This is a genomic window from Bifidobacterium thermophilum, from assembly GCF_002846655.1.
Lineage (GTDB): Bacteria > Actinomycetota > Actinomycetes > Actinomycetales > Bifidobacteriaceae > Bifidobacterium > Bifidobacterium thermophilum.
Genome location: NZ_PCGX01000010.1, coordinates 1 through 57,671, shown reverse-complemented (window position 1 = coordinate 57,671; position 57,671 = coordinate 1). Strand labels below are relative to the sequence as shown.

Sequence of the window (57,671 nt, the reverse complement as noted above, 5' to 3'; positions counted from 1 at the left end):
AGCCGAACGAGGAAGGGACAGCCACCTATCCGCTTCGGCCGTGGTGGGTTCATCAGGCCTGACCTGACACCGACATGCGCTGACCGGTCGATGCACGGCCGGGCACATTCCAGGGGTGTGGGGCATGGCGTTTTAGCTGTGCCCCACACCCCTTCCATATGTGGGCTGTCACGTGCCGCCGCTCACATACGTGGTGCGGGCGGAAACATGTTTTGTACGGCGACACGCCGAGTCTTGCAGGTGATATGGTGAACACCATGACTATCCCAGACGCCGAACAGCCTGCCTTTGAGGGGCTTGAGCCGCGGCGCAGACGCAAGCGCACGGCGGTGAAGCGGCAGCGTGCCGAGCATCAGCCGATCGCGCGCGTCGTACTGGACGTGCAGGCCGCGCATCTGGGACAGACCTTCGATTACCTCGTACAGGATAAGCAGGATACACAAGCGGTACCCGGCACCTTGGTGCGCGTGCGATTCGGGGGCAGACGCGTCAACGGCATCATCTGGGAGCGCGCCGAACGCAGCGAGACCCCAGACTCCTCGCTGCGATACCTCGAACAGGTGCTGGGCGGGGAAATCCTTGTTCCTGCGAGGCTTAGGGACGATATCACGCTGATCGCACAGGCGTACGGCGGCACCCGCGCCAATATCGTCAGACTCGCTGTGCCCCCGCGTGTCGCGCGCGTCGAACACGAGCAGCGGCTTGCCGCATCGTTCAGTGGGGATGCTGGTGCGCGCCAAACGATGTGTGCGCAGCGGGCCGATGACCTGGGCGAGCGGCTTATACCTGATTACGAGAACCTGCGGATGCTTGGCGAGACCTTGTCCACAGGGGGCAAAGGCGCTTTCGTGGTCGACGCCATGCCAGGGGCTGGGCATTGGGCGCTGCTGTTCGCCTGGATGGTGTTGCGTGCGCTCGCCGCCGGTCGCGGGGTTGTTGCGGTGATGCCGTCGATGCGTGCCGTGGACGATGCCGTGCGGCAATTGAGGTCGTTGGGACTGCGCCTCTTCGGTCCGCGTGCCTCGCAACAGGGCGGGTACATGGGAGATATTGCCGTGCTCGGCGCTTCGATGTCTCCGGCGGAGCGATACCGGTCCTATCTTGCCGTCGCATGCGGGCAGGTGCGCTGCGTCATCGGCACACGTGCCGCCATGTATGCGCCGATCGATGGCAACGCGATGTTCGTCATCGTCGACGATACCGCCTACCAACAGGCGGATGGCATGGCGCCGTACGCGAATGCACGCGGCGTGCTGCGGCTGAGGGCCAAGGCGCATGACGGTGTGTTCGTCGCGCTCGGCAATGCGAGGAGCCCGTTGAGCCAGTGGGAGACTGACGGCGGTCATGTCGCCGAGTCGCCGGTGAGCGGGTACAGCACTTCAATCCAACCCTTGCCGGCAGCCCTCAAGGAGCGTTCGCCTTGGATCAGGTGGCTCAACCGTGAGGAGCTTACGCGGCTTGCCGATCCCACCATCGGTTCGCGGGTGCCGCATACTGCGGTCGCCGTGCTGTCGCGGGCGCTGAAAACCGGCCCCGTGCTGCTGTCCATTCCCCAGGACGGCATTGCGCAAACACTCAGTTGTGCGGCGTGTCACCGGCAGGCGAGGTGCGGCAAGTGTACCGGGCCTTTGGAAATGGTGCCCGGCGTTTCGCAGCCACGATGCCGTTGGTGTGCCGCGGCGGCGGTGAATTGGACATGTCCGCACTGCCATGGCGACCGTATGCGTGTCGTGCGGGTGGGGGCTGCAGGAACCGTGCAGGAGCTGCGCGGCCTGTTCAGGAACATCCCCATGGTGGTGTCTTCGCCTCACCAGCCTCAGGGGGTGATTGCCGATATCGCCGATGCGCCGATGCTGGTAGTGGCCACCCCCGGAGCGGAACCCCGGGTGCGTGCCGATGACGGCGGCGTGGGAGTGTACCGCGCGGTGGCGATTCTCGACGCGTGGACCAGCCTGTATTCCCCAGGCATTGATGCCAGGATTGATGCGCTTGATTCGTGGATGCGAGCCATTCAATGGTGCGCGCCGCGCTCCACAGGCGGTCAGGCGATGCTCATCGGGGAGGCTGACCCATTAGTCGCCCAATCCCTGATGACTTGGAATGCGCGCCTGCTTGCTTCCAAAGAGCTTGAAGAACGTGCCCAGACCGGATTACCACCGGTATTCGCTTCGGCATGCGTATGGGGGTCGCGCCCCGCGGTCCGGACGATGCTGCAAGGCGCCGGATTGCTTGCCGGAGGCGATTGGGCGCTGCTGGATACCCAGTTCGGTCCGATGCCGGCCGTGCTTGGCCCGGTACCGATTCCGCCGCCGCGAACGGTTGACGCGCGTGAGCTGGAAACCATGGCGGACCGGGTCAAAGCCGTCGTGCGTGTCCCGCAATCCAAGCGCGCTGAACTCGCCGAGCGTCTGCACCGGGAAAGCGCCCGGCATGTTGCCTCGCGCGAACCGGGGGAATTGCGTTTCCAACTCGATCCGAAAGACCTGATCTGAGCCGTCCCGCCGAATCCTCGCACGTTCAGCACTGTACTCGGCGGGAAGACGGTTCAGGCCAGCACAGCGGCGGCTTCGGCGCCTGTCATGCCGTCTTTGACGCCGGCGGCACGGGCCGCTTCGGTCATGCCCTTGATCGGGTTGGCGAGCACGGCCGCGAAATCCGCGCCTCCCACGAGCACGGCGGCATCGCCGAACTTCTCGGCGGCGGCGAGATTGAGATATCCGCACATGAGATAGCCTTTGCGCCCCTGCACCAGAATCATGTTCGGGTGGCCTTCACCGCCCGGGGCAACGACCATCGTGCCCTGCACCGTGGCTCCGTTCACATCAAGTTGTTCGATGTTCAGCATGGTTCCTCCATACGTTGTGGCGTCTCAGCCGATGAGACGCGAATTGATCATCACAACAGTCTTATCACGAGCATGTCACGCGCCGGCGGCTGTGTCTTGCGGCCGCTGTCCCGGCTATGCTTGAAGTGGATAGGAGCCCAGTGCGATGGGCGTGCACAGAACCCGAGTGAGGTGGATATGAAAGGCTGGCCGGGAGAACCGCAGATGGCGTATGACGAGCTGATGGCGCGGGATGCCGCCGCAGCCGCAGAAGGGGCGCCAATCACCCAGGTGATTTTCGATTTCGGCAACGTGCTGCTGTATTGGGATCCCGAAGCGGTGATGATTCCACGCTACAGCCAGCGACTTGTGGACGGGTTCCTTGACAACGACATCTCCTCCTTCTACGACGCGAACGATCTGATGGACGCCGGCGCCTCGCTCGAGGAGGGCGTCGCGTATGTCCGCGAGCACAAAGGCGAGCCGTGGGCGTCGATGATGCGCTATTACGTGGATAATTTCCGCGATTCGCTGACCGGCGTGGTCACGGGTGCGCGTGTTCTGATCGACGACCTCCATGCTGCGGATATCGGGGTGTGGGGGCTGTCGAACTGGCAGCAGGACCTGTATCAAATCGCCGACCGTGATTGTGATCTGCTTGGCATGCTCGACGGCAAGGTCGTCTCGGGCCAGGTGCGGATGCGCAAGCCGAACCGCGATATCTACGAGTACGCGTTGCACAGTTTCGGCATTCGCGCACGGGACAGCGTTTTTATTGACGACAAGGCGATGAACATCGTCGGGGCAAATCAGGCGGGGATTCGCGGCATCCGGTTCCGTGATCCGAGGAAGCTTCGCGCCTGCCTGATTGCGGCGGGCGTACCAATCCCGCCGGTACGGGACTGATTGGCCGAATCCGGCGAACCGTGACGATGCCGGCACTCTGGTAAGGTGCTGTTGCAGTCGTTTGTTGCCGTCCGGAGCGCCGGTCGCCGATGCGCGAGTGAATACGGCATCGATGTACAGAATCGAGGATTATGCTCAAGGTCTTGTTCGCAGGCACGCCTGATGTGGCGGTGCCATCGCTGAAACTGCTGGCTGCCGATACGGAGCATTTCGAAGTGGTGGCTGTGCTCACCCGTCCCGACGCACCGCAGGGCAGGGGACGCAAATTGACACCGAGCCCGGTCAAGCAGGCCGCATTGGAATTGGGTTTGCCGGTAATCGAATCCGATCCCTCGGAGGAATGCTTCGTCGCCGAACTCGCCGCCACCGGTGCTGAGGCCGCAGCGGTCGTCGCCTACGGCAAAATCCTCAAACAGCGGGTGCTGGACGCGCTGCCGCTTGGCTGGTACAACCTTCATTTTTCGCTGCTGCCGCAATGGCGTGGTGCCGCTCCAGTGCAACGCGCGATTTGGGCGGGGGATACAATCACCGGGGCCACGGTGTTCCGCATCACCCGCGGTATGGATGAGGGGCCGGTCCTGGCTCAGTCCACGGTTGAGATTGGCGCGCATGAGACCGCAGGGGAGCTGCTCGGGCGTCTGGCCGAAGACGGCTCGCATCTGCTTGCCGCCTCACTTGAGGCGATGGCTGAAGGCCGTATCAGTCCGGTTGACCAACCGCAGGGGGCCTATGAGGTCGCCGACAAAATCCGCACCGAGGACGCACATATCCGGTTCGATGTGCCGGTGTTCGCCGCTGACCGGCAGATTCGCGCATGCACCCCGCATCCCGGCGCATGGTGTACGCTCCATGCCGAAGGCGCAGACGGCGAATCCCAGACTCTGCATGTGCTTGAAGCGGCACCCGCCGATATGGCCGACCCGAACCTGCCTGGGGCGCTTGAGGCCGGAAAACTCGCGCTGAGTAAGAAACACGTGTGGATTGGCACGAAAAGCCAGCCTCTGGAACTGATTCAGGTCAAGGCGCAAGGCAAGAAAGCGATGCGCGCGGCGGATTGGGCACGAGGCGCCCGGCTCACCGGAGAGGCCTACTGCAATTAACTGAACAGGTACGGCGCCACGCCATGGCTGGTTGTGCCGACGCTGACAGCGTATTCAGCGTCCGCACAACCAGGCCGGGTCAGTCACGCGACAGCAGCCCGAGTACTTGGCGCAGGTCGCGTTCGTTGATCGCGATATCGGCGGCGAGCTGTACTTTCGGCTTGGCGCAGAACGCCACGCCGAGGCCGGCCGCCTTGATCATCGGGATATCGTTGGCGCCGTCGCCGACCGCGACCGTCTGGTCAACGGCAATGCCGTCAAGTCGAGCCCACGCCTGCAAAGCATGCAGTTTCGTGGTTTTGCATACGATTTCACCGAGCACTCTGCCGGTCAGCCGGCCGTCAACGACCTCCAGTCGGTTCGCCAGCGCATGGTCGATATGCGCATCTTGCACCAGACGGTCCACCACCTCGTGGAACCCGCCGCTGACCACGCCGACCGTCCAGCCATGCTGGTGCAGGGCGTCAATCAAATCAAGCGCGCCATTGGTGAACGTGATCCGGTGATACACCTCGTCGAACACGCTCACCGGCAGTCCGGCAAGCAGCTTGACCCGTTCGCGCAACGCCTCGCAGAACTCCAGTTCACCGGCCATCGCGCGGGCGGTCACGGCGGCAATCTGCCCGCCGACCCCCGCGGCGACACCCAGCTCGTCGATCACTTCCTGGTCGATGAGCGTGGAATCCACGTCCATCACCAAGATGCCCGGGCGGGCCAGGGTGGGGGTGGATTCGTTGGAAGCTTGCAAAGGTTCATCGGTCATGCCTTCGATTGTCTGAAAATACTGGGACAATACCGACATGCGTGTTTATGCTCTTGCGACCACTGCCCCCATGTGCGACACATCCGACGGCGGCCTCATCGGCACCATCACCACATGGTTGGTGGAACTCATGGAATCCATCGGCGGCATCGGCGTGATGCTCGCCATCGCACTCGAATCCATATTTCCTCCCATTCCCAGTGAAATCATTCTTCCATTGGCGGGATTCACCGCTTCACGAGGCACCATGTCCCTGCCTGCGGCCATCGTGTGGGCCACCGTAGGCTCGCTTGTCGGCGCGCTGACCTTATACGGCGTGTCGCGGCTTGTCGGGCTGCACCGTATCCACCGTGCCGCCGACCTCATTCCGGGTGTGAGTCGCGATGACGTCAATCGTGCCAGCGATTGGTTCAGCCGCTACGGCACATGGTCCGTGCTGATTGGCCGGGTCATTCCGGTGGTGCGTTCGCTGATTTCCATCCCCGCCGGTTTCAACCGAATGAATCTGGTACAGTTCAGCGGCTGGACCCTGCTCGGTTCAGCTGTCTGGAACACGGTGCTCGTCACTGCCGGCTACTTGCTGGGAGACAACTGGTGCTCGATTCTGGGCGTGCTCAACGTATTCGAGGACGTCGTCATCGCCGCGGTTATCGTGGTCGTGCTCGTGTTCATCGTGCTGCGGACGCGTAAGCTGATTGAGGGCAGGCGTACGCGCGCGGAGGAGACCGACGAGCCTAATCGCGCAACGAGGAACGACCTGCAGGAGCGGTGACGGCCACCGCAGGAAGCGAGACGACCATGAGCGATGACGAGACGAAAACGGCACAGGGGCCCGGTCAGGCGGACTGCCAAACCGATGCGCTTCAAGCGCGGGATCGTGCCCTTGATGAGCTCGCGCAAGCCAATGATCAGCTGATGGCGAAGAACCATGCGCTGGCGGCCGCGCTCACCCGCGCGAGTCAGGAGCTGACAAAAGCAAAATCCCAACTCGGCCAGTTCGCTCAGCCGCCGCTGAATTTCGCGACGATGGTCGCGGTTGAAGCCTGCGCCACCGATGATCTAGGCGTTCAGCACGCGAGCGCGGAGATCCTTTCCGGTTCCCGCCGCATGATTGTCCCCGTCTCGACGACCTTGCAGGCATCGCGCCTGAAGCCGGGGGATACGGTACTGCTTAACGAGAATATGGTGATCGTTGGCCGCAGGGACGCAGACCGTCTCGGTGCCGTGCTGCACGTCAAGCAGGTGTTCGCGGACGGCCGCGTACTGGCCGCCGATGCCGGCGGAGCCTTGCAGGTCGTCCGTCCGACGGCGGTGTCGCTCGAATCGACGCTGGAACCCGGCGACCGTGTGCTGACTGATGCCGCCCGCCGTTTCGTGCTCGACGTGCTGCCTGCGCAAGAGGATGCCGATCTGGTGTTGGAAGAGACCCCGGATGTCGCTTTCGACGACATCGGCGGGCTCGACGAGCAGATCGGGCGTATTCGGGACGCTGTCCAGCTGCCGTTCCAGCATCGGGAGCTGTACCGCAGGTATCATCTCAACGCGCCGAAGGGCATTCTCCTATATGGCCCTCCGGGCAACGGCAAGACGATGATTGCCAAGGCCGTCGCCCATGCGCTCGCCCAAGGGGCGGATGCTGGTTCCGGGGTGTTCCTGTCAGTCAAGGGTCCGGAACTGCTCAACAAATACGTGGGGGAGTCGGAACGCTTGATTCGCCTGATTTTCCGCCGCGCCAGGGAGCGTGCGGCTGACGGGCGTCCGGTCATTGTATTCATCGACGAGATGGATTCACTGCTTCGCACGCGCGGTTCCGGCGTGTCCAGTGATGTGGAGACGACGATTGTCCCGCAGTTCCTGGCCGAGCTGGACGGTGTGGAGCGGCTGGACAATGTGATGGTCATCGGCGCCTCGAACCGTGTGGACATGATTGATCCGGCGGTGTTGAGGCCAGGGCGGCTCGATGTGAAAATCCGCATCGACCGTCCGCGCGAGTCGCAGGCTTGCCAGATTGTGCGGCATTATCTGACCGATGATCTGCCGTTGGAACCTGGAGTCGATGTCGATGCGCTGGTCGGGGTGCTGGTGCATGACCTGTTCGCGCATGGCGAACACCGGCATGTGGCGGATGTGCTTGACGATTCCGGCGTGTGGTCCCCGCTGTATCTGGGCGATGTCGTCTCGGGCGCGATGCTCAAGAACATCGTCGACCGTGCCAAAACCCGGGCTGTCAAGGCGTCGATTGAGACCGGCTCGGACGTCGCGTTGAGTGTCGCGATGCTCGCCGGAGCCGTGGACGGCGAATTCCAAGAGACCCGTGATGCCGTGCTCGACGCCGATCCGGTGCAATGGTCCCGCATCAACGGCATCGCCGGCGGCCGTGTCGTGCGCATCCGGCCGGCGGCAGGGTACCGGGCGGGGTATGCGACCGGTTATGATGCCGGTACTGATGAGGTCCGCACAAGCGGCGAGTGATGCGTTGTACGTGCCGGAATGCGGCGGATAAGGAGGCCGAATGAGCGTTCGCAGAGTGATGGGGACGGAAACCGAATATGCGGTCAGCCGGCCGGGCGATGCGCGCGCGAATCCGGTGCGGCTGAGTTTCGATGTGGTCGCCGCCGCCGCCGACGACGGCACCCGTGGTGGTATCCGCTGGGATTACCGGCAGGAGGACCCGGTCAATGACGCACGCGGACATCGGTTGGAGCGTGCAGCCGCCCGTCCCGACATGCTCACGGACGCGCCCCAGCTGCATATCACCAATATCATCGCTCCCAACGGTGGTAGGGTGTACGTCGACCACGCGCATCCCGAATATTCCGCGCCGGAGACGACCGACCCGTTCGAAGCGATCCGCTACGACCATGCCGGCGACTTGATTATGCATCGTGCGGCGCAGGAGGCGTCGCGGCGCACCGGCAACCCGGTGGCCTTGTACCGCAATAATGTTGATGGCAAAGGTGCCAGCTGGGGCACGCATGAGAACTACATGATGCTACGTTCCGTGCCCTTCGACCAGGTTGCGGCGCTCATGACTGCGCATCTGGTCACACGCCAGCTGTATACGGGGTCAGGGCGTGTGGGGCTGGGGGAGCGGTGCGAGCATGCGGGCTTCCAGCTCAGCCAGCGCGCCGACTACATCCATACGCGCGTCGGATTGCAAACCACCTTCGATCGCCCGATCGTCAACACGCGCGACGAATCGCATAGCACGGGAGAGTACCGGCGTCTGCATGTGATTGTCGGGGACGCCAATCGCATGGATGTGCCGCAGGCATTGAAACTCGGCACAACAAGCCTGCTGTTGTGGCTGCTGGAGGCGGCACCGGAGGTTTCCTACGATGTGGACACGTTGCTCTCGCAAGTGACGTTGGACGATCCGGTCGCAGCGATGCACGAGGTTTCGCATGACTTGACGCTGGGCATACCGTTGCAGCTGGCCGATGGCGGGACGATGACCGCATGGCAGATTCAGACGCGGCTGCTCACCGCCGTGTTCGAGGTTGCGGCGATGCGCTACGGCACCGACAGCCAAGGCACCCCGATATGGCCGGATGTACAGACACGCAGGATGATCGGATTGTGGCGTCAGGCGCTCGCCGATGTCGCCGCCGTCAGACATGCGAATGACGACACGCGGTTGACGATGGTTGACGAGGGGTCGCGCTTGGAATGGCTGCTCAAATGGCAGCTACTGGAGCGTATGCGCCGCCGGTTGGGCGCCCGACCGGGGCACGAGGCGTCCTGGTCGGACCCAAACATCGCCGCGCTTGACCTGCGTTGGGCGGCCTTGGACCCGAAGATTTCGCTGTTCGAGGCGGTGAAGGCGCGCACTGAGCGTCTTGATGATCCTGACGCCGATGCGTTAGTCGCTGAGGCCGCCGTGCAGGCGCCGGAGACGACCCGCGCATGGTTGCGGGCGCATATAGTCGAAGGGTTCACGCCTCAAGTCGTGGCGGCATCGTGGTCGCGGTTGACAGTGCGTGAATCGGATGGCTCGTTGTTCGGCTTCGATATGTCCGATCCGCTGTCGTGGACGCGTGCACGTTGTGAACACGCCGTGCACGATGGCTTGACTCAGGGCAAATCCGCGGCGGATGTGCTTCGTAACATCATCGCCGACAGGTAAGATACCCCAAGAAGATATTGTGATATGCGGCGTGGCAACGGCTGCCCGAACGGCGTTGCCACGCCCCGAGCCGGACAGGCCGGCGAACGACAGGTGAGGTGAAACATGGATCTGCAGCAGCTGGCGCTTGAAGCCGCCCGTGTGGCACAGGATGTGGGCAAGCATGCGTTCCAGGCGCAGGCAAACCCGTCCAGTATGGTCGAGGTGCACATCCCGGATGTTCCCGGCGAACCTCCGGTGTTGCCAGTCAATGAACGTCTCGTGCCGTTCATCGAGAACCGCTTGACCTATCTTGACCGGTTCAACGGGTTCTGGCATGACCGTCCGGAGCATTGCCAGCCGGGAGAGCGCTATTGGTGCGTCGGCCGGATTGATGGGGCCATCAATTTCGTACGCGACATGTCCGAATGGACGGTGACGATTTCCCTGTTCGAAATCGACGAGCATGGGGGAGCGAACCCGATTCTCGGCATCGTTCACGCCCCGGCGCTCGAGCTTACGTATCTTGCCGCGCAGGGCAAAGGCGCGATTCGCATCTGGCGTACCCCGTTCGGGGACAAGCGGCAGAAGATTATCCCCACCACGCGTGCCAGCCTGGAAGGCTCCGTCATTAGCTATGGCATGTCCTACGTGCCATCGGAATCGGAACGCGCGCTGCACGTGGTGGCCGCGCTCGCCGGCAAGCCTGCCGACATCAAGCGGGTCGGCCCGGTATCGCTGGACATGTGTCGGGTGGCTGACGGCACGTATGACGCGTATTTCGAACCGCATCTGCACTCTTGGGATATTCCAGCCGTATCTGCAGGCACGGTGGTGGTGCGTGAAGCACAAGGCCAGGTGTCCCGCTGGGACGGCGGGGACATCCGTTGGCGTGAGGCCAACGACGTCGTGGCTAGCAATGGTCTGCTCATCGACCAGTTGCGACCGTATCTGCGCTGATCGCCGAACGGCTTCGAGACTTATTGCGTACGCGTCGGCACAGCCCTGTATAGGCTGTAAGCCTCGGTGGTTCGGCCATCTGCGGGTATTCGGCTGTCTAGGCGCGGTACGCTGGAATTTGGGACCGAATCGGTCGAATGAAAGGAGTGGGTCATGCCACAGGAATTCGCGCAAGGCCGTGCGCGAGGGGAACAACGCGCCGATGATAGCCAACAACCGTTGGAACGTGCGCAAGCTGAAACCCAAACCGACGCGCTCGACCAGGTGCTTGACGATATAGCCTCCACCTTGGAAACCAACGCGCAGGACTATGTGAACAGCTTCGTACAGCAAGGCGGCCAGTGATGCCGCAGCTGCGCGACAGCGGGACCCATGCGCTCACCGGCTCCGACGGGGTAGACGCGCCGCGTTCGCCACAATACGGGACAGGCGAGCGGATCTTCGGCATCGAAACCGAATACGGAGTCTCCATGACCGGCGGCGAACGCCGCATTGATGCCAGACAAGTCGCGGCGACGATGTTCTTGCCCGTGGTCGCACAGGCGCGTTCGACGAACACCTATCTGCGCAATGGCGCCAGACTCTACCTTGACGTGGGCTCACATCCTGAGTATGCGACCGCTGAAACGCGTGACCCCCTCGATGCGCTCGAACAGGACCTTGCCGGCGAATCGGTGATCCGCAAGCTCGCCCTTCAGGCGCAGGAACGCATTCGCGCCAAAGTCGGGGAGCATGCCATGGTCCACGTGTTCAAGAACAACGTCGATTCCGCGGGGCACGCCTTCGGATGCCATGAGAATTATCTGGTTCGCCGCTACGTGCCGCTTCCGGTCATCGAACGTGAGCTGCTGCCGTTCCTGATTACCAGACAGCTGTTTTCCGGTGCGGGCAGGGTCACCGATCATGGATTCGAACTGTCCCAGCGCGCCGATTACCTTGATGAGGCGGTGTCCTCGGCGACCACGAGGGCTCGTCCGATGGTCAACACCCGGGACGAACCGCACGCCGACCCCGACCAATTCCGCCGGCTGCATGTGATTATCGGCGATTCCAACCGCTCACAGTTCGTTACCTTCATGAAACTCGCCACCACGCATCTGGTTCTTGGGGTCATCGAATCCAGCGTGCGTGCCGGACGCGCCTCGGGATTCCAAGCGTGTACGCTTGCCGACCCCAATCTTGCGAATCGGGCGATTAGCCGCGATATCACCGGCAGAACGGCAGTACGGCTCGCCGTCGACCGCGGTGATGGGAACGCTGCATGGCATCCAGAAGGTTCGGCCAGTGCTCTGGAAATCCAACAGTATTATCTCGATATCGTCAGGAAGGCGGTCACCGCAGACCCGGATAGTGTCTCCGGGACGCTGCCCAGAACCGATGTGTCTCGCGTCCTGGACGATTGGCAGGAGCTGCTGGACCTCATCGCTGCGAATGACGTGGCCGCGCTCGCCGACAGACTTGATTGGGCGGCGAAATACCGGCTGCTGTCTGCGCTCGGAGGGCATGGGCGGCGCATTGACCCGTGGCGCGCCCAACAGCTTGATATGGATTATCACGATATCGTCAACGGCAGCGTGTACCCGGCCTTGGTACGTCGCGGCATGATGCGCGTGCTCGTGTCAGAACAGGATGTTGGGCGTGCGGTTGACCGACCGCCCGCCGATACGCGTGCGGCGATGCGTGGACAGTTCGTCCGGGAGGCGATGTGGCGCGGGGCGCGCTATTCATGCGATTGGACCCGATTGACGCTGAGCGAACCGGTGCACGGCGAGGTGGTCATGCTCGATCCCTTCGACGCCGGCCCGTCTCCGGCCTTCGACGAGGTGCTAGCCCGGCTCGAGAAATCCGCGTCGCAGGCCTGACTGTGCGCTACCCGCAATCGTCAAGCGTCGCAAGAGCACTGCTGCGCGTCAAAAGCCGCACGTCATGCTCTTGGCGGCGACAGGTTGTATAGAAACAGAAAACCCCGGCCGCCAATGGTCGGGGTTTCCTTGTCCTTCACAGGGTGAAACTGGAATCAGTTCACTCGGCGACGGCCTTCTTCAGCAGGGAGCCTGCGGAGATGCGCACGCCGTAGGAAGCCGGGATCTTGATGGTCTCGCCAGTGCGCGGGTTGCGGCCGGTGCGCGCAGCGCGCTTGACACGCTCAGCGGAGAACAGACCGGTGAGCTTCAGACCCTCGCCGGACTTCATTGCCTCGACGAACACATCCTGGAACGCGTTCACGGCGGCTTCGGCCTGAGCCTTGGTCAGGTTGGACTTCTGCGCGATCTTCGAGACGAGATCAGACTTGTTGTATGCCATAAAGCATCCTTCTTGTCAGGGGCCTTCACATTACGAAAGGCCGTGTCAACAGTCGATAATAGCGCAGATTCTGGAGAAACACGGCTATTTTCCGGGGTTTTCCGCCACTTTTTAGGAAATCGGCACATTCAGATGAGATTGTGGCGGTTCAACCACTGCATGGCGAGCGCACCGAGCGGGATACGCAGCCAGTAGAAGCAGATGCGGTACAGCAGGGTTGCCGACAAGGCCACCGCCGCAGGCACGCCGACTGAGCTGAATGCGAAGGTCAGGGCCGCTTCGATGGCGCCCAGGCCGCCCGGGGTTGGCACCGCCGATCCCAAGGTGTTCGCGAGGATGAAGATGAACATCGTTTCGATGGGATTCGTCCGGTATCCGAAGGCGAGGAGCGCGGCCCAGAACCCCATGCCGATGGCGAGGTTCAAGATGATCGCTCCCGCGATGGCGATGCCGAACTCCTTGGGCTTGGTGAGCATTTCGACCAGTTGGCGCGCATACGAGCGGACGATCGGCAGGTAGGTGGTGATGATTTTCTTGCGCACCGGCGGAATGATCATCGCCAGCGAAATCACCAAGGCGACGATGGCAATGGCGATGATCAAGGTGTTGGTGGGCACCATGCCCGAGAGGGTGTTGCGGCCGGAGAAAATGCCGATGCCGAGCAGCAGCGCGACCGTGGTGAGCGCCTGCGAGACGACGACGGCGCTCATAATTGCGGTCGCCGAGGTGTTCTTGTAGCCGCTTTTGCGTAGGAATTGCAGGTTCACGAACGCCGGGCCGACGCCTGCTGGCATGGACACCGCCGTGAAGCCGGATGCCGCCTGCGAGCAGAAGATGCCGAAGATGTGGCGTTTGTCCTTGTCCATGAACGCGGCGAGAGTCAGGCCGGTGCCCATCCACGCAACCATGCTGAACAGCATACACAACAGCGCCCACCACGGGTTCGCGTTGCGAATCGCCTGGATCATCGCGTCAGGACGCAATTGTGTGAAGATCACTGCGATGGCGACGATGGTCAGGGTCAGGGCGATGAACGATCGCAGGCTGAACCGTGAGAGCGTGACGGTTTCCAACGGTTCGTCGGCGTCTTCGGACAGCAGGGTTTTCAATCTGTCGCGCAAGGCGCCGAGCAGGTGCTTGTCCCAACCAGGCATCGCGCGTGTCGCCGCAGGAACCGCGGCTTTCTGCACGAACGGGGCGATGTCAATCAACGTGGCGTCCCCCCATATGTCCCGGGCCGCTGCAATGGAGCGTTCCACACCGATTGAGGCGCACAGCAGGGCGAGCAGCTGGACCTTGTCGAGGGCCATGTTCGCAGCGTTGCTCGCGCAGTCGCCGTTCTGCCATCCGGCAATGACCGGAGTGGCACCATCCAGCAACGCGATGGTGGACGGGGTAATTCTGCGATGAGTGTATCCGCGCATATTGGCGTGGCTGAGGTATGCGAGCAGATCTCGCGCCTGGGCGTCGCTCATATGCTGCAAATCACACGGTGCGAGCCGGGTGTTCGAATCGAATATCAGAATCGAGGATTCCGCGGCATCCGCCACCCCGTATGCCGAAGGGGTTTGCAGGCCGATATTGCGCAAACCCAAGAGCATGGCGAGATGATGGTGCATTGCGTCCTGGGCGGAACGGTCGCGGCGCACGACGACACCGTTGAGCCGAATCCACTGCCACAGTTGGCTGAAATAGCCGGCGCTGTGTTTCTGGTCGTCGAGCACGGAAACCACGTAGTCGTGGCCCTTGGTGTCCGTAACGTCGTAGATGCGCGAATTCTCGATTAGATCATCATCCACGCAGGTTTGGATGACCGCGTTATCGTTATTCGCTTCGATGCGTCGTGCCAGAGACGCGGCATCAATGCCGACACCGCGCAGGGCTTCGACCAGGTGTTTGCCCCAGATGCCTTTGTTTTCGCTACCGGCAGCGAAACGGATAAGCATGCCGATGACACGGGCCAACGCGAATGAGACCAGCACGCCGGGTACTGAATGCCAAGAGACGATGACCAGGATTGCGGCGACGATATACAGCGTGTTCCAGCCCCACCGGACGGTGGAATGGATGCGCCTAGGCCCGGCGACGGTGAGGAATGCTCCAAGACCGGCATAGATATCCGGCAGCAGGGACAGTGGGGAGGCGCCTGTTCCGTTTGATGCGAGTGCGGAGATGAGGTTGATGCTGCCGGTGGCATGGAGTCCGGCGCTCAGTAGCGCGCAACAGGCATAACCGCTGAGCAGCGCGAGGATTGAGACGACGGAGTGCAGCCATTCGCGGTTCATCAGGATTTGGATGAGCACGCTGATCACGATGCATACAGCGGTCAGCTGCTGCAGCATGGTGGTGGGAACGTCCATCAGCCAGTCGAGCGCCTGACCGGCATTGCGTGCATCGGTTTCCACGCCTTTAGTCATGCCGTTGAGATAGGCGGCGATCAGGAGGATGGCCACCATGGCGAGCAACGCGGCGACCGCGTGGGTCAGGTCTGTGAAATCACGGGTCCTGCGGGGCGGGATATCATGGATCGCGGCTGTTTGCGCATCCTCGTTCCCAGACGGCGAGGCTTGTCCGGAACGCTTGGATGCGTCTGCTTCCTTGGGGACGATATCATCTGTCGGTGATGCTGGGGTGTGATGCACGGCTTGTCTTTCCGGGATAGACATGACGCAGCCCCCGATGGGTCTGCGGTTACGAACGTGGCAAAGGCGCGTCACGGCCTTATCCGCTGTGACGCGCCTTCGTTGGCGGACTGTCAGACGCGCGAATGCGAGCTCGCTAGGGCACACACCCTGCGCCTGATGTCTGGTGGTTACTGGCGGTCGAAATCGACCAGCTTCGACGCAGCGCCGGTATAGGTAGCCGGTGTCAGTGCCTTGAGCCGTGCCGCGGTGGCCGAATCGAAGGACTGCTCGTCGATGAACCGTTCGACGTCCGCCTTGCCGATGCTGTGGCCGCGCATGAGCTCCTTGACTTTCTCGTACGGATGATCCATACCAGGCTCGCCCGCCAGCTCGCCGGCGCGCATCGCTGTCTGGATGGGTTCGCCGAGCACCTCCCAGTTCTCATCCAGCTCGCGGCTGATGACGATCTCATTGGGGTGGATGGACTTGAGACCGCCGAGCAGATTCGTCAGGGCAAGGACGGAATAGCCGAGCGCGGAGCCGATATTGCGCTGCGTGGTGGAATCGGTCAGGTCGCGCTGCCAACGGCTTTCCACCAGCGTGGCGGACAGGGTGTCCAGCAGCGAGCAGGAGATCTCGAGATTGGCTTCAGCGTTTTCGAAGCGGATCGGATTGACCTTGTGCGGCATGGTGGAGGATCCGGTGGCGCCCTTGACCGGCTCCTGGGCGAACACGCCGCGGGAGATGTACATCCACACGTCCACCGCGAGATTATGCAGGATACGGTTGGTGTGGCTGATGGTGCCGTAGAGCTCCGCCTGCCAGTCGTGGCTTTCGATCTGCGTGGTCAGCGGATTCCAGGTCAGGCCCATGCGGTTGGTGACGAACTCTTGGGAGACGGCGATCCAGTCGACGTCCGGCAGGGCGGCCAGATGTGCGCCGAAGGTGCCGGTGGCGCCGTTGATCTTGCCGAGGTATTCCTGTTCGCGCACATGCTTGAGCTGGCGGTTGAGACGGTGGACGAACACGGCGAGCTCTTTGCCCAGCGTGGTCGGCGTGGCCGGCTGGCCGTGGGTCAGTGCGAGCAGGGACATGTCGCGATACTGTTCGGCTTTTTCGGTCAGCAGGTCGACAATCGCCTGCGCGTCAGGCAGCCACACCTGTTCGATTGCGTTCTTCACGCAGCGGGCGATGGACAGGTTGTTGATGTCCTCGCTCGTGCAGGCGAAATGCACGAGGGTTTTCAGATGGGTCAGCTGGGTTTCTTCACCGAGCGCGTCGGCGGCTTTGTCCAGTTCGTCGTCGATATAGTATTCGACCGCCTTCACGTCATGATGCGTGATTGCCTCATGTGCTGCATGACGGGCGATGCCCTCCGCGCCGAACTGTTCGGGAATGGCGCGCAGATACTCCTGCTCGGCTTGGGTCAGCGGCTTGACACCGGGGATGATCGGCTGGTTGCCGTTGCCGGAGAACCCGTTGGCGAGCAGGATCATCCATTCGACTTCCACACGCATGCGCTCGCGGTTGAGCGCCGGTTCGCTCATGTATTCCACCAAGGGAGCCGTCTGCTTGTGGTAGCGCCCGTCGAGCGGGGTCAGTGCGATTGCTGGGGTGATATCAGTAAGCTTCATACTGCTCAGGATACTTCCTACCGTGAACCGGCGGCGGTCATGCTCCCGCCGCCGGTCTCATCGCGTCATGCGGCCCTGCCAGTAGCTGGTTTCCTCCAAGGTGCCGCCGACGACCTGGCTGAAGTGCCGGTCATGCGAGGACACCGCCCTGGAACCAAGCGCGAGCGCGTTGGTGTACGCGGCTTGATGGAATTTCAGATGATGTGACATTTCACGGTGTTTGACGCTTTGCGGCACCGGCGAAGCCATATCCGCCGTATTGCTTTCATGGTGTTCGGGCTGTCGGCTGACCGAGCCGCGGATGGTGAGCCATGATTCGCTTGCCGGATTAGGCGTGCCATCCAGCGCCGCGACCAGTTCGTCGTCCATTTCGATGCTTGTGGTCCATACTCCTTCGCGGATCGGATGGTTCGCCACAGGTGAGCCTGCGGTGACGATATGCCTGATGTTGTACCCGCTGTCGGCAGCGAGTGTGGCGGCCACGATACCACCTTGGGAGTGCCCGATGACGGCGACGGGGTCGTCGTGCTTGACGCCGGCGCGGTCCATGGCCTCCATGACCATCCGCGCGCTGTCGGCCCCGATCCTGGTATCCGCGTCGCTGCTCATCAGCTCGATATTCTGTGGCCAGCCGAATGGGGAATCCGCGTGGCCGTCCGTGCCGGGTACGATGACGAGCCATCCAACGCTCCCGTCGTCGCGCCGGTAGCGTTGGATGGCAATTGTCGCATATGACAAGCCGTTGTCTGTTCCGGTGCCGTACTGGCTTTCTGCGAGGGAACGCAGTTGCGCGATGGCCCCAGCGATATCATCGACCGGTTGCACGACTTGTCCGGGAGGGTGCTTCCGGGTCAGATCGAGACGGTTGCCTTGCCGGTTGTCGTTGAGTGAGGCGGTGAGTGAGGCGAGTTGCCCGGCGGCGATGTTGACGCGTTGCTTGGTAAGCATGCCCTGAAACAGGTCGTCGGCTCTCCGGGCGCTGCCCGTTCCGTTGCCCGTCCCGTCGTCGCTGCCTGGTGCGTAGCCGCCTGCGGTCCGTGTCACTGCTATGCCGCCGAGGACCATCGCGCTGAACCCCGCCATGATGGCCTCATGATAGGGGGCAGTGGAATGCAGTGCTTCGAGCGCCGCCTGCCGCGCGTCGCCGCCTGCGCGTATCGATCCGATGGATTCGAGGATCGAGGCGGCAAGCCCTTTCAGGCTCGGTGCGGATGTTGCCAGCGGGTCTGTGGGGATTGAACCGCCGTACGACGAAGCGCGGTGTTCGGCATCCAAATACAGGCCGTGGGCGCGCGCCACGAGCCGGGAGAGCGTATCAAGCCGTGCGGCGACGGCATGGCAGTCGCGGGTCTGTTCATCGCACCAGTGCGACAGTTCGCGGTGCCGCAGGGGGATATGCCTGAACGCGTTGATGGCGTTGCTGTGGCTGCCGGGACTGATCTGTCGATTGGCCGGGCAACATCCGGATTGAAGCTGGGAGGAGACAATGCGTTCGCGCGCCTCGGACCATAGCCTTGCCTGAAGCGTCATCCTGCGCGAAGCCTGCTCAAGTGAGGCGATCAGCGCTTGGAACTGCTGCGCATCGGGAACGCTCAACGTCGGGCCGCCTGAGATTCGGGATGTGACCTGCCATGTCATTGCGTGTCCTCCCGGAGGTTGGCGAGTATGATGCGTGCGCGTTGCCCGATGGTGTCGGCTTGAGCGATCAGCATGTTGAGTGATTGTCTCATCAGTGTCGCTGCCTGGCCTTGCCAGTGTGCGGCGGTGGCGAGCGCCGTGCATTCGTCGAGTGCCGTTGCGCCCTCGCGGGTGTGGGAATACGCGGTGTCGAGCGCGTCAATCGCTGCGGTGGCGGCACGCCGACATGTGCATGTCACTGGTTCGCCCATGAGCGGTGAAGTATGAAATGGTGTGAATGATGTCATGCTTCCATCGAAGCGTATGATGCGACCGGATGCACGTCTGAGGCTTCGATGTGGTCAAAAGTTGATCAGCCTTGTGCTGTCGCCGTTTTGTCGCCGCAAGCGCAAGCCTGACCAGCATTCACCATGGTTTGACGCTCCCACTGGGGGTGGGGGTTGTTGTTCCCGTGGTGGAGCTCGTCGAGGGCGAGGGCGAGGCGGACTGGTTGGATTTGAGCAGATCCTGCACCTGTTGACGTTGTTCATCGTTCAACCCGTCCTGAGAAGGCGATGGGGACGAAGAAGCCGACGGCTGTTGCGCAGAACCATCCCCGGAATCGGCTGAAGAGGACGAAGCCGCGCCCTGCTGCTGTTTGAGTTCCGCAGCGATGCGCTTGGTCAGGGTGTGTGATGTGGCACTGTTGGCGGCGATGAGCTGTTTGAGCTCAGGCAGCAGTACGGCGTTCCATGTCGCTGCCTCGGCGAACTGATCGTCGGTCTGCTCTTGACGTGCCGCGAGCGTCGACCAGTCCGCGGTGGCCTTCGCTGACGCCGCCAGATCGGCTTTGAGACTTGCAGTGGCCTGGTTGTAGGCGCTCTGAGCCTGCAGATTAGCCGCCGCAACCAAGGCCAGAATCAGCGCGAGGCACGCGAACATAACCAGCGCGATGCGGACCGCGAGTGCAGCGCGTTTCGTGCCGGTGACAGGAGGTTTAGGCAGCGAGTTCGATGTGCCGTTCGTGGCGGTCATAGCAGTCTCCTTGACATTCCTACCCATGCGCCGAACTCCCATGCCAGCAGCGCGGCGATGGCGATGGCGATCGGCCAGACCACGGGTGTGGTGCGTTGCCGTGTCTTTGCGGTGGAGGTGGTCCGCCACGTCTTGGACGCCTTCGGCAGCGAATCGGTCGCGGTGTGGGTGGCGTCCAGCATGACGGCGGTGCCGCTGAGCTCGTCGGCTATGGTGCTCAGCGTATCCGGGCTGAGTTTTGAAATACCGGGTTGGCCGGTGGTCGGGTCGGTCACCCAGGTTTCTTGGCCGTCAGGACTGTCGTCTGAACCGTCGGCGGGGATTTGCCCGCCTGTAGTTGATCCGGCGCCCAGCACGAGTGCATCATCGAGATACCGGCGCAACGACGAGTATGTTCTGCGCGTGGTGGTCGAGGTCTGCTCGCCGTCGCTGATCAGGAACAGTACGATGGTGTCGTTCTGATGGCGTTGGCGGATGTCTTTGAGCGTGAGCAGCAGTTTGTCCAGCGGAGTGTCCAGCGACGATCCTGACGATGTCGTCGTGGGCTCGACGCTTAACGTATCTGCCCAATTGTCGATGGCAAGCGTGTCGGGCGTCAGCGGGACGTCCAGCGAGGCGCTCGCCCCGAAACTCATCGCGGAGAAACTGGCGGCGGGGTAGGCTTTGGTCAGGTCGTGGACGGCGTCTTTCGCGGCGTCGAGACGGCTGATTGTCGTCGCGTCGCCGTAGGTCGCGTCTTTGACCGCCATGGAGCTCGTGGTGTCGATGGCAATGACGATGTCGGTGGCGTTGACTGCTTTGCTGGTGGTCTCTGCGACGGTGCTCGGCGTCAACACCGCGACGGCCGTCAGCAGACAGATCAGCGTCCGTCGCACGCATGAGGCCGCGGTTTCGTCGCTTGCGGAGCGCTGCCGGATGTGGATGACGATTTCGGCGATTGCGCATGCCGTCATGATCACGGCGAGCGCGACACCTGCCGGCCAGCCGAGTGCGGGGGATAGTGTCCATCCGTTCATCGTCTCAGCCTCCAAGCGAATGCGAGCCATACGATGATGCACACTGCAAGGGCGAGTGTCCACCAGCCCGGGGCGTCATCGACGGCTGATTGCGCGTCGCGTTTGCTGTGCGCGCTTTGGCGCTCTTCGATGGTTCGAACCATGGATTCGATCGATGAGCCGTCGGCTTGTGACATGAACGTGCCACCGTGCGATTCGATCTGCCGTTTGAGGCTGGTGGTCGTCGTGTCGCTCAGACTTTCCTTGGCACCGGCATACACCGCGTCCACGCTGATGGAAGCCGTGCGGGTCAGGTCTAGCGCCTGCTTGAGCGTGTAGGTCTCCTGCCCGGACACGACATTGTCGGTGGCCAGCACAATGGATGACGAACGCCGGCGTGCAGCACCCTTGGTGGAGGACGCCTGCTGCGCAGCATTGCCGTATGCGAAACCGGGCAGCATCGCCGCGCAACTGACGAGCCCGTCGCCGATCAGGGATGTAGCGTTGGTCTTGTTCTGCGTGCCGTCCAGCCAATCAGAGACTTTCTGGTAGTCTTCGTCGCTCATCTTGTCGATGTCATCCTGCGTCTGCACGCCTTTGAGAATCGATGCGGCGGATTTGAGCTGGCTGGTCACCAGCGCATAGTCGTCGGTCAGCGGGAACACTGTGCGCGAAGTCGAGTTGAAGATGCTCATGCCGATGCGTTCGCCTTGGAAATTCGACACGAGTTTGAGATACGTGTCGATGATCTGCCGGTCGTAGGGGAGTGTTGAGCCGGATACGTCAAGGCAGAGGACGATGTCGCGGCTCGCCGAGCGTTCCTGTTCCTCGTTGATGGTCGATGGCCGGGCGACCAGAGAGACGGACAGGATCAGCGCGGCGACGAGCGCGCCCGCCGCAATACGGTTGAAAGTCCGCCATTGGCGGAACAGCTCTGAGGCGTGCTCGGTGTTCAAGTCTTCGTCAAGACTGTACGATTTGAGGTCGGGATTGCGCCCGGACGCCTTGCGTTCCCGCCATGCGGCGAGCATCGAGGCACCCGCCGCAATCACGCAGGCGGTGCCCAAGGCAATCAGCGCGGCCCAAGGCCATTGCCATCTCATCGGCGCCACCTTTCAACGAGTGTGGATACCCATTCGGCCCCCTGTTCAACGCTTGTCGACCGGGCTGCGTCATTGTACCGTTCGTCGGCGAATTCCGGTGGATACAAGGCCGCGATGGTCTGACGCAGCAGCATGAATCCGGCTTTCTCATTGCCTGTAGACGTCGGTATCGTGCGGTTGAGATCGGACAAGGTCCGGGTTTCCATGGTGTCGTCCGCCATGCCGGACGCGTATGCGCGGGCCAGCGAGGCGAGTTGGGCGAAGGCCTGGTCTCGGCTGATGTCGCCCGCATGGAATCGGTCCACCACTTCGTCGATGCGCCGGTGCCAGATCCGGGTGCCGCTGGTCTGGTGATGCACTCCGCGATGCGCTCGCTTGGCTTGTGGGTAGGATCGACGCGGTTTGGACAGCACAACGGCCAAGACGACAAACAGACACGCCAGGGCGAGTGAAGCCACAAGGACGGCGGCGATTGCTCCGGCGCCAGTGTACGTCTGCTCCGGTTTGAGGTCGTCGAGCTTGATCGCTGCGACGATATGGACGATGTCGGTGATAGCAGTGCTCATAAGCGGTCTCCTGCCTTGCCGGTGGCGCCAAGGGCCTTCGGGGGAGCCACCGGATGGGTCGAGAAGCCGGTGCGCGCGAGTGTCACGGATACCGTGCGCACGAAAGTACGGAACATGGCTTCGCTCGATGAGGCGCGCATCAGCGTCGAACCCCCGGCATGCAACTGGGCTTCGAGCTGGGCGGCGAGATAGCTGCGGTGAGTGTCCACTTCACGCTTGCTTACGGCGTCGATGAGGAACGCCGGCAACCTTCTGCCGGTATCAGCGTCGGCGACCGTACGCTGGCGGGCGGCGAACGGGTTGATGGTTTCCACGTCGACAATCACCATTGGGTGGGTCCGGGCGATGGCGTGGATTGCGCCGAGCTGACGCTCACCAAGCGCGTGTTCGTCGGTCGCCAGCACAATCAGGGCGTTACGGTCGTTGATGCGCCGCGCATAATCCAACAGAGCATCCATATTACGCGGATGGTCCCAAGGGCGTTCCAGCGCGCGGTCGAGTGTGTGCTCGAACTGTGCGAAACCGCCATGGAACGGCACTCTGGTGATACTCGCCGAATCAGCGCAGACCAAGGAGATGTCGTCGGACCTGCGCAAGCTCAACGCGGCAAACATCCGCAGACCGTTCGCCGCAACCTGCCACGCCATTTCCCCCGACTCGCACGAGCCGGTCATCTCTCGGCCCGTGTCCATCAGCATCCATACGCGAGACGTGACCCGCCGCTGCCTGTGGACGACCATTGGCCTGCCGCTGCGCGCGCTCGTATGCCAATCGATGCGCCGCGCCTCGTCCCCGGGCTCGTACGGGCGGATATCCATGATGTCGTCGCTGCCGAACCGCCGGTGGGAAGGGTGTTCGCCTTCAAGGGTGCCCAACGCCCGCCTCACGGTCGGCAAACTGAGCGTGGTGGCGAGCGCTTCGATTTTCCTGCGAATCGCGTCGCCTCCGGTCATGTCTCCGGCGATGCTGCCGTTCTCGGTGCCTGTCATGCCGTCGATCATGGCACCGGCACCGTCGCCACGACGGAGTCGACCACTTGGTCGCTGGTCACCCCGTCGGCGAGCGCTTCGAAGGTCAGCAGGATACGGTGGCGCAGGATTTCATGCGCAAACATCCTGATGTCTTCAGGAATCACATAGTCGCGTCCGGCGAGCAGCGCTGCTGCCTGTCCGACGCGGATGAGCGCGATGGAGGCGCGCGGGCTGGCGCCGAGACGGACCTTTGTCGACAAATCCGCAATCGGGTGGGTTCCGGCGCCTCGGGAGGTCGCCACGATATCGACCGCATAGCCCATGATCGCTTCGGAGACGTGAACCCGTCGGGCGGCGGCGCGCAGGAACTCGACGTCGGCAAGCGAGAGAACGTCGCCTTCGAGCGTTTTGGCGTCGACGGTGTCGGAACCGCGTTTGGTGAGCATGGCGAGCATGCGCTGCTCCTCGTCAGCGCTGGGATAACCCATAACCGCCTTCATCGTGAATCGGTCCATCTGCGCTTCAGGCAGATTGAACGTACCTTCTTCCTCGATTGGATTCTCGGTGGCGATTACCATGAACGGCTGCGGCAGCGCGATGCGTTCCCCACCGATGGTCGTGGCGCCTTCGGCCATCGCCTCGAGCATCGCGGACTGTGTTTTCGCGTTGGAACGGTTGATTTCGTCAAGCAGCACGAAATTCGCGTGGATCGGGCCGATTTGCGTGCTGAACCGCTGCGTGGAGAAGTCGAAGACCTGGGTGCCGACCAAATCGGATGGCATGAGGTCGGGGGTGCATTGCACGCGTTTGAAACTGCCCGACACTGATGTCGCCAGCGTCTGTGCCGCGGTCGTTTTGGCCAGGCCGGGGACGGATTCGATGAGGATATGCCCTCCGGAGACCATGGTGACAATCAGCGCTTCACGCAGGTTGTCCTGACCCACGAGGGTCTGCGCGAACCGTGCGCGGATGCGGTCGGCCAGCTGCCGTGCATGGTTGAGATCGTCGGGCGACAGGCCCGCGGATGTCGGGGTCGCCGGTTGTTGCGGCATCGGCGGCATCGGTTGCGGGATGTTCGGTTGTGGTGGAAAAAGTGCCATGGTGTGCTCCAACGATTGGTGGCTGGTCGGGTTGCGGTCGGTTGGCCGCAGACCGGTATCCCAGCATAGTAGCGGATTAGGATGCCTCGCTTACAGCAGAGGCGTCATGGTGGGCGCTTGCGGTGCGGGGGCTGCCGGGGTGTCGGCTCGGGACACAAGCGGCGGTATCGGCTTGGAGACCGCAGGTTGCAGTTGCCCGTAAGCAGGGGATGCGGCGGGCGGGAGCGCCCAGTCCACCGGTTGCGCACCCATGGCGACCAGTGCCTGGTTGGCCCGAGAGAACGGGCGTGACCCGAAGAAACCGCGCGAGGCCGACAGGGGGCTCGGATGCGGAGATTCGATGATCGCGGCGTTCGTCAGCAGTGGTTTGAGCGTCTGCGCATTGCGTCCCCACAGAATCGCGACCAAAGGCTTCGGCTTGCCCTCTTGGTCGGTACGGGCGTTGAGAGCGCGGATCGCCTCGTCGGTGATATGCTCCCATCCTTTGCCCTGATGGCTGTTGGGACGACCGACTTGAACGGTCAAGCATCTGTTGAGCAGCATGACCCCGCGTTGCGTCCATGGGGTCAGATCGCCGTTGGACGGTGTGGGAACGCCCAGATCGTCGCTGAGTTCCTTGTAGATATTAATCAGGCTTTTTGGCAACGGCCTGACATCAGGGGCGACGCAGAAGCTCAGTCCCACCGGGTGACCGGGCGTCGGATACGGATCCTGCCCGACAATCAGCACTTTGATGCTGTCGAAGGGGATGGTGAACGCGCGCAGGACATTGCGTCCCGCTGGAAGATAATGGCGTCCCGCCGCGATTTCGGCCCGCAGAAAATCCCCCATCCGATGGATATCCGGTTCCACGTCGGCCAGCGCTGCGGCCCATCCGGGGTCAATAATCTCGGACAGCGGTTTGACATGAGCATGTTCCATGCTTACTACTCTAGGGCGTTGATGGACGTATGGCGCTAATCGGCGCACTAACTGATCAGCGTGCGGCGTGGAGACGGGCAAAGCGCGGCAGGACGTGACAAAGCTGTGGATATCCGACACATAGGCCGCAGTTTGTGTCGGCGCTGCCCGGCCGTGCATGTACACTCGATGATGAATCTATTCGAAAGGGACGGCATATGGCACGCAAAGACCGTAACACTGATGAGTCGTACGCGCAGGACGTGTTCGACAACCCGCCGCAGGGGCCAATCGGCGTGCACCGCGGCAATCGGTCGATAGCCTCGCGTTTGGTGCCATTCCTGATTGTCATCATCGCCGCCGCTGTCGCGGGCGTTGGTGCATGGGCCGCCATGTCGGGGGAAGGTGCCAAGTTGTTCTCCAGTGGCAGCAGCGCTTCGTCATCTTCGAGCCCCTCGGCCAAATCAACTGCGTCTGCATCGGCGTCTGCCAGCGCGAGCGATACTGCCTCGGCTTCGGCCTCCGCCTCCGAGTCGGCGTCTGAGTCGGCGTCTGCGTCGCCGTCGGAATCCACCTCGTCGCCGGCGTCTTCGTCCTCGGTGAACCTGTCCGCCCAAGTGCGTGTGGTCAACGGCACGCGTAAGACCGGATATGCCGCGAAACAGGCGGCGGTACTCACCGGTGCAGGGTACACCAACGTCGTGGCCGCTAATCCTTCGGGCAGCTTGCCGAGCGCATCCGTGGTGTGGTATCAGAACGAGTCCGATCTGGCCACGGCGCAGGATGTCGCCGCCAAGCTGGGCATTTCCAATGTCAGCAAGGTCACCAATCTGTCCGCGCCGGTCGTCGTTGTGCTGATGAACTGACTTCTCGGCGTTTCGTTGTCTCGCCTCGCTACAATGGGGCACCAAGTGGGCGGTAGCCGGCGTGAATGGTTGCGTCGGGCCGGCTCATGCGAGGGATGATTGAAATGGCACAAGGCACGGTGAAATTCTTCAACGCAGGCAAAGGATATGGATTCATTGCCCCGGATGAGGGTGGGGATGATGTATTCGTGCATTACTCCGTTATTCAACAGGAGGGGTTCAAGAAGCTCGATGAGGGCGATCGCGTCGAATATGAGGCGGAGCGTGGTCCGAAGGGTTTCCAAGCGACCACCGTCACCAAGCTGTGATCTGGGATTCTCTTGAACCTTATCTTGTGCGTGCCATCCTGACCGGCTTCGCCGACCAGTTTGACAGGCACACTATCTCACTCCAGGCGTCCCCGACGGGGCGCCTGTTGTTGTTTCGGCATATCGCGTGCCGTGGCTGAGGGCGCTGTACACGTAACTGGTTCGTGTGGTTCCCCAAACTGTTTACGCGGGGTGGCTCTAGGCGTAACCAGTTTGTGGATGATCGGTCGGGCACACACTGCGAACTGTTCGCATTGTTCAACCTTCTACCGACGCTGAGATGGTGCTGAGTGTCGGTGGAAACAGAGCGATGACCTTCTGCCGGCGCTGACGGGTGACTCAGCGTTGGTAGAAGCAGGAATGAATGATTTCGGCTGCCTGTCGCGGCATTGGGCCCACATTCCGACGGATTTGCCTTGCAGCACGCCTTGATTGGGGCGCCCGCGTCACGCAGGATTCCAGGCGTGAACGGCGGCATACGGCGCAGCATCGAAGCGGCGAGGCATCGGCGCGCCGGGATTATTCCCGTTCGACACTCGCGACACGCATTTCATGCCAACAGCGCAATACATGCGGCGATGTTGGCACTCGACGCCCGAGAGTGCTAATCTCCCAATTAGCACTCGGAAGCCGAGAGTGATAACCGGCAGCTGACGGTCGGCTTACTCAAGGTCTCGGGTGGAAGTTCATACCGTGTAGCCATATGTGGAGGAACGATGGCAAAGATCATTGCATACGACGAGGAAGCTCGCCAGGGAATGCTCGCGGGTCTCGACAAGCTCGCCAACACAGTCAAGGTCACGCTGGGCCCGAAGGGCCGCAATGTCGTGCTCGACAAGACCTACGGTGCTCCGACCATCACCAACGATGGCGTCTCCATCGCCAAGGAGATCGACCTTGAAGAGCCGTACGAGCGCATCGGCGCCGAGCTGGTCAAGGAAGTCGCGAAGAAGACCGATGACGTCGCAGGCGATGGCACCACGACCGCTACCGTGCTCGCCCAGTCCCTGGTCCATGAAGGCCTGAAGAACGTGGTCGCCGGCTCCAATCCGATTGCCCTGCGTCGCGGCATCGAGAAGGCCGCCGACGAAATCGTCAAGGAACTGGTCGCTTCCGCCAAGGATGTGGAGACCAAGGACCAGATCGCAGCCACCGCAACGATTTCTGCTGCTGATCCTGAGGTCGGTGAGAAGATCGCCGAGGCGCTTGACAAGGTCGGCCAGGATGGCGTCGTGACCGTCGAGGACAACAACCGCTTCGGCCTGGACCTCGAGTTCACCGAGGGCATGCGTTTCGACAAGGGCTATATCGCCCCGTACTTCGTTACCAACGCCGACGACCAGACCGCAGTGCTGGAGAACCCGTACATCCTGCTCACCTCGGGCAAGGTGTCCAGCCAGCAGGACATCGTCCACCTTGCTGACTTGGTCATGAAGAGCGGCCGTCCGCTGCTGATCGTGGCCGAAGACGTCGACGGCGAAGCGCTGCCGACCCTGATTCTCAACAAGATCCGCGGCACCTTCAACACCTGCGCGGTCAAGGCTCCTGGCTTCGGCGATCGTCGCAAGGCCATGCTGCAGGATATGGCCATCCTCACCGGCGGTCAGGTCGTCTCCGATGAGCTGGGCCTGAAGCTCGACTCCATCGACATGGACGTGTTCGGCACCGCCCAGAAGGTCATCGTCTCCAAGGACGAGACCACCATCGTCTCCGGCGGCGGCTCCAAGGAAGACGTGGCTGCCCGCGTCGCCCAGATTCGTTCCGAAATCGACAACACCGACTCCGATTACGATCGCGAGAAGCTGCAGGAGCGTCTCGCCAAGCTCGCCGGCGGCGTGGCCGTCATCAAGGTGGGTGCCGCGACCGAAGTCGAGGCCAAGGAACGCAAGCATCGCATCGAGGACGCCGTGCGCAACGCCAAGGCAGCCGTCGAAGAGGGTCTGGTGCCCGGTGGCGGTGTGGCGCTCGTGCAGGCCGCTAAGAAGGCCGAGAAGAGCGAGGCTCTGGCTTCGCTGACCGGCGAAGAGGCGACCGGTGCGGCCATCGTCTTCCGTGCCGTCGAGGCTCCGATCAAGCAGATCGCCGAGAACTCCGGTGTCTCCGGTGACGTGGTCTTCAACAAGGTGCGTGAGCTGCCGGAAGGCCAGGGCTTCAACGCCGCCACGAACACCTTCGAGGATCTGATGGCCGCCGGCGTCACCGACCCGGTCAAGGTCACCCGTTCCGCGCTGCAGAACGCCGCTTCCATTGCCGGCCTGTTCCTGACCACTGAGGCTGTGGTGGCCAACAAGCCGGAGCCGAAGACTGCGGCTCCTGCCCAGGGCGCTGACATGGGCTACTGATCCAAACGGTCACAAGCGTCCCGCATTCGCGTGAAACGACGCAAGTGATATATATGGATGCTTCAGGGGCGTCGACGGGAAACCGCCGGCGCCCCTGAAGCGTTATGGGGCGGCTGTCGAAGGTGTACCGGTGATACGTCTTCGACACCGCCGTAGCCATGCGTTTCGCTGCAATGTCGGCGATACTGCGCGGCAGACGACGACACTAGGCACCGTCGCGCACGCAATCGTGACACTCACCGCGTGTAGCGCAGTCTCTCGCGATGCGAGCTGTCGCTACAGTCCTACGCCGTCACGATATCGTGAACAATCGCGAAGCCTGCGCTTCGGCATCGGCGTATACGTTCGACGCTTGCGTCAGCGACATGCCGATCGCCTCCAGTGACGCGTCCATCTGCTGCTGCGCGGCCCGCCATTGCCTGATGACCCCGGCGAACTGCGCGGACGCCGAGCCGCTCCACACGCTGTTGAGTCCCTCAAGATTCGCGTACATGCCTTGGACGGCTTGTCTGATCTGCTCGATGGAAGAGCGCACCGCGGCGCTTGAGGACTGAATCTGTTCCGAATCGACTTGGTACTGTGCCATGGACGTTCCTTTCTTGTCTTTCTTGACATGGTTCTCGCCTTGCGGCGTTGGCGGTCGGCGGACCGTACGTCCCCCGTTTGGTGCAGCCGACCGCTACAGTGGACAATATGCGGTTTTTGAACATGTCTCACGTCCGTACGGCAAATGTGGTCAAAAGACGACAGCCGCAGCAGACGGCCATATGGTGGCAGCGCGCGCTCGCGACGCTCGCTGCGGTGTTCTGCGTCTTCGCGGTGGCGGCGCTGCCGATGTGCGCCGAGGCAGATGACGCGTCCAGCCCCAGCCCATCCACATCGTCGTCTTCCTCTTCCTCATCCTCGTCGGATGCCTCATCGGGCGCTACCTTGAGCGCCGACATCACCGATCCGAACAACCTGCTCGGCGAGAACGCCACCAGCGTGACCGACATGATTACGAAAACGAAGAATGAATACGGCGTTTCGGTGCGTTTGCTGTATCTGGACAGTTTTGGGACGAAAACAAAGCCCACGACATGGGCGAGCACCTTGCTGCAGTCAACCAGTCCGTCGCCTAACACCGTATTGCTGGCGGTCGCCAGCGCGGATGGCAACCTCGTCGTCGCGGTGTCGAACAATTCGGATAAGTGGCTCAAAGATCAGAAATCCGTAGATGCGTTGTCGGAAGCCGCCCTGGGGCCACTGACCGCCAAAAAAGGTGCCCCTGACTGGTCGGGCTCGGCCATTGCGATGATGAACGAAATCGGCAAGCTCAAGGAGACATCGACGTCGGGGGACACGAAGGATTTCTCCATCGGGCTATTCGTAGGTGTGGCGCTGCTACTGGTCGCCTTGGTCGTGGTGATTATCGTGCTTGCACGTAATGCGAAAGGCGCTCACAGCAAGGGAGGCAAGCAGGACCGATCGCGCAAGGCGATGCGCCGCCGCGACGCAAAGCGATCGAAGCAATCGAAGCGGGGGAAGCGATCAGAGCGGCGAACGCCATCGAATCGTCATAGCGATGCATCGAAGCATGTGCACCCCTCCTACCGCCACACGGGTTCTATGATCGACGGCGATCCGCAAGAAGATCCGCAGGCGTCGGAATCGGAAGCGCCGGTGGAGAACCGAACGGAAAACCGCGCCGAACGCCGACCTGACTTCGGTGACGCCGGCGCCGAAGCCCACACGTCAGCCGCATCGGAATCGGACTCCTCGGCGGTGGATGAATATCTGAAGCGATTTTCTCAGCAAGTTGCAGAACATTCTCAGGAAACACGAAGACAAAAGAGGAATGCTAGGAAGCATGAGCAAACCAATTGAAGCATCCATCGTAGTTGTCGACGACGAGCCCTCCATCCGCGACTTGCTCGTCGCCTCCCTGCATTTCGCAGGATTCGAAGTGAACACCGCGGCTTCGGGTTCCGAGGCGATCGAGGTCATCGAGAAAGTGCACCCCGACCTGATCGTACTCGACGTCATGCTCCCTGACATCGACGGATTCACCGTGACGCGCCGCATCCGCCAGGAGGGCATCGACTCGCCGGTGCTATTCCTCACCGCACGCGACGACACCCAAGACAAGGTCATGGGCCTGACCGTCGGCGGCGACGATTATGTCACCAAACCGTTCAGCCTCGAGGAGGTTGTGGCGCGCATCCGCGCGATTCTGCGCCGCACCAGCCATCAGGAAGCAGATGACCCGATCATCCGCGTCGGAGACCTCGAAATCAACGAGGACTCCCATGACGTGACCCGCGCCGGAGTGCAGGTGGACCTGAGCCCGACTGAATACAAACTGCTGCGCTACCTCATGGACAACGAGGGGCGCGTGCTGTCGAAAACCCAGATTCTCGACCACGTGTGGCAGTACGACTGGGGCGGGGATGCCGCAATCGTCGAATCGTACATCTCCTACCTGCGCAAGAAGGTCGACGGCGTGGTTGTCGAGGATGAGAACGGCGAGAAGCACAAGGTCACTCCGCTGATTGAAACCAAGCGAGGCATCGGATACATGATTCGTGCGCCTAAGACGGCGAAGAAAGACGCCTGATGCCGCTCCATCCAGGAAACGCACCGAAGGAATCCCCGCAATGCGCTGCAGTCGCAGGCGGGGATTCCGCGTCAACGACAACACGGAAGGCGCCTGCTATGCCCGCAAGTTTAGCGCAGACAAGTGCGCCCGGCGACGCGTCCGGCACGACCCGGGACGAAAGCGGACAGCCTGCCAGCCAAGCCAGATACAGCAGGCTTCCTAAGCCGATTGCGGCCATCGCACGCGCAATGGACGCCGTGCGCGACATGCTGGTCCATCGTTTCGACACCATCCCGCTGAGCACCAAACTGCTGGCGTGCATGATGGTACTGCTGACCGTATGCGCCGCGGGCATCACCTTCTCAATCAAGGAGCTCGTCGGCAACTATCTGTTGCAGAAAACCGACAACCAGCTCGCAGAGCAGGCGCAACTGGTCTACGACAACATCGACGTGTTGCGTAGCAAGGACAGCAGCGAACAAGGCAGCGTAGGCCCGAACGACTACTTCATGCAGATCCGCGACACAAACTACCACATCCTCAACACGCCGCTCGTTCCGGTGATGCGGGAGAACGTCATCTCGGTGCCGGAGTTGCCGCCGGACGGGTCGATGGGCGATGTGAAAATCGGCCAGCCGTTCACCACATCGGCGATCGTGCGCACGGACACCAGCACGGTGAACCGCTCCACATTGCAAGCCGCCAACGCCCCGTGGAGGGTGCTCGCCCTGTCGTGGGGCAAGAAAGCCGAGGACGGCAGCGCGCAGATCAAGGGCGTGATTTATATCGGCCTGTCGCTGAGCGATCAGATCGACACCGTGAATACCCTCACGAAATACTGCACGTTGGTGAGCATCGCGATCGTGCTGATCGGCGCGGTCATCGCGACCATCCTGATTCAAAGTACGCTCGCACCGCTCAAACGCATCGAGAAAACAGCAGCGAAAATCGCCGCCGGTGATTTGAGCCAGCGTGTCCCTAGCGCCCCGGAGAACACGGAAGTCGGTTCCCTTGCCGCATCGTTGAACACCATGCTCGCGCGTATCGAGCAAAGCTTCAACGAGCAGCAAGAGACGACCGAAAAGATGAAGCGCTTCGTCTCCGACGCCAGCCACGAGCTGCGCACCCCGCTTGCTGCAATCCACGGGTACGCCGAGTTGTACACGCTGCAGCGCGACATGCCGGGGGCCTTGGAACGCGCGGACGAGTCGATCAGCCATATCGAGGCGTCAAGTGCCCGCATGACCGTGCTGGTCGAGGATCTGCTCTCGCTCGCGCGGCTTGATGAAGGCCGTGGCATCGATGTCACGCAACAGGTGAACATCACGTCCCAGTTGACTGACGCGTGCGACGACTTGCATGCGCTCGACCCCCAGCGTGGCATCACCAAAGGCGTGCTTGCGCTGCGGCATGGCGGCGACAGACAGGGTACGTGGCTCGCGTTCAGCCCCGGCGAGCTGCCGTCGATCACCCTTACGGGCGACGGCTCGCGGCTCAGGCAGGTCATCACCAATATCGTGGGCAACATCCATCGGTATACCCCGTCCGATTCGCCTGTTGAAGTCGCGTTGAGCATGCTGCAAGCGTCCATCACCCCGCAGCAGCTGGCCCATCTGTCGTCGAATGCCAAGGGACTCACATCCTTCCTTGAGGCGGCGGAAGTCGGGCAAAGCCTGCAATCGGGCATGCCCTATGTGGTCATTCGTTTCTCCGATCATGGCCCCGGCGTGCCGGAAGCTTCGCAATCGCAGATCTTCGAACGCTTCTACACCGCCGATCCATCCCGTGCGAGGCAGAAAGGCGGCACCGGACTGGGCATGGCGATCGCGCAGTCAGTGGTCAAAGCGCACCACGGTCTGATCAGCGCGACCACGACGCCCGGAGGCGGCTTGACGCTGACGGTGGTTCTGCCGATTGACCCCAACCAAACCAGAACGCCGATGCAACGCCAGCAGCAACCGGCGCAGACCCGCGAACGCGGCAAAGAACGCAAGCCGTCCAAGGACCGGAAAGACAAATCATCGCCATCCGACAAGAAGTGACATTGCCCACAGCCGATACGGAAGGCTATGCGGTAAACTGATATGTTGGTTCAATGACGGCAGGCGCGGCTTGCCTTGGTATGGAGTAGGAGAGGTGTGCTTATGCCCACGGGACGGGTGCGTTGGTTTGATGCGAACAAAGGTTACGGCTTCATCGCCACAGATCAGGGCAAGGACGTGTTCCTGCCCGCCGCGGCGCTGCCTCAAGGCACGACGACGCTGCGCAAGGGCGTGAAGGTCGAATTCTCCGTGATCGACGGGCACAAGGGACCGCAGGCGATGGGTGTCAAGCCTATCGCCGCGGGTCCGTCGCTGGTCAAGGCCACCAGGCCGAAGCCTGACGACATGGCCGCCATCGTGGAGGATCTGATCAAGCTGCTTGACAAGGCGGGCAACGATTTGCGGCGTCACCACTATCCTTCGCCGGCGGACAGCAAGAAGCTCGCGACGGTGATGCGCGCGGTTGCAGACGACTTCGACGTACAGGAATGATGAGCATGCAGACAATTGAGAATCCGCAGGACGAGCCTGAGACGCCACGGATTGACCCTAAGTCGCTTGCCCGGTCGGTGGCCATGACCGTAGCCGACGAGCCGGACCAGGTCGGGCGGTTGACTCGTTCAATCGACGAGGACGATCATGTCACGGATTTCCGTTTCGAATCCAAGAAACGGGGATACGAAGGCTGGGAATGGTCGGTGACGCTGTATCACGACACCGATATCGACGAGTGGACGGTCAACGAATCCTCGCTCGTGCCTACGGATCAGGCCTTGATGCCGCCGGCATGGGTGCCGTGGAAAGACCGTTTGCTGCCCACCGACTTGTCGGTGACCGATTCGATTGGGACCGAGCCGGACGATTCCCGGCTCGAGGATGGTTTCCGCCGTACCGAGCCGTCCGCGGCTACACCGACGCCCAATGCTGATCAGGCACAGGCCGAGGAGCAGGGTGAAGATGAACGGACACAAGCCAAAGACGATGTATCCGTACAAACTGGGGATACGACGGACAACCCTGAGGACGCATCGGTGACCTCCGCACAGGACCTTGAGGACAGTGTCGAGGAATTCATGTTGTCCCGCCGTCACGTACTCAGCCCGCTGGGACGGGACCAGACCGCAAAACGCTGGTATGAAGGTCCTCACGGCCCCAAGGCGCTGTCCACGAAGACGGCGGCCGGCAATCTGTGCTCGACATGCGGGTTCTTCGTACCGCTCAAAGGTGATTTCGACCGGATGTTCGGAGTTTGCGCGAACAAGTGGAGCCCCGACGACGGCCGTGTCGTCTCGCTTGACCACGGGTGCGGGGAGCATTCGGAAATCGATCCGCCGCAGCCGTCGCATCTGTGGGTGCAATCCAAACCCGCCTACGACGACATGCATATCGATGTTATCGCTCAGTCCCCGCGTGAGGAGCGTGGCCAGGTCGAGCTGCTTGAAGAGGCCAGCGAAGCCGATATCGACGACAACACCGTCGAGGATGACGAGACGGATCGCGAGGAACGCGATGACACCCAGCAGACCCCGCAGGTCGAATCGGTGATCACCATGGACGATTTGGAAGCGGCCGGGTTCCCCGAGACCAATCACGGTGACGACGATGACGATGCCGACGCGGCTGACGATGCACTTGTCGACGCTGCCGACGTTGCCGACGTGCCTAACACCGGTGACGCGGATGTCGCTCAAGCTGAGGCCGACGACACCGCTGGCACCGCCGAAGCCGCTGGCACCGCTCAGAACGCGGAAAACACTGACACCGGTGATGTGGCTCAGGCAGCGGAAGCTGCACCATCCGACGGCAGGAAGCAAACCGACGATACAGCGACATCGGACGATGCCGCGGAAACTGGCAACGCCAAGTCCGCCGCCTATGGCGATACCGCCGATACCGCGAATCCGACTGATGCTGCCGGCGCCGACGGCAACGGGGACAACCCCCAAAACGCCGACTGAGCCGGCTCGACCGTTTCGCTTAGAGTAAGGGCCGTCTGCCGCGCAGGAATGTGAATCCTGCGCGGCAGACGGCCCTTGTCGTATCTGTACGGTCTATCCGCACAGCGTGCGGCCGGGAACGCTCAGTGCACGACCGTCACCGTGCATTCGGCGAAATTCACGAGCTGACGAGAAACCGAGCCGAGGAAATGGGCGTCCAGACCGCTCAACCCTCGCGACCCGACCACCAGATGGCTTGCGTAGCGTGAAGCGCTGATGAGTCCCTTCGCCGCGGGGATATGGAACGCATTCGCATGGACGTCCACCGTGTCAGGGATATGCGCTTGCGCGACGACATCGTCAAGCAACTGTTGCGCGCGCTGCTGGTCCACCGACATCGGCGCGACCGCGTTCTCATAGCCCGGAACAGTGTCCAGATCCTTGAGCTGCCAGCAGAACAAGATATGCAACGGCGCCCCATGGATGCGCGCCTCATCGACGGCGAACGCCAGTGCGCGCTTCGAGATGACCGAGCCGTCAATGCCCACGACAACCGGCTTGCTGCGGTTTTCACCGACAACCGGCGGCTGCGCGTAGTGCACGGTCGAATCTCCCGGAGTCAGCGAATTGGCGATGGCGTCTTGCACATCGGCTTCCTCATCGCTGGCGAACCGCACGACTGTGACCGGAACCTTCGCTTCCTCCGCCAGCGAAGCGGACAGCGATCCCAGGAACCAACGGGCAACACGATTGAGCGACCGGCGGCCGACGACGATTTGCTGCGCGTTCGACCCGAGCTCGAGCAGCGCATGCGTGCCGGTGGCCCGAACCGAAGTGAGTTTGAGCTTTTCAGGATCGAAATCCATGTCGGCGCCCGCCCTGTCAACCCAGTCGCGCAGCCGGGCCGTCATCTGCTCGCGTACGTCTTTCCACGCGTCATCGGTTTCAGGCTTCGCACCCATATCCCACGAATGGGTCCATCCGAATACCGCATTGACATGCTGTCCAGTCAGTGAGGCTTCGCCCAAGGCCCAGCGTAACGCGGCGAATGATTCGTCAGAACCGTCCACGCCGACGACGATGTCGGCCTCGCGGCCGGTGACCTGTCCAAGATTGTCCGTCATTTCATCCTCCTTGAGGCGGCTTACGAGGAAGCTTACACTGCCAAGCATATCGTCTTGTTTGCGTTGATAGCGCAATTGCCACGCATGAGGGAAGAAACGTCACCGCGAATCTGTAAAGTAAAGTGGACAAACAACAGTGGAAGGACAAGCATGTTCGAACGGTTTACAGACCGTGCACGGCGCGTGATCGTGTTGGCGCAGGAAGAGGCTCGCTCCCTGCAGCACAACTACATCGGCACCGAACATCTGCTGCTCGGCCTGATTCGCGAGGGCGAGGGCGTCGCCGCAAAGGCGCTCGCCTCCAAGGGCGTGAATCTGCAGGACACACGCAAGCAGGTTGAGGAGATGATCGGCAAGGGCAATGCGTCGCCCAACGGCCACATCCCATTCACCCCACACGCCAAGCAGGTGCTCGAACTGAGCCTGCGCGAGGCGCTGCAGCTCGGGCACAGCTATATCGGCACGGAGCACATCCTGCTCGGCCTGATTCGCGAGGGCGAGGGCGTCGGCACGCAGGTGCTCATCAAGATGGATGTCGATTTGGGTGAGCTGCGCAGTACGGTCATCGATATGATCCGCGGCAATTCAACCGGCCCGGATACCGACAACAAGGGCGAACTGGCGAATGCCGGCGGCGTTCAGGACAAGCGTGGGCAGACCGGCTCAGCGATTCTCGACCAGTTCGGCCGCAACCTGACCGCCGAAGCCGCGGAAGGCAAGCTTGACCCGGTGATTGGCCGTTCCGCGGAAATCGAACGTGTCATGGTCGTGCTGTCCCGCCGCACCAAAAACAATCCGGTGCTCATCGGCGAGCCGGGCGTCGGCAAGACCGCCGTCGTCGAGGGGCTTGCGCAGAAGATCGTCGCGGGCGATGTGCCTGAAACGCTTAAGGACAAGCAGGTTTATTCCCTTGATCTGGGCTCCATGGTGGCCGGTTCGCGCTATCGCGGCGATTTCGAAGAGCGCCTGAAGAAAGTACTCAAGGAAATCAAGACCCGCGGGGATATCGTCCTGTTCATCGACGAAATCCACACGATTGTCGGCGCCGGCAGCGCGGACGGTGCTCTGGGCGCGTCCGACATGCTTAAGCCGATGCTTGCACGCGGCGAACTACAGACCATTGGCGCGACCACGACCGAGGAATACCGCAAGTACATCGAAAAGGACGCGGCGCTGGAACGCCGTTTCCAGCCGATTCAGGTCCATGAGCCGTCGATTGCCGAGACAATCGAGATTCTCAAGGGTCTGCGTTCGCGGTATGAGAACCATCATCACGTGACCATCACCGATGGCGCGTTGCAGGCCGCCGCCGAGCTGTCCGCACGCTACATCCAGGACCGTCACCTGCCGGACAAGGCGATCGATCTGATCGACGAGGCCGGTGCGCGGCTGCGGATCAAGCGTCTGACGGCCCCACCCGAGCTCAAGGATCTTGACGCGCAGGTCGCCAAGGTGTCTGCCGAGAAGGACGAAGCCATCAAGAAGCAGGACTTCGAGAAGGCCGCAGAACTGCGTGACAGCCAGGAGAAGCTGGAAGCCGAGCGCAAAGAGAAGGAATCCTCGTGGCGCGAAGGCGAATCCAACGTGAAGATGGAAGTGAACGAGGAGGTCATCGCCCAGGTCGTGGCCAGCACGACGGGTATCCCGGTCTTCAAGCTCACCCAGGCGGAATCCAAGAAGCTGCTCAACATGGAAGCCGAGTTGCACAAGCGCATCATCGGCCAGGACGAAGCGGTTTCCGCGCTCGCCCGGTCCATCAGGCGTACGCGTGTCGGTCTGAAGGATCCTAAGCGTCCGGCAGGTTCCTTCATCTTCGCCGGCCCCACCGGTGTCGGCAAGACGGAGCTCGCCAAGACCTTGGCGCAGTTCCTGTTCGATGATGAGGACGCGTTGATTCGCGTCGACATGTCCGAGTTCTCCGAGAAGTACGCCGCATCCCGTCTGTTCGGCGCGCCTCCGGGGTATGTCGGGTACGAGGAGGGCGGCGAGCTCACCGAGAAGGTGCGCCGCAAGCCGTTCTCCGTCGTGCTGTTCGACGAGATCGAGAAGGCTCACCCCGACATCTTCAACACCCTGCTTCAGGTACTTGACGATGGTCATCTGACCGATGGCCAGGGTCGCAAGGTGGACTTCAAGAACACGATCATCATCCTGACCACCAACCTGGGCACACGCAATATCGCCAAGGCAGCGAACACGGGCTTCAACCTCGGTTCGGACACCGAGACGAGCTACGACCGCATGAAGGAGCAGGTGTACAGCGAGCTCAAGGAACAGTTCCGTCCCGAGTTCCTCAACCGCCTTGATGACATCATCGTGTTCCGTCAGCTCACCGAGCCGCAGGTGCGTCAGATTGTTGATCTGGACGTCAAGCAGCTCAACGACCGTCTGTTTGACCGTCATATGTCGCTCGAACTGACCGACAAGGCCAAGGACCTGCTTGCTGAGAAGGGCTTCGACCCGCTGCTCGGCGCACGTCCGCTGCGCCGTGTGATCCAGCGCGACATTGAGGACGCCATTTCGGAGAAGATCCTCATGGGTGAGTTGCACGACGGCCAGCGTGTGGTCGTGGACGGCGAGGGCGAAGGCATTCTCGGCGATTTCACCTTCACCGGAGAGGAATTCTCTGAAGGTGACGACGCCGGCAATCCGGATGCGAAGCTGGTCGGCGCCACGTCGGCACCGGCAACGGATGCGTCAGCACAATCCGGCGATACCGGAGCTGAAGGCAACGGAGACATGCCGTCGTTGTCGTAAATCTGTCCGCGATTGTCGCCACTGTTGAGGGGTGGCCCTGCACGGTTTGCAGGGCCACCCCTCTTGCGTTGTCTCACTGCGTTGTGCCGCCGCGTAGCGCCAATGGCAACAGTCACGTCACCTCGTTGCCGTCACCGAACCGGTGACTCTGAGGCATCTCGACCGGGCTATCGGGTGGAATAGGGTAGGGCGGTGGAGGACAGGACTGCTTGGCTGATAAGCAAATCGCCGGAATCCTGACACTCGCAGGATTCCGGCGATTCGCGCACGTTCGGTTGGCAGCCGACTACTTGATGGCGTTCAGCCACTGCTCCTTGGTTGCCTTCTCGGCTTCCAGCTTGGCCTTCTTTGCCGGGTCGGATTCCGCGGCGATCTTGTCGTCAAGCTCCTTGAGCTGGGCGTTGAGCTGCTCCTCGAAGCTGGACTTGCGGGCGTCCGCCTCCGGATCGCTCTTCTTCCATGCAGCGTCCTCAACGGCCTTGATCTGACGATCGACTGCGTCAAGACGGTCTTCGATGCGACGCATGTCCTCGCGCGGCACGTATCCGATTTGGTCCCATTCGCCTTGGATCTCCGCGAGCTTCTGACGAGCCTGCTTCGCGGCCTTCGCGTCGGCGACCGGCACCAGCGCCTCGGCCTTCTTCAGCAGTTCTTCCTTCTTTGCGAGATTCTCTTTCTCGGAAGAATTGATCTGGTCTCGATCGGCCTGACGAGCGTTGAAGAAGGTGTCCGCAGCCTCACGGAACTTCGCCCACAGTGCGTCGTCATCGCTGCGGCCTGCGCGACCGGCTTTCTTCCAACGGTCCATCAGTTCGTTGAACTTGCGGGAGGTTTCCGCCCAGTCGGTGGAATCCTTGATCTCATTCGCCTCGGCGATGATCGCTTCCTTCTCGGTCTTGGAGTGCGCGCGCTCGTTGTCGCGAGCCTGCGCCCACTTGCGACGCTGCTGGTTGAAGGTCGTGCGCGCGGCGGAGAAGCGCTTCCACAGCGCGTCGGCATCGGCACGGTCGATGCGCACAGAATTGCGCTGATGGGCCTGCCATTCGTCGAACAGCGCGCGGAACTTGTCTGCGGTCGAACGCCAGTTCGTGTTGTCGCCCAGTCCGGCGGCGACGGCTTCGGCCTTCTCCACGATTGCCGTACGCTCTTGGACCGCCTTGGCGACGGCTTCCTTGCGGCGGTTCGCGAGTTCTTCCTTCTTCGCCTCGCCGTCCTTCTTGAGCTGCTCGAATTGCGCACGCAGTTCGGTGACATTGCCCACGACAGCGGGTTCCTTGGTCTCTTCACCCAGCAGCTTGACCGATTCGTCAATCTCGTGGGGCTTGATGGTGTTGGACTTCAGCCGGTTGGCAAAGACATCGAGCTTTTCCTTCAAATCGAGGAACCGGCGGGCGTACAGGGCGAGTGCCTCTTCCTTTGAGGCGTCGGGGAACTGGCCGACTTCGCGCTCGCCGTCTCCGTCCTTGACATACACGGTGCCGTTGTCGTCAACACGTCCGAAGGACTCGGCCTGCTTGACATCCTCATCCGAATACGCAACGTGCGCCGCGGGAGCCGCGTTGTGATGCGCCGGCTTCTTCTTGGCGAACGCCGCGGGCGACGGCGCGTGATGCTTGATGTTGGCAGGAGAGGGGACCGCTGTTGGCTTGGCGCCGGTTTGCGGTTGCGAGGCAGTCTTCGTCGTCTGCCCCGCGTTTTCGGTGGTGTTCTTTGGTTCGGTGACGTTTTCGTCGGCCATGGCCAGCTCCTTAAGCTCATGTAGTGAGGGGTCGCGGGTCACATGAGGTCGTATGAGACGGTGCCGCATGTTTTCCGCAACTTCACTTATTATAGGGAATCGTGGCTAAAGGCGCATCAATTTCAGGATTTCCAGAGTGGCTCCCCTCTGAACGTGTTGTGGAGCAGCGTGTCATCGACACGCTCCGTAGGGTTTTCGAGCTCAATGGCTTCATCGGCATTGAGACACGCGCCGTTGAAACTGGCGCAAGTCTGCTGAAGAAAGGCGAAACCAGCAAGGAAATCTACCTGCTGTCGCGTCTTCAGGAAGTCGGCCATGAATCCGACACGCCGATTGAGGAGCGTCTTGGACTGCACTTCGATTTGACGGTGCCGCTGAGCCGGTATGTGGTCGAGCATTCCGGCACGCTGGCGTTCCCGTTCAAGCGTTGGCAGATTCAGAAGGTCTGGCGTGGCGAGCGTCCGCAGGAGGGCCGCTTCCGTGAATTCGTCCAGGCTGATATCGACGTGGTCGGCAATGGCGATTTACCTGAGCATTACGAGGTCGAGCTGCCGCTGGTCATGGTCAGTGCGTTGGAGCAGCTGCGCGAGTTCGGCCTGCCGAAAGCGACCGTGCATGCGAACAACCGCAAGCTGTCTGAAGGCTTCTACCGTGGGCTCGGTCTGACCGACATCGAAGGCGTGCTGCGCGAGATCGACAAGCTTGACAAGATCGGCGCCGACGAGGTCGCGCGTCTGTTGATCGAAGGCTGTGGCGCGAACGAGGCTCAGGCGCGTGCCTGCCTGGAGCTTGCCGAGTTGACGGCAGCCGATGGCAAGGAGCTTGCCGAGAAGTTCGACGCGCTGTGCGCCAAGCATGGCATCGCGACTGACAGCGAGGCTTACGCACTGGCCCGCCAGGGGCTCGATACGCTTGCAATGATCGTCGACGAGGCAGCTCGCATCCGTCCCGGCTCGGTAATTGCCGACCTCAAGATCGCCCGCGGTCTGGATTATTACACCGGTTCCGTATACGAGACTTTCCTTGACGGTGCCGATTCGCTCGGTTCCATCTGCTCGGGCGGCCGCTACGACAATCTTGCCTCCCAGGGTAGCAAGCGCTACCCGGGCGTCGGTCTGTCCATCGGTCTGTCCCGCTTGGTGTCCTACATGCTGCACACCGCGGGAGCACATGCCTCACGCATCTCCCCGGCTGCGGTCATGGTCGCGGTGTGGAATGAGGACGACCGTCCGGCCGCCAACGCAATCGCCAACCAGCTGCGTTCCCGCGGCATCGCGGCCGACGTCGCGCCGACCGCCGCGAAACTCGGCAAGCAGATCAAGTACGCCGACAAGCTGGGCATCCCGTACGTGTGGTTCCCGGCAGCGGCGAGCGAGGACGGCGAAGCCAAGGGCGATGAGGTCAAGAACATCATCACCGGTGATCAGACCCCGGCCGATGCCAAGTCGTGGGAGCCGGATACTGTGTATGCCCGGCAAACTGTCAACCTGTAAACAAGACTGAAATGCTTGGAAAACCCGGTTTTCCGCCGATTTCTGAGGACTTGACAAGAATAGAGGAAGCATGAGCCAGACGGCTTACAGAACACATCATGCCACGGAAGTGACCGAGGCACTGGTCGGGCAGAAGGTCACGCTCGCCGGTTGGGTCGATCGTCGTCGCGACCACGGCGGTGTGGCGTTCATCGATTTGCGTGACAACACCGGTCTCGTGCAGATCGTCATCTATGATGAGGAAATCGCGCGCCCGCTGCGCAGCGAATTCGTCATCCAGGTCACCGGCGAGGTCCGCCTGCGCCCGGACGGCAATGAGAACACGCATCTGGCCACTGGCAAGATCGAGGTCGTCGTCGAGGATCTCAAGGTGCTCGCCAAGGCCGACGCCCTGCCGTTCCAGGTGTCCACCGCGCTCGAGAACGAGTCCGAGAACAAGCTTCCGGGCGAGGACGTGCGCCTGAAGTACCGCTATCTCGATTTGCGCCGCCCGCAGATGCAGCGCAACCTGAAGCTGCGTTCCGATATGACGAAGGCCGCGCGGCACGCGCTTGAGGACATGGACTTCACTGAGGTGGAGACCCCGACCTTCATCAAGTCCACTCCTGAAGGCGCCCGCGACTTCCTTGTGCCTGCCCGCTTGGTGCCGGGCTCCTGGTATGCGCTGCCGCAAAGCCCGCAGCTGCTCAAGCAGCTGCTCATGGTCGGCGGTGTTGAGCGCTACTACCAGCTGGCGCGCTGCTACCGTGACGAGGACTTCCGCGCGGACCGTCAGCCTGAGTTCACCCAGCTCGATATGGAAATGAGCTATGTCGACCAGGAGGACGTCATCGCGATGGCCGAGAAGGTCATCCAGGCGATCTGGAAGACCCGCGGCTATGACATCAAGCTTCCACTTCCGCGCATCTCGTGGAAGGACGCGATGGACAAGTACGGTTCTGACAAGCCTGATCTGCGGTTCGGCAATCAGCTCATCGAGCTGACCGACTACTTCAAGGACACGCCGTTCCGCGTGTTCCAGGCCCCGTATGTCGGCGCGGTGCTGTTCAAGGGCGGTGCTTCGACTCCTCGCCGTCAGTTCGACGCGTGGCAGGAGTGGGCGCGCCAGCGTGGCGCGAAGGGCCTCGCCTATGTGCAGTTCACCGAAGACGGCGAGCTGAAGGGGCCGGTTGCCAAGAACCTGTCCGAGCAGGAGCGCAATGGCCTCAAGGAAGCCGTAGGCGCTGAGGACGGCGACGCGGTGTTCTTCGCCGCTGGCGCCCGTGAATCCTCCCAGCTGCTGCTGGGTGCGGCTCGTGTCGAACTTGCCCGTCGTGCCGGCCTGCTGCATCCGGACGAGTTCGCTTTTACGTGGGTTGTCGACTTCCCGCTGTTCAAGCCGACTGACGACCCGGATGACGATGACGTGGCTGTCGGCCATTCCAAGTGGACCTCGATGCATCATCCGTTCACCATGCCGAGCGCCGATTGGATCGACAACTTCGACAAGGATCCTGAGCATGCGATGAGCGATTCGTATGACATCGTGTGCAACGGTGAAGAGATGGGCGGCGGTTCCGTGCGTATCCACCGTGTGGATATCCAGGATCGCGTGCTCAACGTGCTGGGTATCGGCAAGGAGGAAGCCGAAGAGAAGTTCGGCTTCCTGCTCGAGGCGTTCAAGTACGGCGCTCCGCCGCACGCGGGTATCGCGCTCGGTTGGGATCGTACTGTGTCCCTGCTCGCCGGAGCTGATTCCATCCGCGATGTCATCGCCTTCCCGAAGGCTGGTGGCGGCCGCGACCCGCTGACCGGCGCTCCGGCTCCGATTTCGGATGAGCAGCGCGCTGAAACCGGTGTCGACTACGACCCGGAAGAAGACGAGGACTGAACCGCATCCGGGTGATTGCCCACGGGGCTGAGGATTTTTGAATGTCTGCAGTTCCCCGAGGCGTGATCGGCACGGTGCCGTGAACACGAAAAATTAACCTCCAAGAAACATGATGCCCTGTTACGCAATGTACTGCGTGGCAGGGCATCTGCATATTGCCGCATAATACCGCCGTTTCCGTGCGAGTGCGCGCATGATGGGATAGGTTGGCCATTGTTGGTTCAAACCGGTTAGACTGGCATGCATGTCTGAACAACAAGAACAACAAGCCGCGAAGATCGCCGACCCGCAAGGACAGGACACGCATCCGCTGGTCGAGCTGACCCATGTCGAGAAGCATTTCGGTCATTTGCACGTGCTCAAGGACATCAATCTCGCCGTCAACAAGGGGGAGGTGCTGGTCGTCGTCGGCCCGTCAGGCTCGGGCAAATCCACGATGTGCCGCACCATCAACCGTCTCGAGACCATCGATTCGGGCGATATCCGCATCGACGGCAAACCGTTGCCGCAAGAAGGCAAGGAACTCGCGGCTCTCCGCGCCGAAGTCGGCATGGTGTTCCAATCCTTCAACCTGTTCGCCAATAAAACGATTCTCGAGAATGTGACGCTCGCACCGATCAAAGTGCGCCATATGCCCAAGGACGAGGCAGAGAATCTGGCCATGGATCTGCTTGCGCGTGTCGGCGTGGATTCACAGGCAGAGAAGATGCCGGCCCAGCTGTCCGGCGGCCAGCAGCAGCGTGTGGCCATCGCCCGCGCTCTCGCGATGAAACCGAAAGTCATGCTGTTCGATGAGCCGACATCGGCGCTCGACCCGGAGATGGTCAACGAGGTGCTTGATGTGATGACCGAACTCGCCCACGAAGGCATGACCATGATCTGTGTGACCCACGAGATGGGATTCGCGCGCAATGTGGCCGACCGTGTCGTGTTCATGGCGGACGGCAAGATCCTCGAATCGGGCACGCCGGACGAGTTCTTCGAACACCCCAAGACCGACCGCGCCAAGGACTTCCTGTCCAAGATCCTTACCCACTGACCATCATGTTTCATCGGCGTGAGACCGCCTCGGGGGATGGGAGCGGACGCCGGTGGCACCAAGGAAAACGCATTATGAACAAGAGATTGAGCAGTATGGCTGGGCGAATCATGCGCGCGGCCGTGGCTGCAGTATGTACGGTCGCCTGTGTGCTGTCCGTCAGTGCCTGCGGCGCGGACGACGAAGCAGGCAAGATTCGCATCGGCATCAAATTCGACCAGCCAGGCCTGGGCTTCAAGAAATCCGGCACTTATGTCGGTTTCGATGTCGATGTGGCCAAATACATCGCTAAAAGCCTCGGCTATTCCGAGGACCAGATCATCTGGAAGGAAGCGCCGTCCAAGCAGCGCGAGGCGATGCTGCAGAACGGCGATGTCGATATGATCCTTGCTTCGTATTCCATCACCGATGACCGCAAGCGCGTGGTCTCCTTCGCCGGCCCGTATTTCGTCGCCGGACAGGACCTGCTGGTGCGCAAAGGCGAAACCGGTATCAACGGCCCGCAGGACCTCAACGGCAAGCGCCTGTGCTCGGTGACCGGTTCTACCTCTGCCGTCACGGTCAAAGAGCGGTTCGCCAGCAAGGTGCAGCTTATGGAGCAGCCCGGGTACGCCGAATGCGCGACCGCGCTGTTGTCAGGCATCGTCGACGCGGTCACCACGGATGACATCATTCTCGCGGGTCTCGCCTCGGCGTCCCGTGGCAGGTTGCGGGTCGTCGGCAAGCCATTCACCGTCGAGCGTTATGGCGTCGGCATCAAGAAGGGCGATACGAAACTCGCGTCGCAAATCAACAACGCCATCACCGAGATGATCCAGGACGGCTCCTGGAAGCGCGCGATTGACGACAACACCAAGGGCGTCGCCTACACGCCGAACGCCAAATACAACCCGCCGACACCTACGGAAGGGGAGAAGCAATGAACGCATTCGCACAGCTGTTCAGTCAATATGACATCCCAGGCGCATTTCTGGTGAACATCGAGCTGACCCTGTGGTCGGCGCTGTTTTCCACGATTCTCGGAGTGATCTTGCTGCTGATGCGGATTTCGCCGATTTCCTCACTGCGCCGGGTCGCCAGCGGATACGTCGAGCTGTTCAAGAACATGCCGTTGACCATCATCATGGTGTTCATGGTGCTCGGCGTGTACGCGCAGCTCAAACTCAGCTTCTCGAATACTTTCGCCACGAACTTCTTCTGGCTGGCCATCACCGGCCTGTCCCTGTACACGGCGGCATTCGTGTGCGAGTCGCTGCGTTCGGGCATCAACACTGTGCCAGTCGGCCAGGCCGAGGCCGCGCGCGCTTTAGGCCTGAACTTCTGGCAGGCGGCCACGCAAATCATCCTGCCGCAGGCCATCCGCGGTTCAGTCGCGCCGTTGGGCAACACCTTCATCGCGCTGCTCAAGAACTCCACCGTCGCCGCGGCGGCATCGGTGGCGACGGAAACCTCGACCATGATGAGCGAGATGATCGAATACCACGCCGATCTCATCGTGCCGATCTTCCTGACCTTCGCCTTCGGGTACGTGATCCTCATCATCCCGTTCGGCGCGTTGACCACGTATCTGTCCAACAAACTCGCGGTACGGAGGTGACCGGTATGGCGAACGCAACAAGCAACAACGACACCAACACTTCGGTCCTGTTCGACGCGCCCGGCCCGCGCGGACGTAAGCGCATCCGTATCGCCAACGCGGTGGCGATCGTCGTCTTTGCCCTTGTGCTCGTGCTCATCCTGATGCGCTTGCACAACCCGCCGCAAGGCGAGAATCAGCTCTCCTGGGAGCTGTGGAAACCTGCGCTCGACGCGGAAGCGTGGACCGACTTCTATCTGCCGGGACTGTGGATGACCGTCAAGGCTGCATTCGTCGCAGTGATCGGAGCCGTGCTCTTCGGCATCGTCTTCGGTATCGGGCGTCTGCTGCCGGCGGCCCCGTTGCGCTGGATTTCCGCGGTGATCGTCGAATTCTGCCGCGCGGTGCCTGTGCTCATGATGATGATCTTCTTCTGGCGTCTGTTCGCCTTCATGGGCATGGAAAATCCTGCCTACTGGTCGGTCGTCTTGGGACTGGTGCTCTACAACGGTTCCGTGGTCGCCGAACTCGTGCGCTCCGGCGTGGGCAACCTGCCGAACGGGCAGCATGAGGCGGCGCTCGCCCTCGGTCTGACCCGCACACAGTCCCTCATGCAAGTCGAGGTCCCGCAAGCCATCTATGCGATGCTCCCTGCGGCAGTCACCCAGCTAGTGGTCGTGCTGAAGGATACCGCGCTCGGCTCGATCATCATGTACACCGATCTGCTCCAGGAATCGCGTCGTCTCGGCTCGATGTACTTCAACATCCTGCAGACGCTCGTGGTCGCCGCGGTCATCTACTTCGTGTTGTGCTGGCTGCTGTCCCGACTCGCCGAATGGCTGCCCTCGCGCATGCAGCGCCATACCGCGGCCCCCGCCGAGCCGGAAGTGGTTGCGCCGATTGCAATCATGGACCCGTCCAATGTCAACCAGATCGCGGTGGCGAAGGAATCGGATGAACTGCCGCGCGGCGGTGCGCCTCGCACCTATCATGAACATCACCGCGGGTCGAACGCGTCCATCCATGAATGGCAGAAGACTCGGTACATGCAGGGGTACGACGAGAAGCACCCGGATGTCCCCGAACGCCACCATCTTGAGGTCCCGCTTCCCGTCGGCCCCGGGGCGCGTAAAAAGCATGCTGGTGGCGAAAACCCCGATGGCAAGGGGCAGCATCCCGCGCCAAGCACGGACTGACGCGGGGTGTGACCCCGGCACAGGCTGTGCTGACACACCAACACCGGCCCGGTTGACATGGGATTCCAGTCAACCGGGCCGGTGTGTCTGCATGTCCCTCCAGATTGCGCTAGCTCACGCGATGCGATGGAACCCCGGAGTTCCCGGGCACGAACGCCGGTCATAACCAACACGTATACGATGCAAGTCCCGGCGGGCGTTTCCCCGCATATTCCGGCGCTAAGCTCGCAACCACAATCGCCCCACAACCGGGGCGCGGACACGAAAGCGAGGATTCGATGGCGGATTTCACGACAACGACCGGTGATCTGGAACTCCACGACTGGCATGGCAGCAAGCTGCTTGCCCAGCCTGTGTTGGATGCGCTGACACGGTTCACTTCGGAAGGCATCATCGATCCGGCCCAGATCCTCGGTGTCAGCGAAAACCTCGACGAGGAGTCGGACACGGATATCTTCTGCCCACGGCATGGGCTCGATCTCGCGCAGGCGGGCAATGTCGTCATCGTCCACACTCATAAGACGCGCAAGGCGCCCCCGCAATTCGCCGCGGCACTGGTCAACGGCGACATGCGGGCCGATCTTAACGGTCTGGTCAAGCACACGCTGCAGGTCAGCAAGGTTTCATTCGCCCCTGTGGCCGACGCCACAGCCGCCACCGGTATGGAGTCCGGAGGTATGTCGCCGATTGGTTTGCCGGCAGAATGGCCCGTGTTGGTCGACGCGCGCATTCTGGAAACGCCTACACTGTTCATTGGAAGCGGTATACGCCCCTCGAAACTGGTCGTCAACGGCGCACTGTTCGCATACCTGCCGGGTGTGCGTGTCATCGAAGGGCTTGGCAAGCCTCGCGGATAAGCGCGGCAGCTCGTCGGCAGGCCTGCTTCCGCACGTATCAGGAGGCATACGATGACAGACACGACACCACACGCGGATGGGCACGCCAACAAGAACGACAGCAAAGACAAGAAGAAAACCGAACCCAAGCAGATCGGCAAGGCGTTGCGCAAAGCCGAGCACAGCATTGAAATCCTTGAAAAACGGCATGATGACGATATCGAGCATCGTCTGGAACGTGCCGACGCGTCGTCCAGGCTGCTCAGCTCAGTGTGGGACGAGCCGCCGGCGCAATTGTTGCGATTCCGTCCGGGAGACCAGCTGACGGACGTCGATGGCGGTTCCACTCCTGGCTTCCCGGGCAACAAGGCGCAGGGCGAACGTTTTATCGCCATCAGCTCCGGTGAAATCGCACGATACCAGCAACTGCTGTACGCGAACGGGACGAAAGGGTCCCCGAGGCGCATGCTCATCGTGTTGCAAGGCATGGATGCCTCCGGCAAGGGCGGAATCGTGCGGCATGTGTTCAGCCAGACCGACCCGATGGGCATCCATTACCACGGCTTCGGCGCCCCGACGAAAGAAGAGCAGGCGCATGATTATCTGTGGAGGGTCCGTCGGGAACTGCCGAAACCCGGCTGGATTTCGCTGTTCGACCGGTCCCATTACGAGGATATCGTCATGCCGCATATCTACGGCACCTTCCCCGAGGACGTGTGGCGCGCCCGGTACGACCAGGTCAACGAATTCGAGCATGAGCTCGTGGACAGCGGCTGCACGGTCATCAAGATCTTCCTCGTAATCACCAAAGACAAGCAGAAGGAGCATTTCCTTACGCGTCTGAGTGATCCGACCAAGCACTGGAAGTTCGATGTGAGCGACTTGGATGCGCGCGCCCGTTGGGATGACTACATGGCCGCATGGCAGGAGGTGTTCGAGAAGACCAGCACCCCGGAGGCGCCGTGGTATCTGGTCCCTGCGGACAACCGTTGGTATTCGAGGGCGGTTGTCAGCGAGCTGCTGCGCACGTCGCTGCGGGATATGGGCCTGAGCTGGCCGCCGCTGAACTGCGACGCGGATGCGATGCGCCGCCGGCTCGACGAGGAGTAACGGCCGGGGGAGTGGCTCGGCGCGTGGTGCTCGGTGCTTGGGTAACTCCGCCGCCGTGCGACTTTCCTGTCACACCGCGGCCTGATATCACTGCCTCTCTCGTCTATTCCCGTGGTATTTCCCCGTTGTGCGACAACTCGGTAGCACCGCTTCCCAGTACTTGTCATCTGTTCTGCGAGACTCTCCGTATCTCGCCGTTGTGTCCTTGAGAAGTCGCATCCCATTGGAGTGTCTCTCGTCCGATATTGAAATCCGAAGGTGCTCCGTCATCGGGCAATCTGATGGTCGTACGGTGGTCAGTGATCTTCTTCTTGTTCGTGGAAACTGTCGGCATCCCGCTCTCCCCATCGCCCGCAAGGCACGCCACGCGTTAGACTCAGGGGTATGACGCAGGACGAGCAACGGCTGGAAGCCGACGGGACGAATGGATACGGGTCGCTCGGGGTGTTGGCCCCGCACGACGGCGAGCGACGCAACCTCGACGCCGACGCGATTTTTGATCGCTTCTTCGGCTGGGTGGAGGACACCAAGGGCATCACCCCTTGGCCCCACCAGGAAGAGGCTATCATGGACCTGCTTTCGGGCGACCACGTGATCCTCAACACCCCGACCGGCTCCGGCAAATCGCTGGTCGCGCTCGGCATGCATTTCGCCGCGTTGTGCACCGGGCGTCGTTCGTACTACACCGCGCCGATCAAAGCACTGGTATCCGAGAAGTTCTTCGACCTGGTCGAGGTGTTCGGCAGGGAAAACGTCGGCATGATCACCGGTGACACGCATATCAACGCCGACGCGCCGATTATCTGTTGCACGGCGGAAATCCTTGCGAACCAGGCGCTCAGGGAAGGCGACCAGGCGGACATCGGCTGCGTGGCGATGGACGAATTTCACTATTACGGCGATAGTGAGCGCGGCTGGGCGTGGCAGGTCCCGCTGATTACACTGCCCCGCACGCAGTTCCTGCTCATGAGCGCGACGCTCGGCAATGTCGATGCGATCGCCGACCGTCTTGAAGACGCCACCGACACGGATGTCGACATCATCGCCGACGCCCCGCGCCCGGTCCCGCTGACCTACGAATATACCGACAAGCCGCTGCCGGCGACCATCGAGCTGCTGGTCGGCAAGGGCGACACCCCGATTTACATCGTTCATTTCTCGCAGGATGCCGCATTGACCACCGCGCAGGCGCTCGCCAATAGCAATGTCTCCACCAAGGAGCAGCGTCAGGCCATCGCCGAGGCGATGAAGGGCACGAAGTTCACCACGGCGTTCGGCAAGATTTTGCAACGTCTGCTGCGCACCGGTGTCGGCGTGCATCATGCCGGCATGCTCCCGCGATACCGCCGATTGGTCGAGCAACTCGCCCAGCAGGGCCTGCTTCCGGTGATTTGTGGTACCGATACTTTGGGCGTCGGCATCAACGTGCCGATTCATTCCGTGGTGCTCACCGCGTTGACGAAATTCGACGGTGTCAAGACCCGTCGTCTGCGCGCCCGCGAATTCCACCAGATTGCCGGTCGTGCCGGCCGCATGGGCTTTGATACCGAAGGGCTGGTGGTCGCCGAGGCTCCGGAGTACGAGATCGAGAACGCGCATCAGCTGGCCAAAGCCGGCAACGACCCGAAGAAACTCAAGAAAGTCAAGCGCAAGAAGCCGCCGGAGGGCTTCGTCACATGGAACGAGCACACCTTCGACAAGCTCATCGAAGCGGCCCCCGAGACTCTGGTCCCGCATTTGAAGATTACGCATTCGATGGTGCTCAACGAGGTCGCCCAAGGTGGCGATGCCCGTGCCCGCGTCGATAAGCTCATCGACGACTCCGCGCAGAGCGACGAGCAGAAAGCGCATCTGCACCAGTTGGCGGACGACATCTTCCGCACTATGCTTGACGAGCATTTCATCGAGGCCGTTCCGCGTGACGACGACACCACGGATTACGTGCTTGACGTCGACATGCCTGATGATTTCGCGCTCGACCAGCCGTTGTCCCCGTTCCTTGTTGCCGCGCTTGACCTGCTTGACCAGGATTCGCCCACGTATGCGCTTGACGTCATCTCGATGGTCGAGGCGACGCTCGACGACCCGATGCCGGTGCTCAAAGCCCAGCAACGGCAAGCCCGCGACAAGGCGATGCAGGAGATGAAAGCCGACGACATCGACTATGACGAACGCATGGAACGACTCCAGGAAATCACCTATCCCAAGCCGCTTGAAGATCTGCTGAATCAGGCCTTCGACACGTACCGCCAGTCGGTGCCGTGGGCGGGCGACTACATGCTCAGCCCCAAATCGGTGCTGCGTGACATGGTCGAAACCGCCTCCGATTTCAACGGGTACATCGCCCGGTACAATATCGCCCGCTGTGAGGGCACCCTGCTGCGTTACCTGTCGGACGCCTATCGTTCGCTTGCACGCACGGTTCCGCAGGACATGCTTGACGACCAGCTGCGCGATGTCATCTCCTGGCTTCGCCTTGTCGTCCGGTCCGTCGATTCCAGCCTCGTGGACGAGTGGGAGCATGCCGGCCAGAACGATGAATCCGCGCTTGACACCACCGCTCCAGGTGATCGCGACGCCGTGGTTTCCGACCGTCGCGGGCTCACTGTGCTCATCCGCAACGCCATGTTCCGCCGCATCCAGCTTATGGACCTCGACCGCCCCGAAACGCTCGGCGACCTCGACCATGACTGGGGTTACGGCGTTCACGAATGGGAGGATGCGCTCGAAGACTACTATGACGAGCACGACTATGTCGGCATCGACGCTGCCGCCCGCTCGCCGGAATTCTTCATCATCGATGACGCGAACGAACGCAAGGAGCATACGTGGCGTGTCCGACAGATTATCGATGATTCCGATGGCGACCATGACTGGGCGATCGGTGGCACGGTCGATCTCGATGCCACGCAGGAGACCGGCGAGACGGTGTTCGTCGACTATCATGTCGGCCCGATCGGCTCCGACGGCCAGATCGAGGACTGATCGGACCGTGGGGCGATTGTGCATCGCCAGAGTCGAACGATTGTTCGAATTGGAGTAGGGTGGAAGCATGACCGATGATCTGTTCGCCGCGGCCGCCGCGCCTGATGACGTGTTGCGTCCGCTCGCCGTGCGTATGCGTCCCGAAACCCTCGATGAGGTGGTGGGCCAACAGCATGTGCTGGGGGAGGGCTCGCCGCTGCGTCGGCTTGCCGACCCGCAATCGCAGGGCTCATTGACCGCTCCGAGTTCAATCATCTTGTTTGGCCCTCCGGGAGTGGGCAAAACCACGCTCGCCTACATCGTTGCCAAACAATCCGGGCGCGCCTTCGAAGAGCTCTCCGCGGTGACCTCAGGGGTCAAAGACGTGCGTGCGGTCCTAGAACGCGCCCACGGACGGCTTGTCACCTCGCATAAGGAGACCGTCCTGTTCATCGACGAGGTCCACCGTTTCTCAAAATCCCAGCAGGACGCCCTGTTGCCCAGCGTCGAGAACCGCGACGTCACCTTCATCGGCGCCACTACGGAGAACCCAAGTTTTTCGGTGATCAAGCCGTTGCTCAGCCGTTCGGTCGTCGTCAAACTCGAATCGCTTGATGACGCTGACCTCGGCATGCTGATCGACCGTGCCATCGCCAGCCCACGCGGGTTGGAAGGCACCGTCGCCATCGACGATGACGCCCGTGACGAGATCATCCGCATGGGCGGGGGAGATGGGCGCAAAACTCTGACCATCCTCGAGGCGGCCGCAGGTGCGGTCACCGGCGGCAAGCACGCGAAGGATTCAGACAAGCCCGCGGTCATCACCCCGGACATTGTCAGCAGTGTTATGGACGTGGCGACCGTGCGTTACGACAAGCACGGCGACGACCATTACGATGTCATCTCCGCGTTCATCAAATCCATGCGAGGCTCTGACCCGGATGCGGCCATCCACTATCTCGCCCAGATGCTCAGGGCGGGTGAGGACCCGAGATTTATCGCCCGGCGTATCATGATCGCGGCTGCCGAGGAAGTCGGTATGGCCGCGCCGCAGATCCTCCAAGTCACGGTCGCCGCCGCGCAGGCGGTCGCCATGATCGGCATGCCCGAAGCGCGCATCATCCTCGCCGAAGCGACTATCGCCGTGGCCACCGCACCGAAATCCAACGCCAGCTACAATGCGATCAACGAGGCGCTCGCCGACATCGATGCCGGGCGTATCGGCCAGGTTCCGCTGTATTTGCGCAATGCCCCGACGAAACTCATGAAAAGCTGGGGCAACCACGAGGGCTACAAGTACGCCCACGATTATCCGGGAGCCGTCGCGCCGCAGCAGTATATGCCCGACGAACTGGTCGGTCGTGAATATTACCGCCCCAACGACCGTGGGTATGAGCGTCAGGTGAAGGAGAATCTGGCGCGAATCAAGCCGATTCTCCATGGCATCGGGGCTACCGGAACCGCAGAGGCCGCCGGAACCGCTGGAACCGGTGTCCGGCCGGGATCGTCAGAATCCGGTCGGACACCGCAAGCTGAGTCCGGGGCGGCGCCGAAAAAGCATCACGTTTCACCGCAATCCGAATCTGCGGCGTCGCATACAGCGTCGGATGCTTCACCGCAGACAGATTAACGGATTGGATGAATATTCGATTGATTGATACAGCTCAGAAACGCCTACTCGCGCACTAGCACGATTTTCTTCACATCGTCCCGGCGAGATTCGCGGTACAGCACGAACCGGTTGCCAATCACCTGCACGACATCGGCCCCAAGCCGTTGGGCAAGCTGGTCTGCAGCCTCACGGGCAGTCAGACCTGAGCCGTCCTGGACCGCGCATTTGATGAGTTCATGCTTGTCGATTGTCTCATCAGCTTGCTTGATTGCGGCATCGGTCACATCGTTCTTGCCGATCCACAGCAGCGGGTTGAGCTGATTGGCCATCGCCCTCAGCTGCTTGGTTTGTTTCTTGGTCAGTGCCATGACATCCTCCGTATCGATTGCGGGTCCATCGGTTCGCCCCGCATGCGCGTGAACCAACCATACCGCATGCCGCGGTCCTTGGAAGCGGGCGTCGCGAAGTGGCATGTCCACATCATGATCATGGCGGCAACGGAACGTTCTCCATGAATCTGAACGATTCCGAACCACTGTCACATGTAGGAAACACGCCGGACATATCAGGTGAAATGTCCGGTCCGATAATGCGCGTATCGCTCCCGCATACCGCAATGGGTTGTGGGCCGTTGAAAGAAGGTTTGTATGAAGCAGCTCACCGTTGGTCCCGTGATCCACAAGTTCCCCACGGTCGCGGAATTTGCGAAGGAATTCAATCTTGGGCCTGACGACCTGCTGGTCACCATGGACGTGATGCATGATACGTTCTTCGCCGGCGTCACCAACGGCGCCCGTGTGATCACCGTAGACAAGTACGGTAGCCAGGAACCGACCGATGAGATGATCGATGCGCTTATCTCCGACGCTTCCAAGTTCAAGTATTCCCGCATCATCGCAGTCGGCGGCGGTGCCGTCATGGACATGTCGAAGATTGTCGCCGTCGCCGGCGGTGATGGTATCGATGACGTCATCGACCATCTGGCGGACCACCACCGCAAGGTACGTCTGGTGCTCGTGCCGACCACCTGCGGTACGGGCAGCGAAGTCACGGAAATCGCCGCGGTGAACCGCACGCGTCTGGGCTGTAAGGCGGGTATCGCCGGGCCGGAGATGTTCGCCGATGATGCCGTGCTGATTCCGGAACTGCTCACAGGTCTGCCCGATCATGTCTTCGCCACAAGCTCGATGGATGCGCTTGTGCACTCTGTCGAATCTGCTCTGTCGCCGAACGCCACCCCATACACGAAAATGTTCAGTTACAAGGCGATTGAAATGATTGTCGGCGGATATCAGAAAGTGACCGAGGCCGGCGAGGCAGGATCGGCCGAACGTCGTGCGAAGCGCAACAAGTTGATGGACGACTTCCTCATTGCCTCCGATTTCGCCGGCATCGCCTTCGACACTGCCGGATGCGCGGCCGTGCACGCGTTGAGCTATCAGCTGGGAGGCAAATACCATGTGCCGCACGGCGAATCGAACTACGCCATGTTCACGGGCGTGTTGCGCAACTACATGGAAATCAAATCCGATGGAGAGATCGCCACGCTCAACGCCTTCCTCGCAAAGATCCTCGGCTGCGATACCGCCGTGGTCTACGACCGGCTCGAGGAGCTGATCAACAAGCTCCTTCCGAAGAAGGCGCTGCATGAGTACGGTGTGACCCGCGAGGATCTGCCCGAATTCGCCGAACGTGTGATGACCACGCAGGAGCGGCTGATGCGCAACAACTTCGTGCCGCTGGATTACGACTGCGTGCTGAAGATCTTCACCGAACTCTACTGACACGCGTCCGCCTGGACTTTACGACGGTTGCCGGTATCGCGACGGCCAAGCGTCGCAAAGCGTTGCTGATTGGCGTTAGGTCGCATGCCGACGCGCTGCAGGGGTCCATGTGTTGATGCTGATCGACGATGAATCCGGGTGCAGTGGGACTGAAACGTCTCACCGCACCCGGATTCATCGTCGTGGGAGGTGTTGCGATGCCGCACTTGATTGTTTCCGCGACGCTGTTCAGAATGTGGAACGTTCGATTTGGGGGATGGGGCAGGTAACGGACGTGGTCGGCGTACGTGACGCGGTGAGGTTTGTTGTGGCGCGGTGTGTGTGGCGTCGTGTTGTTTTGGTGTGTGGTGTGTGGTGTTTTCGACACGCCGGTGTTTGCGTGTGTTTTGTAGGGTTTGTGGGGTGGTGGTTGGGTGGTTGGTTTGCGTGGGTGGTGTTGGTGGTGTATGTTGTTCTCTTGCTGCCGCTCGCCGGCCGGCTTCCCTTGGGGGGTTGGTTTTGTCGGGTGTGTGGTGGTGGTTTGAGAACTCAAGAGCGTGTCTGTACTACTTCTTTATAGTCAATGATTGCCAGTCCGGTCCCCGCTTCCGTGCGGGGTGTTTGATTGTCCTGCGTGGGAGTCCGCGAGGGCGGTTGATGGGGGTCGGGGTTTTCGTGCGAGTCGCCTTTCCTTATTAGGCGACCGTCAATTATTTTGTGAGAGTCTGTTTTTGGCTTTCCGCATTGTTTTTTTGTGGAGGGTTCGATTCTGGCTCAGGATGAACGCTGGCGGCGTGCTTAACACATGCAAGTCGAACGGGATCCTGCAGGCTTTGCTTGCGGGTGAGAGTGGCGAACGGGTGAGTAATGCGTGACCAACCTGCCCCATGCTCCGGAATAGCTCCTGGAAACGGGTGGTAATGCCGGATGTGCCGGGCTCCTGCATGGGGGTCCGGGAAAGCTCTGGCGGCGTGGGATGGGGTCGCGTCCTATCAGCTTGTTGGCGGGGTGAG

The 57,671-nt window shown here is 61.6% G+C and carries 47 protein-coding genes, 1 rRNA gene and 1 pseudogene (1 of these 49 running past the window's edge); 31 read left to right on the top strand and 18 right to left on the bottom strand.

What is annotated here, in order from left to right; all coding sequences use genetic code 11:
• Positions 1 to 62, top strand: partial view of a class I SAM-dependent methyltransferase gene (locus CQR48_RS05805; protein ID WP_015450685.1) — the 3' end only. The gene continues 1,225 nt to the left of window position 1, outside the view; only the last 62 of its 1,287 coding nucleotides appear in the window; its start codon lies beyond the left edge, outside the window; its stop codon occupies positions 60 to 62.
• A gap of 195 nt (positions 63 to 257) precedes the next feature.
• On the top strand, positions 258 to 2,492 hold the full coding sequence (locus tag CQR48_RS05800; protein WP_101452533.1) for a primosomal protein N': 2,235 nt from the start codon (positions 258 to 260) through the stop codon (positions 2,490 to 2,492).
• 53 nt (positions 2,493 to 2,545) lie between these two features.
• Here the strand turns inward: CQR48_RS05800 and CQR48_RS05795 are convergent, their stop codons facing one another.
• A complete protein-coding gene (locus tag CQR48_RS05795; RefSeq protein WP_015450682.1) occupies positions 2,546 to 2,845 on the bottom strand; it encodes a DUF1805 domain-containing protein in 300 nt (99 codons plus the stop codon).
• Positions 2,846 to 3,022: 177 nt separating this feature from the next.
• On the opposite strand from CQR48_RS05795, the gene CQR48_RS05790 reads away from it, so the two are divergent.
• Together CQR48_RS05790 and fmt are read left to right on the top strand one after the other, a co-directional pair.
• Positions 3,023 to 3,730, top strand: a complete 708-nt coding sequence (locus tag CQR48_RS05790) for an HAD family hydrolase (RefSeq protein ID WP_101452317.1) — start codon at positions 3,023 to 3,025, stop codon at positions 3,728 to 3,730.
• A 131-nt stretch (positions 3,731 to 3,861) separates the two neighbouring features.
• Complete coding sequence (fmt, locus tag CQR48_RS05785) at positions 3,862 to 4,830, top strand: methionyl-tRNA formyltransferase (RefSeq protein ID WP_101452316.1); 969 nt, start codon at positions 3,862 to 3,864, stop codon at positions 4,828 to 4,830.
• Between the two features lie 79 nt (positions 4,831 to 4,909).
• On the opposite strand, the gene serB is transcribed toward fmt, so the two are convergent.
• Entirely contained in the window at positions 4,910 to 5,593 is a 684-nt protein-coding gene (gene serB / locus CQR48_RS05780; RefSeq protein ID WP_180335123.1) for a phosphoserine phosphatase SerB, read from the bottom strand.
• 37 nt (positions 5,594 to 5,630) lie between these two features.
• Here serB and CQR48_RS05775 point away from each other — a divergent pair, with 37 nt between their 5' ends.
• The 6 genes from CQR48_RS05775 to CQR48_RS05750 all read left to right on the top strand — a co-directional run bounded on the left by CQR48_RS05775 (position 5,631) and on the right by CQR48_RS05750 (position 12,520).
• The gene (locus tag CQR48_RS05775; protein ID WP_015450678.1) at positions 5,631 to 6,365 is read left to right on the top strand and encodes a DedA family protein; all 735 of its coding nucleotides are present in this window, start codon (positions 5,631 to 5,633) and stop codon (positions 6,363 to 6,365) included.
• 143 nt (positions 6,366 to 6,508) lie between these two features.
• On the top strand, positions 6,509 to 8,065 hold the full coding sequence (gene arc / locus CQR48_RS05770; RefSeq protein ID WP_231485522.1) for a proteasome ATPase: 1,557 nt from the start codon (positions 6,509 to 6,511) through the stop codon (positions 8,063 to 8,065).
• A 40-nt stretch (positions 8,066 to 8,105) separates the two neighbouring features.
• A complete protein-coding gene (dop, locus tag CQR48_RS05765; protein WP_101452315.1) occupies positions 8,106 to 9,719 on the top strand; it encodes a depupylase/deamidase Dop in 1,614 nt (537 codons plus the stop codon).
• 105 nt (positions 9,720 to 9,824) lie between these two features.
• A complete protein-coding gene (locus CQR48_RS05760) occupies positions 9,825 to 10,658 on the top strand; it encodes an inositol monophosphatase family protein (protein WP_015450675.1) in 834 nt (277 codons plus the stop codon).
• A 153-nt stretch (positions 10,659 to 10,811) separates the two neighbouring features.
• The gene (locus CQR48_RS05755; RefSeq protein ID WP_015450674.1) at positions 10,812 to 11,003 is read left to right on the top strand and encodes a ubiquitin-like protein Pup; all 192 of its coding nucleotides are present in this window, start codon (positions 10,812 to 10,814) and stop codon (positions 11,001 to 11,003) included.
• Positions 11,003 to 12,520, top strand: coding sequence for a proteasome accessory factor PafA2 family protein (locus CQR48_RS05750; RefSeq protein ID WP_033491964.1), 1,518 nt, complete (start codon positions 11,003 to 11,005; stop codon positions 12,518 to 12,520). Before CQR48_RS05755 ends, CQR48_RS05750 begins: the two co-directional genes overlap by 1 nt.
• Positions 12,521 to 12,680: 160 nt before the next feature.
• Here the strand turns inward: CQR48_RS05750 and CQR48_RS05745 are convergent, their stop codons facing one another.
• The 12 genes and pseudogenes from CQR48_RS05745 to CQR48_RS05690 form a co-directional block, all read right to left on the bottom strand.
• A complete protein-coding gene (locus CQR48_RS05745) occupies positions 12,681 to 12,962 on the bottom strand; it encodes an HU family DNA-binding protein (RefSeq protein WP_015450672.1) in 282 nt (93 codons plus the stop codon).
• A 128-nt stretch (positions 12,963 to 13,090) separates the two neighbouring features.
• Positions 13,091 to 15,628: a lysylphosphatidylglycerol synthase transmembrane domain-containing protein gene (locus CQR48_RS05740; RefSeq protein WP_244898953.1), complete on the bottom strand. Its 2,538-nt coding sequence runs from the start codon at positions 15,626 to 15,628 to the stop codon at positions 13,091 to 13,093.
• Positions 15,629 to 15,774: 146 nt separating this feature from the next.
• A complete protein-coding gene (purB, locus tag CQR48_RS05735; protein ID WP_015450670.1) occupies positions 15,775 to 17,220 on the bottom strand; it encodes an adenylosuccinate lyase in 1,446 nt (481 codons plus the stop codon).
• A 57-nt stretch (positions 17,221 to 17,277) separates the two neighbouring features.
• Entirely contained in the window at positions 17,278 to 18,858 is a 1,581-nt protein-coding gene (locus CQR48_RS05730; protein WP_101452314.1) for an alpha/beta fold hydrolase, read from the bottom strand.
• On the bottom strand, positions 18,855 to 19,109 hold the full coding sequence (locus CQR48_RS09150) for a hypothetical protein (RefSeq protein WP_168983744.1): 255 nt from the start codon (positions 19,107 to 19,109) through the stop codon (positions 18,855 to 18,857). The genes CQR48_RS05730 and CQR48_RS09150 overlap by 4 nt, the downstream gene beginning before the upstream one ends.
• Before the next feature lie 154 nt (positions 19,110 to 19,263).
• Positions 19,264 to 19,872 (bottom strand): DUF6466 family protein, encoded by a 609-nt coding sequence (locus CQR48_RS05720; RefSeq protein WP_015450666.1) that lies wholly within the window; start codon positions 19,870 to 19,872, stop codon positions 19,264 to 19,266.
• Complete coding sequence (locus CQR48_RS05715) at positions 19,869 to 20,888, bottom strand: VWA domain-containing protein (RefSeq protein ID WP_101452312.1); 1,020 nt, start codon at positions 20,886 to 20,888, stop codon at positions 19,869 to 19,871. Before CQR48_RS05715 ends, CQR48_RS05720 begins: the two co-directional genes overlap by 4 nt.
• A complete protein-coding gene (locus CQR48_RS05710; RefSeq protein WP_015450664.1) occupies positions 20,885 to 21,970 on the bottom strand; it encodes a VWA domain-containing protein in 1,086 nt (361 codons plus the stop codon). Before CQR48_RS05710 ends, CQR48_RS05715 begins: the two co-directional genes overlap by 4 nt.
• Positions 21,967 to 22,536: a hypothetical protein gene (locus tag CQR48_RS05705; RefSeq protein WP_015450663.1), complete on the bottom strand. Its 570-nt coding sequence runs from the start codon at positions 22,534 to 22,536 to the stop codon at positions 21,967 to 21,969. Before CQR48_RS05705 ends, CQR48_RS05710 begins: the two co-directional genes overlap by 4 nt.
• The gene (locus CQR48_RS05700) at positions 22,533 to 23,525 is read right to left on the bottom strand and encodes a DUF58 domain-containing protein (protein ID WP_244898952.1); all 993 of its coding nucleotides are present in this window, start codon (positions 23,523 to 23,525) and stop codon (positions 22,533 to 22,535) included. Before CQR48_RS05700 ends, CQR48_RS05705 begins: the two co-directional genes overlap by 4 nt.
• An 8-nt stretch (positions 23,526 to 23,533) precedes the next feature.
• Complete coding sequence (locus CQR48_RS05695; RefSeq protein WP_015450661.1) at positions 23,534 to 24,607, bottom strand: AAA family ATPase; 1,074 nt, start codon at positions 24,605 to 24,607, stop codon at positions 23,534 to 23,536.
• 222 nt (positions 24,608 to 24,829) lie between these two features.
• Positions 24,830 to 25,528 (bottom strand): annotated as a pseudogene (locus tag CQR48_RS05690) (uracil-DNA glycosylase); the annotation flags it as partial.
• A gap of 197 nt (positions 25,529 to 25,725) precedes the next feature.
• Between CQR48_RS05690 and CQR48_RS05685 the strand changes: the two are divergent.
• The 3 genes from CQR48_RS05685 (at position 25,726) to groL (ending at position 29,023) form a co-directional block, all read left to right on the top strand.
• On the top strand, positions 25,726 to 26,373 hold the full coding sequence (locus CQR48_RS05685) for a LytR C-terminal domain-containing protein (protein ID WP_101452309.1): 648 nt from the start codon (positions 25,726 to 25,728) through the stop codon (positions 26,371 to 26,373).
• A 104-nt stretch (positions 26,374 to 26,477) separates the two neighbouring features.
• Complete coding sequence (locus CQR48_RS05680; protein ID WP_015450658.1) at positions 26,478 to 26,681, top strand: cold-shock protein; 204 nt, start codon at positions 26,478 to 26,480, stop codon at positions 26,679 to 26,681.
• A 716-nt stretch (positions 26,682 to 27,397) separates the two neighbouring features.
• Positions 27,398 to 29,023, top strand: coding sequence for a chaperonin GroEL (groL, locus tag CQR48_RS05675; protein ID WP_015450657.1), 1,626 nt, complete (start codon positions 27,398 to 27,400; stop codon positions 29,021 to 29,023).
• 292 nt (positions 29,024 to 29,315) lie between these two features.
• Here groL and CQR48_RS05670 read toward each other — a convergent pair whose 3' ends face one another.
• Positions 29,316 to 29,609 carry a WXG100 family type VII secretion target gene (locus CQR48_RS05670; protein ID WP_015450656.1) on the bottom strand — a complete coding sequence of 98 codons (294 nt, stop codon included), beginning with the start codon at positions 29,607 to 29,609 and terminating at the stop codon, positions 29,316 to 29,318.
• Positions 29,610 to 29,716: 107 nt separating this feature from the next.
• Between CQR48_RS05670 and CQR48_RS09330 the strand changes: the two genes are divergently transcribed.
• From CQR48_RS09330 to CQR48_RS05645, 5 genes are all read left to right on the top strand, one after another.
• The gene (locus CQR48_RS09330; RefSeq protein ID WP_244898951.1) at positions 29,717 to 30,889 is read left to right on the top strand and encodes a TPM domain-containing protein; all 1,173 of its coding nucleotides are present in this window, start codon (positions 29,717 to 29,719) and stop codon (positions 30,887 to 30,889) included.
• Complete coding sequence (locus tag CQR48_RS05660; protein ID WP_026650531.1) at positions 30,873 to 31,619, top strand: response regulator transcription factor; 747 nt, start codon at positions 30,873 to 30,875, stop codon at positions 31,617 to 31,619. Before CQR48_RS09330 ends, CQR48_RS05660 begins: the two co-directional genes overlap by 17 nt.
• 98 nt (positions 31,620 to 31,717) lie before the next feature.
• Entirely contained in the window at positions 31,718 to 33,643 is a 1,926-nt protein-coding gene (locus CQR48_RS05655; protein ID WP_101452308.1) for a sensor histidine kinase, read from the top strand.
• A gap of 102 nt (positions 33,644 to 33,745) precedes the next feature.
• Positions 33,746 to 34,135 (top strand): cold-shock protein, encoded by a 390-nt coding sequence (locus CQR48_RS05650; RefSeq protein WP_015450651.1) that lies wholly within the window; start codon positions 33,746 to 33,748, stop codon positions 34,133 to 34,135.
• A 5-nt stretch (positions 34,136 to 34,140) separates the two neighbouring features.
• Positions 34,141 to 35,601, top strand: a complete 1,461-nt coding sequence (locus tag CQR48_RS05645) for a DUF3027 domain-containing protein (protein ID WP_244898969.1) — start codon at positions 34,141 to 34,143, stop codon at positions 35,599 to 35,601.
• Between the two features lie 122 nt (positions 35,602 to 35,723).
• Here CQR48_RS05645 and CQR48_RS05640 read toward each other — a convergent pair whose 3' ends face one another.
• Positions 35,724 to 36,704, bottom strand: a complete 981-nt coding sequence (locus CQR48_RS05640) for a universal stress protein (protein ID WP_101452306.1) — start codon at positions 36,702 to 36,704, stop codon at positions 35,724 to 35,726.
• Between the two features lie 150 nt (positions 36,705 to 36,854).
• Between CQR48_RS05640 and CQR48_RS05635 the strand changes: the two genes are divergently transcribed.
• A complete protein-coding gene (locus CQR48_RS05635) occupies positions 36,855 to 39,461 on the top strand; it encodes an ATP-dependent Clp protease ATP-binding subunit (RefSeq protein ID WP_015450648.1) in 2,607 nt (868 codons plus the stop codon).
• 286 nt (positions 39,462 to 39,747) lie between these two features.
• On the opposite strand, the gene CQR48_RS05630 is transcribed toward CQR48_RS05635, so the two are convergent.
• Positions 39,748 to 41,199 carry a DUF349 domain-containing protein gene (locus CQR48_RS05630; RefSeq protein ID WP_101452305.1) on the bottom strand — a complete coding sequence of 484 codons (1,452 nt, stop codon included), beginning with the start codon at positions 41,197 to 41,199 and terminating at the stop codon, positions 39,748 to 39,750.
• Positions 41,200 to 41,300: 101 nt separating this feature from the next.
• On the opposite strand from CQR48_RS05630, the gene hisS reads away from it, so the two are divergent.
• The 10 genes from hisS (at position 41,301) to CQR48_RS05580 (ending at position 54,913) form a co-directional block, all read left to right on the top strand.
• Positions 41,301 to 42,692, top strand: coding sequence for a histidine--tRNA ligase (gene hisS / locus CQR48_RS05625; protein ID WP_101452304.1), 1,392 nt, complete (start codon positions 41,301 to 41,303; stop codon positions 42,690 to 42,692).
• A 70-nt stretch (positions 42,693 to 42,762) separates the two neighbouring features.
• Complete coding sequence (gene aspS, locus CQR48_RS05620) at positions 42,763 to 44,562, top strand: aspartate--tRNA ligase (RefSeq protein ID WP_101452303.1); 1,800 nt, start codon at positions 42,763 to 42,765, stop codon at positions 44,560 to 44,562.
• A gap of 244 nt (positions 44,563 to 44,806) precedes the next feature.
• Positions 44,807 to 45,601, top strand: a complete 795-nt coding sequence (locus CQR48_RS05615) for an amino acid ABC transporter ATP-binding protein (RefSeq protein ID WP_026502168.1) — start codon at positions 44,807 to 44,809, stop codon at positions 45,599 to 45,601.
• Between the two features lie 74 nt (positions 45,602 to 45,675).
• The gene (locus CQR48_RS05610) at positions 45,676 to 46,524 is read left to right on the top strand and encodes a glutamate ABC transporter substrate-binding protein (protein WP_244898950.1); all 849 of its coding nucleotides are present in this window, start codon (positions 45,676 to 45,678) and stop codon (positions 46,522 to 46,524) included.
• On the top strand, positions 46,521 to 47,198 hold the full coding sequence (locus tag CQR48_RS05605) for an amino acid ABC transporter permease (protein ID WP_015450642.1): 678 nt from the start codon (positions 46,521 to 46,523) through the stop codon (positions 47,196 to 47,198). Before CQR48_RS05610 ends, CQR48_RS05605 begins: the two co-directional genes overlap by 4 nt.
• A gap of 5 nt (positions 47,199 to 47,203) precedes the next feature.
• Positions 47,204 to 48,373, top strand: a complete 1,170-nt coding sequence (locus CQR48_RS05600) for an amino acid ABC transporter permease (protein WP_101452302.1) — start codon at positions 47,204 to 47,206, stop codon at positions 48,371 to 48,373.
• A 278-nt stretch (positions 48,374 to 48,651) separates the two neighbouring features.
• Complete coding sequence (locus tag CQR48_RS05595) at positions 48,652 to 49,230, top strand: YbaK/EbsC family protein (protein ID WP_015450640.1); 579 nt, start codon at positions 48,652 to 48,654, stop codon at positions 49,228 to 49,230.
• 51 nt (positions 49,231 to 49,281) lie between these two features.
• Positions 49,282 to 50,319 carry a PPK2 family polyphosphate kinase gene (locus CQR48_RS05590; protein WP_015450639.1) on the top strand — a complete coding sequence of 346 codons (1,038 nt, stop codon included), beginning with the start codon at positions 49,282 to 49,284 and terminating at the stop codon, positions 50,317 to 50,319.
• A gap of 384 nt (positions 50,320 to 50,703) precedes the next feature.
• A complete protein-coding gene (locus CQR48_RS05585; protein ID WP_101452301.1) occupies positions 50,704 to 53,304 on the top strand; it encodes a DEAD/DEAH box helicase in 2,601 nt (866 codons plus the stop codon).
• Positions 53,305 to 53,371: 67 nt separating this feature from the next.
• A complete protein-coding gene (locus CQR48_RS05580; protein ID WP_101452300.1) occupies positions 53,372 to 54,913 on the top strand; it encodes a replication-associated recombination protein A in 1,542 nt (513 codons plus the stop codon).
• 44 nt (positions 54,914 to 54,957) lie between these two features.
• On the opposite strand, the gene CQR48_RS05575 is transcribed toward CQR48_RS05580, so the two are convergent.
• Positions 54,958 to 55,263 (bottom strand): YhbY family RNA-binding protein, encoded by a 306-nt coding sequence (locus CQR48_RS05575; protein WP_015450635.1) that lies wholly within the window; start codon positions 55,261 to 55,263, stop codon positions 54,958 to 54,960.
• A gap of 279 nt (positions 55,264 to 55,542) precedes the next feature.
• Between CQR48_RS05575 and CQR48_RS05570 the strand changes: the two genes are divergently transcribed.
• Both CQR48_RS05570 and CQR48_RS05560 read left to right on the top strand, forming a co-directional pair.
• Entirely contained in the window at positions 55,543 to 56,679 is a 1,137-nt protein-coding gene (locus CQR48_RS05570; RefSeq protein ID WP_101452299.1) for a 4-hydroxybutyrate dehydrogenase, read from the top strand.
• Positions 56,680 to 57,409: 730 nt separating this feature from the next.
• Positions 57,410 to 57,671 (top strand): 16S ribosomal RNA (locus CQR48_RS05560); the annotation flags it as partial.

Coding starts and splice junctions, on each gene's coding strand:
- CQR48_RS05610 (WP_244898950.1), top strand. CDS start 45,676: ATGAACAAGAGATTGAGCAGTATGGCTGGGCGAATCATGCGCGCGGCC.
- CQR48_RS05685 (WP_101452309.1), top strand. CDS start 25,726: ATGGCACGCAAAGACCGTAACACTGATGAGTCGTACGCGCAGGACGTG.
- CQR48_RS05740 (WP_244898953.1), bottom strand. CDS start 15,628: ATGTCTATCCCGGAAAGACAAGCCGTGCATCACACCCCAGCATCACCG.
- groL (WP_015450657.1), top strand. CDS start 27,398: ATGGCAAAGATCATTGCATACGACGAGGAAGCTCGCCAGGGAATGCTC.
- CQR48_RS09150 (WP_168983744.1), bottom strand. CDS start 19,109: ATGGGCGAACCAGTGACATGCACATGTCGGCGTGCCGCCACCGCAGCG.
- CQR48_RS05695 (WP_015450661.1), bottom strand. CDS start 24,607: ATGGCACTTTTTCCACCACAACCGAACATCCCGCAACCGATGCCGCCG.
- CQR48_RS05630 (WP_101452305.1), bottom strand. CDS start 41,199: ATGGCCGACGAAAACGTCACCGAACCAAAGAACACCACCGAAAACGCG.
- CQR48_RS05600 (WP_101452302.1), top strand. CDS start 47,204: ATGGCGAACGCAACAAGCAACAACGACACCAACACTTCGGTCCTGTTC.
- CQR48_RS05640 (WP_101452306.1), bottom strand. CDS start 36,704: ATGACGGACAATCTTGGACAGGTCACCGGCCGCGAGGCCGACATCGTC.
- fmt (WP_101452316.1), top strand. CDS start 3,862: ATGCTCAAGGTCTTGTTCGCAGGCACGCCTGATGTGGCGGTGCCATCG.
- CQR48_RS05715 (WP_101452312.1), bottom strand. CDS start 20,888: ATGAACGGATGGACACTATCCCCCGCACTCGGCTGGCCGGCAGGTGTC.
- CQR48_RS05635 (WP_015450648.1), top strand. CDS start 36,855: ATGTTCGAACGGTTTACAGACCGTGCACGGCGCGTGATCGTGTTGGCG.
- CQR48_RS05775 (WP_015450678.1), top strand. CDS start 5,631: ATGCGTGTTTATGCTCTTGCGACCACTGCCCCCATGTGCGACACATCC.
- CQR48_RS05590 (WP_015450639.1), top strand. CDS start 49,282: ATGACAGACACGACACCACACGCGGATGGGCACGCCAACAAGAACGAC.
- CQR48_RS05745 (WP_015450672.1), bottom strand. CDS start 12,962: ATGGCATACAACAAGTCTGATCTCGTCTCGAAGATCGCGCAGAAGTCC.
- CQR48_RS05755 (WP_015450674.1), top strand. CDS start 10,812: ATGCCACAGGAATTCGCGCAAGGCCGTGCGCGAGGGGAACAACGCGCC.
- CQR48_RS05730 (WP_101452314.1), bottom strand. CDS start 18,858: ATGACATGGCAGGTCACATCCCGAATCTCAGGCGGCCCGACGTTGAGC.
- CQR48_RS05650 (WP_015450651.1), top strand. CDS start 33,746: ATGCCCACGGGACGGGTGCGTTGGTTTGATGCGAACAAAGGTTACGGC.
- CQR48_RS05700 (WP_244898952.1), bottom strand. CDS start 23,525: ATGACAGGCACCGAGAACGGCAGCATCGCCGGAGACATGACCGGAGGC.
- serB (WP_180335123.1), bottom strand. CDS start 5,593: ATGACCGATGAACCTTTGCAAGCTTCCAACGAATCCACCCCCACCCTG.
- CQR48_RS05645 (WP_244898969.1), top strand. CDS start 34,141: ATGCAGACAATTGAGAATCCGCAGGACGAGCCTGAGACGCCACGGATT.
- CQR48_RS05800 (WP_101452533.1), top strand. CDS start 258: ATGACTATCCCAGACGCCGAACAGCCTGCCTTTGAGGGGCTTGAGCCG.
- CQR48_RS05795 (WP_015450682.1), bottom strand. CDS start 2,845: ATGCTGAACATCGAACAACTTGATGTGAACGGAGCCACGGTGCAGGGC.
- CQR48_RS05615 (WP_026502168.1), top strand. CDS start 44,807: ATGTCTGAACAACAAGAACAACAAGCCGCGAAGATCGCCGACCCGCAA.
- CQR48_RS05575 (WP_015450635.1), bottom strand. CDS start 55,263: ATGGCACTGACCAAGAAACAAACCAAGCAGCTGAGGGCGATGGCCAAT.
- CQR48_RS05570 (WP_101452299.1), top strand. CDS start 55,543: ATGAAGCAGCTCACCGTTGGTCCCGTGATCCACAAGTTCCCCACGGTC.
- CQR48_RS05750 (WP_033491964.1), top strand. CDS start 11,003: ATGCCGCAGCTGCGCGACAGCGGGACCCATGCGCTCACCGGCTCCGAC.
- CQR48_RS05605 (WP_015450642.1), top strand. CDS start 46,521: ATGAACGCATTCGCACAGCTGTTCAGTCAATATGACATCCCAGGCGCA.
- CQR48_RS05760 (WP_015450675.1), top strand. CDS start 9,825: ATGGATCTGCAGCAGCTGGCGCTTGAAGCCGCCCGTGTGGCACAGGAT.
- CQR48_RS05710 (WP_015450664.1), bottom strand. CDS start 21,970: ATGAGATGGCAATGGCCTTGGGCCGCGCTGATTGCCTTGGGCACCGCC.
- CQR48_RS05680 (WP_015450658.1), top strand. CDS start 26,478: ATGGCACAAGGCACGGTGAAATTCTTCAACGCAGGCAAAGGATATGGA.
- CQR48_RS05790 (WP_101452317.1), top strand. CDS start 3,023: ATGAAAGGCTGGCCGGGAGAACCGCAGATGGCGTATGACGAGCTGATG.
- CQR48_RS05655 (WP_101452308.1), top strand. CDS start 31,718: ATGCCCGCAAGTTTAGCGCAGACAAGTGCGCCCGGCGACGCGTCCGGC.
- arc (WP_231485522.1), top strand. CDS start 6,509: ATGGCGAAGAACCATGCGCTGGCGGCCGCGCTCACCCGCGCGAGTCAG.
- dop (WP_101452315.1), top strand. CDS start 8,106: ATGAGCGTTCGCAGAGTGATGGGGACGGAAACCGAATATGCGGTCAGC.
- CQR48_RS05585 (WP_101452301.1), top strand. CDS start 50,704: ATGACGCAGGACGAGCAACGGCTGGAAGCCGACGGGACGAATGGATAC.
- CQR48_RS05705 (WP_015450663.1), bottom strand. CDS start 22,536: ATGAGCACTGCTATCACCGACATCGTCCATATCGTCGCAGCGATCAAG.
- CQR48_RS05580 (WP_101452300.1), top strand. CDS start 53,372: ATGACCGATGATCTGTTCGCCGCGGCCGCCGCGCCTGATGACGTGTTG.
- CQR48_RS05720 (WP_015450666.1), bottom strand. CDS start 19,872: ATGACCGCCACGAACGGCACATCGAACTCGCTGCCTAAACCTCCTGTC.
- CQR48_RS05595 (WP_015450640.1), top strand. CDS start 48,652: ATGGCGGATTTCACGACAACGACCGGTGATCTGGAACTCCACGACTGG.
- purB (WP_015450670.1), bottom strand. CDS start 17,220: ATGAAGCTTACTGATATCACCCCAGCAATCGCACTGACCCCGCTCGAC.
- aspS (WP_101452303.1), top strand. CDS start 42,763: ATGAGCCAGACGGCTTACAGAACACATCATGCCACGGAAGTGACCGAG.
- CQR48_RS05660 (WP_026650531.1), top strand. CDS start 30,873: ATGAGCAAACCAATTGAAGCATCCATCGTAGTTGTCGACGACGAGCCC.
- CQR48_RS09330 (WP_244898951.1), top strand. CDS start 29,717: ATGCGGTTTTTGAACATGTCTCACGTCCGTACGGCAAATGTGGTCAAA.
- CQR48_RS05670 (WP_015450656.1), bottom strand. CDS start 29,609: ATGGCACAGTACCAAGTCGATTCGGAACAGATTCAGTCCTCAAGCGCC.